This window comes from Streptomyces sp. NPDC088246 (assembly GCF_044741025.1).
GTDB lineage: Bacteria > Actinomycetota > Actinomycetes > Streptomycetales > Streptomycetaceae > Streptomyces.
Window position 1 is genome coordinate 241,468 of record NZ_JBIURV010000001.1, and the last position, 57,149, is coordinate 298,616.

At 70.1% G+C, this 57,149-nt stretch carries 47 protein-coding genes, 1 tRNA gene and 2 pseudogenes (2 of these 50 only partly in view); 19 read left to right on the forward strand and 31 right to left on the reverse strand.

Annotated features, from left to right (window positions below; genetic code table 11):
- The 4 genes from ACIPEK_RS01130 to ACIPEK_RS01145 form a co-directional block, all read left to right on the forward strand.
- Positions 1-214 carry the 3' portion of a carbohydrate ABC transporter permease gene (locus ACIPEK_RS01130; RefSeq protein ID WP_401989534.1) on the forward strand. Its footprint begins 545 nt before the window's first position, so 214 of the gene's 759 nt are visible here — the last part of the coding sequence; its start codon lies off the left edge, out of view; it ends in the stop codon at positions 212-214.
- 15 nt (positions 215-229) lie between these two features.
- On the forward strand, positions 230-1,147 hold the full coding sequence (locus ACIPEK_RS01135; protein ID WP_383069148.1) for a carbohydrate ABC transporter permease: 918 nt from the start codon (positions 230-232) through the stop codon (positions 1,145-1,147).
- Between the two features lie 122 nt (positions 1,148-1,269).
- Positions 1,270-2,733, forward strand: coding sequence for a GH1 family beta-glucosidase (locus ACIPEK_RS01140; protein ID WP_401989535.1), 1,464 nt, complete (start codon positions 1,270-1,272; stop codon positions 2,731-2,733).
- A 426-nt stretch (positions 2,734-3,159) separates the two neighbouring features.
- Entirely contained in the window at positions 3,160-4,191 is a 1,032-nt protein-coding gene (locus ACIPEK_RS01145) for a LacI family DNA-binding transcriptional regulator (RefSeq protein WP_401989536.1), read from the forward strand.
- A gap of 79 nt (positions 4,192-4,270) precedes the next feature.
- Here the strand turns inward: ACIPEK_RS01145 and ACIPEK_RS01150 are convergent.
- From ACIPEK_RS01150 to ACIPEK_RS01160, 3 genes are all read right to left on the reverse strand, one after another.
- Positions 4,271-4,343 (reverse strand) — tRNA-His (locus tag ACIPEK_RS01150).
- Between the two features lie 126 nt (positions 4,344-4,469).
- Positions 4,470-5,072 (reverse strand): oligoribonuclease, encoded by a 603-nt coding sequence (gene orn / locus ACIPEK_RS01155; protein WP_401989537.1) that lies wholly within the window; start codon positions 5,070-5,072, stop codon positions 4,470-4,472.
- A gap of 9 nt (positions 5,073-5,081) precedes the next feature.
- Positions 5,082-6,317, reverse strand: a complete 1,236-nt coding sequence (locus tag ACIPEK_RS01160; RefSeq protein ID WP_401989538.1) for a helix-turn-helix domain-containing protein — start codon at positions 6,315-6,317, stop codon at positions 5,082-5,084.
- Between the two features lie 939 nt (positions 6,318-7,256).
- Here ACIPEK_RS01160 and ACIPEK_RS01165 point away from each other — a divergent pair.
- Positions 7,257-7,778 (forward strand): universal stress protein, encoded by a 522-nt coding sequence (locus tag ACIPEK_RS01165; protein WP_072489220.1) that lies wholly within the window; start codon positions 7,257-7,259, stop codon positions 7,776-7,778.
- Positions 7,779-7,964: 186 nt separating this feature from the next.
- Positions 7,965-8,537 (forward strand): acetate uptake transporter, encoded by a 573-nt coding sequence (locus ACIPEK_RS01170; protein ID WP_383069138.1) that lies wholly within the window; start codon positions 7,965-7,967, stop codon positions 8,535-8,537.
- A gap of 317 nt (positions 8,538-8,854) precedes the next feature.
- On the opposite strand, the gene glmS is transcribed toward ACIPEK_RS01170, so the two are convergent.
- The 4 genes and pseudogenes from glmS to ACIPEK_RS01190 form a co-directional block, all read right to left on the reverse strand.
- Positions 8,855-10,684: a glutamine--fructose-6-phosphate transaminase (isomerizing) gene (glmS, locus tag ACIPEK_RS01175; RefSeq protein WP_401989539.1), complete on the reverse strand. Its 1,830-nt coding sequence runs from the start codon at positions 10,682-10,684 to the stop codon at positions 8,855-8,857.
- A gap of 43 nt (positions 10,685-10,727) precedes the next feature.
- Positions 10,728-11,003: a hypothetical protein gene (locus ACIPEK_RS01180; RefSeq protein WP_114244647.1), complete on the reverse strand. Its 276-nt coding sequence runs from the start codon at positions 11,001-11,003 to the stop codon at positions 10,728-10,730.
- Between the two features lie 121 nt (positions 11,004-11,124).
- Positions 11,125-11,910 (reverse strand): DUF4429 domain-containing protein, encoded by a 786-nt coding sequence (locus tag ACIPEK_RS01185; RefSeq protein ID WP_401989540.1) that lies wholly within the window; start codon positions 11,908-11,910, stop codon positions 11,125-11,127.
- Positions 11,911-12,076: 166 nt separating this feature from the next.
- Positions 12,077-12,262 (reverse strand): annotated as a pseudogene (locus ACIPEK_RS01190) (DUF4429 domain-containing protein); the annotation flags it as partial.
- 133 nt (positions 12,263-12,395) lie between these two features.
- Between ACIPEK_RS01190 and ACIPEK_RS01195 the strand changes: the two are divergent.
- Positions 12,396-14,030: a beta-N-acetylhexosaminidase gene (locus tag ACIPEK_RS01195; protein ID WP_401989541.1), complete on the forward strand. Its 1,635-nt coding sequence runs from the start codon at positions 12,396-12,398 to the stop codon at positions 14,028-14,030.
- A gap of 86 nt (positions 14,031-14,116) precedes the next feature.
- On the opposite strand, the gene ACIPEK_RS01200 is transcribed toward ACIPEK_RS01195, so the two are convergent.
- The 13 genes from ACIPEK_RS01200 to ACIPEK_RS01260 all read right to left on the reverse strand — a co-directional run bounded on the left by ACIPEK_RS01200 (position 14,117) and on the right by ACIPEK_RS01260 (position 30,630).
- Positions 14,117-15,895, reverse strand: a complete 1,779-nt coding sequence (locus ACIPEK_RS01200) for an IucA/IucC family protein (RefSeq protein ID WP_401989542.1) — start codon at positions 15,893-15,895, stop codon at positions 14,117-14,119.
- Positions 15,895-16,440 carry a GNAT family N-acetyltransferase gene (locus tag ACIPEK_RS01205; protein WP_401989543.1) on the reverse strand — a complete coding sequence of 182 codons (546 nt, stop codon included), beginning with the start codon at positions 16,438-16,440 and terminating at the stop codon, positions 15,895-15,897. The genes ACIPEK_RS01200 and ACIPEK_RS01205 overlap by 1 nt, the downstream gene beginning before the upstream one ends.
- Positions 16,437-17,714, reverse strand: coding sequence for a lysine N(6)-hydroxylase/L-ornithine N(5)-oxygenase family protein (locus ACIPEK_RS01210; protein ID WP_401989544.1), 1,278 nt, complete (start codon positions 17,712-17,714; stop codon positions 16,437-16,439). The genes ACIPEK_RS01205 and ACIPEK_RS01210 overlap by 4 nt, the downstream gene beginning before the upstream one ends.
- Positions 17,698-19,146: a pyridoxal phosphate-dependent decarboxylase family protein gene (locus tag ACIPEK_RS01215; protein ID WP_401989545.1), complete on the reverse strand. Its 1,449-nt coding sequence runs from the start codon at positions 19,144-19,146 to the stop codon at positions 17,698-17,700. The genes ACIPEK_RS01210 and ACIPEK_RS01215 overlap by 17 nt, the downstream gene beginning before the upstream one ends.
- Positions 19,147-19,361: 215 nt before the next feature.
- A complete protein-coding gene (locus ACIPEK_RS01220) occupies positions 19,362-20,213 on the reverse strand; it encodes a siderophore-interacting protein (protein WP_401989546.1) in 852 nt (283 codons plus the stop codon).
- Positions 20,214-20,322: 109 nt separating this feature from the next.
- On the reverse strand, positions 20,323-20,682 hold the full coding sequence (locus ACIPEK_RS01225; RefSeq protein ID WP_401989547.1) for a hypothetical protein: 360 nt from the start codon (positions 20,680-20,682) through the stop codon (positions 20,323-20,325).
- Positions 20,679-21,320 carry a GNAT family N-acetyltransferase gene (locus ACIPEK_RS01230; RefSeq protein ID WP_401989548.1) on the reverse strand — a complete coding sequence of 214 codons (642 nt, stop codon included), beginning with the start codon at positions 21,318-21,320 and terminating at the stop codon, positions 20,679-20,681. The genes ACIPEK_RS01225 and ACIPEK_RS01230 overlap by 4 nt, the downstream gene beginning before the upstream one ends.
- A gap of 112 nt (positions 21,321-21,432) precedes the next feature.
- A complete protein-coding gene (locus tag ACIPEK_RS01235) occupies positions 21,433-23,406 on the reverse strand; it encodes an Ig-like domain repeat protein (RefSeq protein WP_401989549.1) in 1,974 nt (657 codons plus the stop codon).
- Between the two features lie 411 nt (positions 23,407-23,817).
- Positions 23,818-24,594, reverse strand: coding sequence for a polyprenyl diphosphate synthase (gene uppS / locus ACIPEK_RS01240; protein ID WP_401989788.1), 777 nt, complete (start codon positions 24,592-24,594; stop codon positions 23,818-23,820).
- A 180-nt stretch (positions 24,595-24,774) separates the two neighbouring features.
- The gene (locus ACIPEK_RS01245; protein WP_401989550.1) at positions 24,775-25,941 is read right to left on the reverse strand and encodes an acyl-CoA dehydrogenase family protein; all 1,167 of its coding nucleotides are present in this window, start codon (positions 25,939-25,941) and stop codon (positions 24,775-24,777) included.
- A 29-nt stretch (positions 25,942-25,970) separates the two neighbouring features.
- Positions 25,971-26,909 carry a hydroxymethylglutaryl-CoA lyase gene (locus ACIPEK_RS01250; protein ID WP_401989551.1) on the reverse strand — a complete coding sequence of 313 codons (939 nt, stop codon included), beginning with the start codon at positions 26,907-26,909 and terminating at the stop codon, positions 25,971-25,973.
- Positions 26,906-28,993, reverse strand: coding sequence for an acetyl-CoA carboxylase biotin carboxylase subunit (locus ACIPEK_RS01255; RefSeq protein ID WP_401989552.1), 2,088 nt, complete (start codon positions 28,991-28,993; stop codon positions 26,906-26,908). Before ACIPEK_RS01255 ends, ACIPEK_RS01250 begins: the two co-directional genes overlap by 4 nt.
- 14 nt (positions 28,994-29,007) lie before the next feature.
- Complete coding sequence (locus ACIPEK_RS01260; RefSeq protein WP_401989553.1) at positions 29,008-30,630, reverse strand: carboxyl transferase domain-containing protein; 1,623 nt, start codon at positions 30,628-30,630, stop codon at positions 29,008-29,010.
- Positions 30,631-30,959: 329 nt separating this feature from the next.
- On the opposite strand from ACIPEK_RS01260, the gene ACIPEK_RS01265 reads away from it, so the two are divergent.
- The 5 genes from ACIPEK_RS01265 to ACIPEK_RS01285 all read left to right on the forward strand — a co-directional run bounded on the left by ACIPEK_RS01265 (position 30,960) and on the right by ACIPEK_RS01285 (position 37,082).
- On the forward strand, positions 30,960-32,198 hold the full coding sequence (locus tag ACIPEK_RS01265) for a DUF418 domain-containing protein (protein WP_401989554.1): 1,239 nt from the start codon (positions 30,960-30,962) through the stop codon (positions 32,196-32,198).
- A 175-nt stretch (positions 32,199-32,373) separates the two neighbouring features.
- On the forward strand, positions 32,374-32,979 hold the full coding sequence (locus tag ACIPEK_RS01270; protein WP_329838363.1) for a TetR/AcrR family transcriptional regulator: 606 nt from the start codon (positions 32,374-32,376) through the stop codon (positions 32,977-32,979).
- 196 nt (positions 32,980-33,175) lie between these two features.
- Complete coding sequence (locus ACIPEK_RS01275) at positions 33,176-34,657, forward strand: glycosyltransferase (protein WP_401989555.1); 1,482 nt, start codon at positions 33,176-33,178, stop codon at positions 34,655-34,657.
- 64 nt (positions 34,658-34,721) lie between these two features.
- The gene (locus tag ACIPEK_RS01280) at positions 34,722-36,236 is read left to right on the forward strand and encodes a DUF6056 family protein (protein ID WP_401989556.1); all 1,515 of its coding nucleotides are present in this window, start codon (positions 34,722-34,724) and stop codon (positions 36,234-36,236) included.
- 66 nt (positions 36,237-36,302) lie between these two features.
- Positions 36,303-37,082 carry a phosphatase gene (locus ACIPEK_RS01285; RefSeq protein ID WP_401989557.1) on the forward strand — a complete coding sequence of 260 codons (780 nt, stop codon included), beginning with the start codon at positions 36,303-36,305 and terminating at the stop codon, positions 37,080-37,082.
- Between the two features lie 68 nt (positions 37,083-37,150).
- Here the strand turns inward: ACIPEK_RS01285 and ACIPEK_RS01290 are convergent, their stop codons facing one another.
- The 3 genes from ACIPEK_RS01290 to ACIPEK_RS01300 all read right to left on the reverse strand — a co-directional run bounded on the left by ACIPEK_RS01290 (position 37,151) and on the right by ACIPEK_RS01300 (position 39,862).
- The gene (locus tag ACIPEK_RS01290) at positions 37,151-38,065 is read right to left on the reverse strand and encodes an acyl-CoA thioesterase (protein ID WP_401989558.1); all 915 of its coding nucleotides are present in this window, start codon (positions 38,063-38,065) and stop codon (positions 37,151-37,153) included.
- 19 nt (positions 38,066-38,084) lie between these two features.
- Positions 38,085-39,242, reverse strand: a complete 1,158-nt coding sequence (locus ACIPEK_RS01295) for an acyl-CoA dehydrogenase family protein (protein ID WP_383069096.1) — start codon at positions 39,240-39,242, stop codon at positions 38,085-38,087.
- A gap of 203 nt (positions 39,243-39,445) precedes the next feature.
- Entirely contained in the window at positions 39,446-39,862 is a 417-nt protein-coding gene (locus tag ACIPEK_RS01300; RefSeq protein ID WP_401989559.1) for a peptidase inhibitor family I36 protein, read from the reverse strand.
- A gap of 234 nt (positions 39,863-40,096) precedes the next feature.
- Between ACIPEK_RS01300 and ACIPEK_RS01305 the strand changes: the two genes are divergently transcribed.
- Positions 40,097-40,456, forward strand: coding sequence for a VOC family protein (locus tag ACIPEK_RS01305; protein ID WP_401989560.1), 360 nt, complete (start codon positions 40,097-40,099; stop codon positions 40,454-40,456).
- 37 nt (positions 40,457-40,493) lie between these two features.
- On the opposite strand, the pseudogene ACIPEK_RS01310 reads toward ACIPEK_RS01305, so the two are convergent.
- The 4 genes and pseudogenes from ACIPEK_RS01310 to ACIPEK_RS01325 all read right to left on the reverse strand — a co-directional run.
- Positions 40,494-40,592, reverse strand: a pseudogene (locus ACIPEK_RS01310) (DUF397 domain-containing protein); the annotation flags it as partial.
- 8 nt (positions 40,593-40,600) lie between these two features.
- The gene (locus tag ACIPEK_RS01315) at positions 40,601-42,286 is read right to left on the reverse strand and encodes a sensor histidine kinase (protein WP_401989561.1); all 1,686 of its coding nucleotides are present in this window, start codon (positions 42,284-42,286) and stop codon (positions 40,601-40,603) included.
- Positions 42,287-42,405: 119 nt separating this feature from the next.
- Positions 42,406-43,224, reverse strand: coding sequence for an ABC transporter permease (locus ACIPEK_RS01320; RefSeq protein WP_401989562.1), 819 nt, complete (start codon positions 43,222-43,224; stop codon positions 42,406-42,408).
- The gene (locus ACIPEK_RS01325) at positions 43,221-44,192 is read right to left on the reverse strand and encodes an ATP-binding cassette domain-containing protein (RefSeq protein ID WP_401989563.1); all 972 of its coding nucleotides are present in this window, start codon (positions 44,190-44,192) and stop codon (positions 43,221-43,223) included. Before ACIPEK_RS01325 ends, ACIPEK_RS01320 begins: the two co-directional genes overlap by 4 nt.
- 254 nt (positions 44,193-44,446) lie before the next feature.
- Between ACIPEK_RS01325 and ACIPEK_RS01330 the strand changes: the two genes are divergently transcribed.
- Entirely contained in the window at positions 44,447-45,127 is a 681-nt protein-coding gene (locus tag ACIPEK_RS01330) for a response regulator (RefSeq protein ID WP_401989564.1), read from the forward strand.
- Positions 45,128-45,505: 378 nt separating this feature from the next.
- Here the strand turns inward: ACIPEK_RS01330 and ACIPEK_RS01335 are convergent, their stop codons facing one another.
- Entirely contained in the window at positions 45,506-46,990 is a 1,485-nt protein-coding gene (locus tag ACIPEK_RS01335) for a PucR family transcriptional regulator (protein ID WP_401989565.1), read from the reverse strand.
- Between the two features lie 121 nt (positions 46,991-47,111).
- Here ACIPEK_RS01335 and ACIPEK_RS01340 point away from each other — a divergent pair, with 121 nt between their 5' ends.
- The 3 genes from ACIPEK_RS01340 (at position 47,112) to ACIPEK_RS01350 (ending at position 51,395) form a co-directional block, all read left to right on the forward strand.
- Positions 47,112-48,578 carry a sodium:solute symporter gene (locus ACIPEK_RS01340; RefSeq protein WP_401989566.1) on the forward strand — a complete coding sequence of 489 codons (1,467 nt, stop codon included), beginning with the start codon at positions 47,112-47,114 and terminating at the stop codon, positions 48,576-48,578.
- 166 nt (positions 48,579-48,744) lie between these two features.
- Positions 48,745-49,713 (forward strand): agmatinase, encoded by a 969-nt coding sequence (speB, locus tag ACIPEK_RS01345; protein ID WP_401989567.1) that lies wholly within the window; start codon positions 48,745-48,747, stop codon positions 49,711-49,713.
- Positions 49,710-51,395, forward strand: a complete 1,686-nt coding sequence (locus ACIPEK_RS01350) for a thiamine pyrophosphate-binding protein (protein WP_383069087.1) — start codon at positions 49,710-49,712, stop codon at positions 51,393-51,395. Before speB ends, ACIPEK_RS01350 begins: the two co-directional genes overlap by 4 nt.
- 19 nt (positions 51,396-51,414) lie before the next feature.
- On the opposite strand, the gene ACIPEK_RS01355 is transcribed toward ACIPEK_RS01350, so the two are convergent.
- The gene (locus tag ACIPEK_RS01355) at positions 51,415-51,786 is read right to left on the reverse strand and encodes a hypothetical protein (RefSeq protein WP_401989568.1); all 372 of its coding nucleotides are present in this window, start codon (positions 51,784-51,786) and stop codon (positions 51,415-51,417) included.
- 222 nt (positions 51,787-52,008) lie between these two features.
- Here ACIPEK_RS01355 and ACIPEK_RS01360 point away from each other — a divergent pair, with 222 nt between their 5' ends.
- Positions 52,009-52,971 carry a serine hydrolase gene (locus ACIPEK_RS01360; RefSeq protein ID WP_401989569.1) on the forward strand — a complete coding sequence of 321 codons (963 nt, stop codon included), beginning with the start codon at positions 52,009-52,011 and terminating at the stop codon, positions 52,969-52,971.
- 108 nt (positions 52,972-53,079) lie between these two features.
- Here ACIPEK_RS01360 and ACIPEK_RS01365 read toward each other — a convergent pair whose 3' ends face one another.
- Together ACIPEK_RS01365 and ACIPEK_RS01370 are read right to left on the reverse strand one after the other, a co-directional pair.
- Positions 53,080-53,475 carry a helix-turn-helix domain-containing protein gene (locus tag ACIPEK_RS01365; RefSeq protein WP_401989570.1) on the reverse strand — a complete coding sequence of 132 codons (396 nt, stop codon included), beginning with the start codon at positions 53,473-53,475 and terminating at the stop codon, positions 53,080-53,082.
- Positions 53,475-53,864 carry a type II toxin-antitoxin system RelE/ParE family toxin gene (locus ACIPEK_RS01370; protein WP_401989571.1) on the reverse strand — a complete coding sequence of 130 codons (390 nt, stop codon included), beginning with the start codon at positions 53,862-53,864 and terminating at the stop codon, positions 53,475-53,477. The genes ACIPEK_RS01365 and ACIPEK_RS01370 overlap by 1 nt, the downstream gene beginning before the upstream one ends.
- A gap of 191 nt (positions 53,865-54,055) precedes the next feature.
- On the opposite strand from ACIPEK_RS01370, the gene ACIPEK_RS01375 reads away from it, so the two are divergent.
- Positions 54,056-57,149, forward strand: partial view of an ABC transporter ATP-binding protein gene (locus ACIPEK_RS01375; RefSeq protein ID WP_401989572.1) — the 5' portion only. Its footprint extends 662 nt past the window's final position; 3,094 of the gene's 3,756 nt are visible here — the first part of the coding sequence; it begins with the start codon at positions 54,056-54,058; its stop codon lies off the right edge, out of view.

Below are 57,149 nucleotides of genomic sequence, written 5' to 3' on the forward strand. Positions count from 1 at the left end.
TGAGCCCCTGCTGCTGGAGGGCGGCACCCTCGGAGCCACCGGCGGCAACGAGAATCAGTACGAGACGCTCAGCGTCTACCTCTACAACTACGGCTGGAACCTCGGGCATCTCGGGCCGGCCGCCGCAGTGGCCTGGGCGATGCTCGCCCTCCTGCTGATCATCGCCGCGGTCAACTGGCTCATCGGCCGCTTCGCACGCACATCCGCGGTCTGACCGGGAGCGATTTCCATGACCATGACCAGCCCCTCCAAAGCCCCGGAACTCGGCCTCCCGCAGCCGGCCCACCCGGCGACGCGGCGCCCGATCCGCTTCAGGCCGGGCGCGGGCAAGCAGTTGCAGGGCGGCCCGTTCGCCTATGCCGCGCTGGCCGTCGTCGGCATCGGTTCGCTCCTGCCGCTCTACTGGACCCTGGTGGCCGCGTCCCACACCCAGGACGAAGTTCTCGCCACCACACCGCCGTTCCTGCCCGGCGGGCGGCTGATGCACAACCTCGACGCCGCCTGGAGCCAGGCGCACCTCGGGAAGGCGATCGTCAACAGCGTCATCGTCTCCGGCTGCATCACGGCGGCGACACTCTTCTTCTGCACCCTGGCCGGCTACGCCTTCGCCAAGATGCGCTTCAGGGGCCGCGGCGGACTGATGACCGCGGTCGTCGCCACGCTCACGATCCCGCCGCAGCTCAGCGTCGTCCCGCTGTTCATGATGATGTCCGACATCGGCTGGGGCGGAAAGCTGGAGTCGGTGATCTTCCCGACCCTGGTGAGCGCGTTCGGGGTGTTCTTCATGCGGCAGTACCTGACCGAGGCGCTGCCCTACGAACTCATCGAGGCCGCCAAGGTGGACGGCGCGAACAACTTCCGCATCGTGCGGAGCGTGGTGCTCCCGGTGGCCCGCCCCGCGATGACGGTGCTGGGGATGCTCACCTTCGTACAGGCGTGGAACGACTTCTTCTGGCCCTACCTCGCCCTCAATCAGCAGAACCCCACGCTCCAGGTGGCCCTCGGCCAGCTGAGCGCCTCCTACACCCCCGACCAGAGCATCGTGATGGCCGGTGCGCTGATCAGCACACTGCCGCTGCTCGTGGTCTTCGTGATCTTCGGCAAGCAGATCGTCGGAGGGATCATGTCCGGCGCCGTCAAGGGGTGACACCGCGTCACCCGCTTTTCTCCGGCCCGTGTACGGCCTGTTCCCTGACCGCGGGCCGTACGGGCCCCCGGAGCTCCACCCCTTGTCCGCCCCTGTTCGTCCACCCCTGGGAGCGCTCCCGCATGACTGCTGTACGACCCGACATCGCCCCGAAGCGGGCGCCCGAGGCAGCGGATTTTCCGACCGGTTTCGTCTGGGGGGCGGCCACCGCCGCCTACCAGGTCGAGGGCGGCGCTGCCGAGGACGGCCGCACCCCTTCCATCTGGGACACCTTCAGCCGCACTCCGGGCAAGGTCCGCAACGGTGACACCGGAGACATCGCCGCCGACCACTACCACCGCTACCGCGACGACGTGGCGCTGATGAAGCAACTCGGGCTGAAGGCCTACCGCTTCTCCGTCTCCTGGTCCCGGGTGCAGCCCACCGGCCGCGGCCCCGCCGTCGAACGCGGACTGGACTTCTACCGCAAGCTCGTCGACGAGCTTCTCGAAGCGGGCATCGCGCCCGTCGCCACCCTCTACCACTGGGACCTGCCCCAGGAGCTGGAGGACGCCGGCGGCTGGCCCCAGCGGGTGACCGTCGAGCGCTTCGCCGACTACGCCGCCATCGTGGCGGGCGCCCTCGGCGACCGCGTCGGCACCTGGACCACCTTCAACGAGCCGTGGTGCTCGGCCTTCCTCGGTTACGGCTCCGGCGTGCACGCCCCCGGCCGCACCGAGCCGGCCTCCGCCCTGCGCGCGGCCCACCATCTCAACCTCGCCCACGGCCGGGCGATCGAGGTCCTGCGCAACCAACTCCCCGCTACCGCGCAGACCTCGGTCACCCTCAACCTCCACCAGGTCCGCCCGCTGACCGACAGCGCGGCCGACGCGGACGCCGCCCGCCGGATCGACGCGGTGGGCAACCGGGTCTTCACCGGCCCGATGCTGCACGGCGCGTACCCCGAGGACCTGATCGCCGACACCTCGCACCTGGTGGACTGGTCGAAGCTGGTCCACGACGGCGACCTGGCCGCCATCTCCCGTCCGGTCGACGTCCTCGGCGTCAACTACTACACGCCGACGCTGGTCTCCACGCCTGCGGACGGTTCCGGCGACTCGCGCGACGACGGCCACGGCAACAGCGACCACTCCCCGTGGCCCGGCTCCGAGCACGTCGCCTTCCACCTCGCCGAGGGCAAGAAGCGCACCGCGATGAACTGGGCGATCGACCCCGACGGGCTGTACAGCCTGCTCATCGACGTCGCCCGGGACCACCCGGGCGTGCCGCTGATGGTCACCGAGAACGGCGCGGCCTTCGACGACTACGTCTCGCCCGAGGGCCTGGTGGAGGACCCCGAGCGGATCGAGTACCTGCGCGGCCACCTCGACGCCGTGCAGCGGGCCGTGGCGGACGGCGCGGACGTACGCGGCTACTTCCTGTGGTCCCTGATGGACAACTTCGAATGGGCATACGGGTACTCCAAGCGCTTCGGTGCCGTCTACGTCGACTACGCCACCCAGCGCCGCATCCCCAAGGCGAGCGCCCGCTGGTACGCCGACGTCATCCGCCGCCACGCACTGCCCCCGGTCACCGACCTCGCCTGAGACCGACCGGCACATGGGGGGCGGCGTCGCGGGGCTGGGCACGCACACCTGCGGCGTTGCCGTCGGTCGACAACTCCCCCATAGCTCTGGAGGGCCCCAAGGCATGGGGGACCCCCTCCGCGTTGCCTCCCTCTTCCGCCTTGCAGCTGCACGCACCCAGCCCCGCTCCTTCTGCCACCCCCCATGTGCCGGTCGGTCCGACCGACCCGCACCCCCCGAGACCCGGCAGCCCGTGCCGGGTCTCCGTCATTTCCGCCCGCTTTCGGAGGCTGGGGAACCCGGCTCGGTATCGCCGTAGTATGGGAGCGCTCCCATCTCTGATGCTGCGGAGGGGCCGCCGGGCCCGGACGAGTGTCAAGGGATCCAGCACCAGGACTTGGTTCGGTTATCCGACTGTGAGAAATTGACCGCGAACGGGAGGCAGCCATGACGGCAGCGCGAGTACGGAGCGGCGGGCGGCCCACGCTCGAAGAGGTCGCGGCACGGGCGGGGGTGGGACGCGGCACGGCCTCGCGGGTCATCAACGGTTCCCCACGGGTCAGCGCGCACACCCGCGAGGCGGTGGAGGCGGCCGTCGCCGAACTGGGGTACGTGCCCAATCGCGCGGCCCGCGCGCTCGCCGGGAACCGCACCGACGCCATCGCCCTCGTCGTGCCGGAGCCGGAGACCCGCTTCTTCGCCGAGCCGTACTTCTCCGACATCGTCCGTGGTGTCGGCGCGGCGCTCGCGGACACCGACATGCAGCTGCTGCTCACCCTCGTCGGCAGTGACCGCGAGCGCCGGCGGCTGGCCCAGTATCTGACCGCACACCGCGTCGACGGCGTGCTGCTGGTCTCCGTCCACGCCGACGACCCGCTCCCGGACCTGCTGGAGCAGCTCGGCATGCCAGCCGTGATGAGCGGCCGCAGATCCGCCTCGGAGCCGCTCGCCGCGGTTGACTCCGACAACTTCGAGGGCGCCCGCGCAGCCGTCGACCATCTGATCTCCCGGGGTCGCCGCTCCATCGCCACGATCACCGGGCGCCTCGACGTCTACGGTGCCCGGCGCCGCCTCGACGGCTACCGCAAGGCGATCTCCGCGGCCGGTCTCGGACCGGACGAGCAGCTGATCGCCCCCGCCGACTTCACCGAGGAAGGCGGTGCACAGGCCATGCGCGACCTGCTCGCCCGCCGCCCCGACGTCGACGCGGTCTTCGCCGCCTCCGACGTCATGGCCGCAGGGGCCCGCCAGGTGCTGCGCGAGGCCGGCCGGCGCATCCCGGACGATGTGGCTCTCATCGGCTTCGACGACTCGGCCGTGGCCCGTCACATGGACCCGGCGCTCACCAGCGTGCGCCAGCCGATCGAGGAGATGGGCCGCACGATGGCCCGCGTACTGCTCCAGGAGATCGCGGGCGAGAACCAGGAGCGTCCGCAGATCGTGCTCCCCACGGAACTGATTGTCCGCGACTCCTCGTGACGACCGTCACACGGCCGCCGGTGAGGGTCGCTCAGGCATGAGAAGGGCCCCGGTCATTGACCGGGGCCCTTCCCTTCAGGGTGAGTAACGGGACTCGAACCCGCGACATCCTGGACCACAACCAGGTGCTCTACCATCTGAGCTATACCCACCATGCCCGGTCTTTTTCTGACCGGCCGAGAAAAAGTGTACAGGGTCCGAGAGGGTGCTCGCGCCCCAGTTGTTCAGCCGCTGATTACGGCCCCCGAAAGGCCCATGACCAGCGGCTTCGCAACGTCCTACGGCGTGGGCGGCGCGACACGTACCGCGATCGCCTTGGCGCGCTCCGAGTCCGGCCCGGGCTGGGGCACGAAGATCGCCTCGCGGTAGTAACGCAGCTCCGTGATGGAGTCACGGATGTCCGCGAGCGCCCGGTGGTTGCCGTTCTTCTCCGGACTGTTGAAGTACGCCCTCGGGTACCAGCGGCGCGCCAGCTCCTTGACCGAGGACACATCGACGATCCGGTAGTGGAGGTAGCCCTCCAGGGCCGACATGTCCCGCGCCAGGAAGCCGCGGTCGGTGGAGACCGAGTTCCCGCAGAGCGGGGCCTTGCCGGGCTCCTTCACATGCTCGCGGACATAGGCCAGCACCTGGGCCTCGGCGTCGGCCAGGGTGGTGCCCTGGGCCAGCTCGTCGAGGAGACCCGAGGCGGTGTGCATCTGGCGCACCACCTCGGGCATCGTCTCCAGGGCCGTGTCCGGCGGGCGGATCACGATGTCCACCCCTTCGCCGAGCACGTTCAGCTCCGAGTCGGTGACCAGTGCGGCCACCTCGATGAGTGCGTCTTCCGTCAACGAGAGCCCGGTCATCTCGCAGTCGATCCACACCATGCGATCGTTCATGGCTCCACCCTACGGGGCACTCCGTTGACCCGGCAGGGCCGGGCGCCCGGTGGAGTACGCGTCGGGGCCCGGTTTCCCGGGCTCCGGCTGCCCCGCCCCGACCGTCGCCGACGTGACGGCATGCGGACCCGGAGGGGTGGCCGCAGCCGTGGCACGCCGGCCCGCCGAGGTGCCCTGCGCGGGCACGATCGGCTCGATCACCGGGGCGAGTGCCTCCGCGCCACCGCCCTGTGGACGGCGGGCCCGGTATGCGGCCCGGTACGCGGCGGGGGAGGAGCCCAGCTGGCGCCGGAAGTGTCCGCGCAGCGCGACCGGCGAGCGGAAGCCGCAGCGGCCCGCGACCTCGTCGACCGAGTACTCGGACGTCTCCAGCAGCCGCTGCGCCTGAAGCACCCGCTGGGTGATCAGCCACTGGAGCGGTGCGCTGCCGGTGAGCGAGCGGAACCTCCGGTCAAAGGTCCGCCTGCTCATGTAGGCGCGCGCGGCCAGCGTCTCCACGTCGAACTGCTCGTGGAGATGCTCCAGCGCCCAGGCCACGACCTCGGCGAGCGGGTCGGAGCCGATCTCCTCAGGTAAAGACCTGTCGAGGTAGCGCTCCTGACCGCCACTGCGCCGCGGCGGCACGACGAGCCGGCGGGCCAGTGCCCCGGCGGCTTCCGTGCCGTGGTCCGTGCGGACGATGTGCAGACAGAGATCGATCCCGGCCGCCGTCCCGGCGGAGGTGAGCACATCGCCGTCGTCGACGAAGAGCTCACGCGGATCGACATGCACCGACGGATAGCGCTTGGCCAGCGTCGGTGCGTACATCCAGTGCGTGGTCGCCGGGCGGCCGTCCAGCAGACCGGCGGCGGCGAGCACGAACGCGCCGGTGCACAGCCCGACGATGCGGGCCCCTTCCTCGTGGGCGCGACGCAGCGCGTCCAGCGCCTCCGCGGGCGGCGGCGAGGTGATCGAGCGCCAGGCGGGCACCACGACGGTGCCTGCCCTGCTGATCGCCTCCAGCCCGTAGGGCGCGGTCAGTTCGAGTCCCCCGGTGGTCCGCAGCGGTCCCTCTTCCCCGCCGCAGACGAGGAGTCGGTAGCGCGGAACTCCCGCGTCCTGGCGGTCGATTCCGAACACGGAGAGCGGGATCGAGCTCTCGAAGATGGGGCCGCCGCTGAACAGCAGTACGGCGACGACTTCCCGTCGTCGTCGTCCACTGAGCTTCCGTACAGCCTCCGTTGCGGCGGCGGAGTCCTGGCTCATGACGCTAAGCCCCCCTCGGTGTTCGCGTCTTCCTGGTCCTTGCGGGCCTGTCGCTCCTGCACTTTTCCCCTCGGTCCTGCACGAGTCCCCGTCTTCGATACCCAAGATCGAATCTACTGCGTCCCGTGGTGCCGGCGTGACAAGTTCATCAACCAGCGTTATGTCGACAAGGCAACTTGGCGGGAAGCATTCGATCACGAAGGGTTTCATCCAGCGGCCGTGCAGGGAAGTGCGCCTCGCGTTCATGGCCCGTCCCCGTCGGGTGGAAGCGTACCGCGCGGTCTCTTCCTGCCTGGTGGCAAGGGGGTTGATCGGCCAATTCGGCAAGGAAGCGACAGGGGTGTGAAGTTGGCTGAAAATAGACGGTTGTGCGTACGTGATTCAGTCAGTCGACCGGCGCACAACCTCGATGGGCGGCCACTTCTTTGCGCCCCCTCGGCAGGTCGGACGGCCGATCGTGCGGAAGGATGCGGCGCGTCGGAGGGCAGTGGAATCCCGACCGGCGGGCCGATATCGGTCCGGGGCCGGGCGGAGAGCTCCGGGCGGGGCGGACGTGCCGGGGCCGGCGCGGTGTGACTCGTGGGAGTGGACCGCCGGCCCGGCGCCGGGCGGCGGAGTGGTGATCCACGCCGGGGGTGCGGCGGTCCCGGTGAGCTGTGGGGTGGGTGACGGATACGGCCCTGCCCGGTCACCGAGGGGAGTCGTTCCGGCCCGCCGACGTCGATGTACAGCGCAACCGGCATTGCCATACGGGTCCGCCTCGGGCATGCTCCGTGAAACGTCGCACGCGCTTTGCGTGGGTCTGGGCAGTGGAGGAGTGGCGCCGTACCCTTGGGGGTAAGGGGTTGGGAAGATGATTCCCGGACACCGCAACACCGCCCGCTGACGCACCTTCCCCAAGTCGCTCTCCTCACGAGGACTCTCTTCGCCGAGACACCGATGGCCGGTCACGAAATCCCCGAACCCGCCGACCGCAAGCAGGTGGCCGACCCCATGTCGGACCCGCAGGCGGTCGAAGAAACACGTCATTCCTGCGACCCCGCCTTCCGGCATGGGGTCGTGGTCGGCTTCGACGGCTCGACGTCCAGTGAGCGCGCCCTCGCATACGCCATCGGCATGGCCCGAAGATCAGGTTCCGGCCTGATCATCGTCCATGTGGCCAATCGGCTGCCGACCACCGTCTGGGCAGGCTGCGAGCCGCCCGTCTTCGTCGATGTGCCCGACCACCGCACCGAGGTGCTCGGCCTGGAGCTCGCCTGCGCGGACTACCTCTCCGAGGTTCCCTGGGTGCTCGTCGAGCGCGGCGGGGACATCTGTCACGAGCTGGAGGAGGTCGGCCGGGAGTACTCGGCCGACGCCATCGTCGTCGGCTCCACGCACGGCATCGTCGGCCGCATCTTCGGCTCGGTGGCGGGGCGCCTTGCGCGGCGCGCACAGCGCCCGGTCGTCGTCATTCCCTGAGCGTTCCCCTTCCCGGACGCCCCTGCTGTCACCCTCGTCACCGGTTCCGGACCCGTCAGTCGACGTGGCGTCAACTCGTCTGTGGAAACCGGCAATTCATCAATGCGGAGAGGTGGATTGTGCGCTTGTGAAGGGTACATAAGGGTCACTGGGAAGCAGGACCACTGCATGTGAAGGGAGCCCGCCGTGGACAATGACGTCTCTGCGGGAAGCACCAGCACCTCTGTCCTCGGCCATCTCGCCCTGGGACTCACCCTGTTGGCGTTCGGTATCGGTCACACCGGGGTCGTGGACGGTGTGACGGCGGCCGACGCCGTCTCGCTCGCGCTGTATGTCGGCGGTATCGCCCTGTTCGTCGCCGGACTCCTGGAGTTCCGCGCGGGAAGCGGCTTCACCGGCACGGCCTTCGCCGGGCTCGGCGCCTTCTGGTTCACCTGGGGCACCGGCGCCGACGCGCATGTCTCCAGCCATGCGGCAGGGCTGTTCCTGCTGCTCTGGGCCCTGTTCGCGCTCAGCCTGACCCTCGGCGCGGCCGGTGGCGGTCTGCTCGCCCAGGGGACGTACGCACTGCTGTTCCTGGCGCTTGTGCTCCTGGGCGTCGGGCAGTTCGCGGACAGCGGGAGCCTGGCCGAGGCGGGCGGCTGGCTTGCCGCGGTGTCCGGTCTCGCCGCCTGGTACGGGGCGACGGCGGCGCTGGCCAACTGGCCCACGGCGCTGCCGGGGCGTGCTGCCGGCCGACGGGTGACGGCCACCGGCTGAGACGCCTGTCGGGTGACCTCCGATCGGATAGCGGACGCGGTCTGGTGCGTGCGATTCCGAGGCGGAGGAGGGAGTCGACGCGAAGGGGGTCCCCCCATGCCTTCAGCTATGGGGGAGTTGGTGACTGACGACAACGCGGGAAGCGTGCGTGCCAGGGCGTGGCCGCCCGGTCGGAGGTCACCCGACAGGCTCTGAGGCAGCGACCGGGCCGGTGCGGCAAGGGGAAGAGGTGCCGGCCCCGACGGGAGCGGCCCCGTACCCGCGGTGGCGGTGGGTACGGGGCCGCTCTGCTCCGGGCACAGCCCGTGCAGGGATGCCTACTCGACGGTGACGGACTTCGCCAGGTTGCGCGGCTTGTCGATGTCACGGCCCATGGCCAGCGCCGTGTGGTACGCGAAGAGCTGGAGCGGGATGCCCATCAGGATCGGGTCCAGCTCGTTCTCGTTCTTCGGTACGACGATGGTGTGGTCGGCCTTCTCCTGCACCTGGTGCGCGACGGCGAGGATGCGGCCGCTGCGGGCCTTGATCTCCTCCATCGCGGCGCGGTTCTTCTCCAGCAGATCGTCGTCCGGCACGATCGCGACCGTCGGCATCGAGGGCTCGATCAGCGCCAGCGGCCCGTGCTTCAGCTCGGAGGCGGGGTACGCCTCCGCGTGGATGTACGAGACCTCCTTGAGCTTCAGCGAGGCCTCACGGGCGACGGGGTAGCCGCGCACCCGGCCGATGAACATCATCGACTTGGCGTCCGCGTACTCCGCGGCCAGCTTCTTGATCTCGTCCTCGTTCGCCAGGATCTCGCTGATCTGGGCGGGCAGCCTGCGCAGCCCCTCGATGATCCGCTTGCCGTCGGCGACCGACAGATCCCGGATCCGGCCCAGGTGCAGGGCGAGCAGCGCGAACGCGACGACCGTGTTCGTGAAGCACTTGGTGGAGACGACACAGACCTCGGGGCCGGCGTGCACGTATGTACCGCCGTCGGCCTCCCGGGCGATTGCCGAACCCACCACGTTGACCACACCGAGCACCCGGGCGCCCTTGCGCTTGAGCTCCTGGACGGCGGCCAGCACGTCGTACGTCTCACCGGACTGGGAGACGGCCACGTACAGGGTGTCGGGGTCGACGACCGGGTTGCGGTAGCGGAACTCGGAGGCGGGCTCGGCGTCCGCGGGGATGCGGGCCAGCTCCTCGATCAGCTGCGCACCGATCTGGCCCGCGTGGTACGAGGTGCCGCAGCCCAGGATCTTGATCCGGCGGACCCCGCGCGCCTCGCGGGCGTCCAGGTTGAGACCGCCGAGGTGCACGGTGGAGAAACGGTCGTCGATCCGGCCGCGGAGCACCCGGTCGACGGCGTCCGCCTGCTCGGAGATCTCCTTGTGCATGTACGTGTCGTGGCCGCCCATGTCGTACGACTCGGCCTCCCACTCCACGGTGGTCGGCGTGGCCGTCGTGGACGAGCCCTCCGTCGTGTACGTACGGAAGTCGTCGGCCTTGAGGGTGGCCATCTCGCCGTCGTCGAGGGTGACGACCTGGCGGGTGTGGGCCACCAGCGCGGCGACGTCGGAGGCGACGAACATCTCCTTCTCGCCGATGCCCAGCACGACCGGGGAGCCGTTGCGGGCGACCACGATGCGGTCGTTGAAGTCGGCGTGCATGACGGCGATGCCGTACGTGCCCTCGACCGACCGCAGCGCCTCGCGGACCTTCTCCTCCAGGGTCTCCGCCTGGGCGTGGGCGATCAGGTGGACCAGCACCTCGGTGTCGGTCTCGGAGAGGAAGACGACACCGTCGGCGACGAGCTTCGCACGGAGCTCGGAGGCGTTGTCGATGATGCCGTTGTGGACGACGGCGACCTTGTTGTCGGCGTCCAGGTGGGGGTGCGCGTTCTCGTCGCTCGGGGCGCCGTGGGTGGCCCAGCGGGTGTGGGCGATACCGGTGGTGCCGGTGAAACGCTTGGGAACGCGGGCCTCCAGCTCGCGGACCCGGCCCTTCGCCTTGACCATCTTCAGGGCGGCGGGCTTCCCGGCCGACGCCTTGCCGGTGATGACGATGCCCGCGGAGTCGTAACCCCGGTACTCCAGCCGCTGCAGCCCTTCCAGCAGCAGCGGAGCCACATCACGCTTCCCGATATATCCGACGATTCCGCACATAAAGTCTCTGCCCCTCCATCGACGTACCTGTGGTGCCCGTTGCTCAGCCGTAGACGATGCGGCGCAGCTGGCGGAGCGAGAGCTCCGGCGGCGCGACCGCCCGGTGCGGCAGCTCGGCCGCGATCCGCTCGAAGATCTCCGTGTTCACCAGGCCGCCGGACTGCAGTTCGCGGTGGCGGCGGCGGACGAAGTCGTCGGTCGTCTCGTCGAAGTACGCCAGCACGTCGAGAACCACCCGGGCGGCTTCACCGCGCTGGAGCGCGGTGCTGCGCACCAGGTGATCAATGAGGTCGTCATGTGACGAGCGGCGTTCGAGCACTCGTTGATATTGCGGTGGGCGGAGCACTTACGCAACAATTCTGCCCGATATCGGGCAGGAGTGGGTGTGATTGTGCTCTCGGGTAGGCCTGGAGGTGGTCAGGGAGGGTATGGGGACGCGCTCAGAGACGCTTCAGGACGGCCTGCTTGGCGGCGGTGAACTCGTCGTCGGTGAGAATCCCGGCCCGATACAGCTCGCCGAGCTCGCGCAGCCGGCGCAGCAGCACATCGTGATCGTCGGCGGGCGGTGCGGGGGCGGGTGCCGCCGGTGCGGCCGGGGCCGGGATCTGTGCGGGCCGAGCGCTTTCGGCGGCCGTCGCTGTCTCTGACCCCGCCGCGCCCGGCAGCCGGACCAGTACCGCCGCCGCGACCAGCACCGCCGTGTACTCCTTCTTGGACAGCCCCCACAGATCCAGCGAGTACGGATCGAACTCGGCCGCCGGAGCCGGGGCAGGACCCGTGCCCATGTCCCCGCCCCTGCCCCGTACGAAGCGCAGATGCCCGTTCTCCAGACCGATGGCGGGCAACCAGTGCACCCCGGTCACCTCCGACACCGGGAAGGCGACCGGGCCACCCGAGCTCTTGACCTCCTTGGCCTTCCAGTTCCAGGTGAGGCGGATGACCTCGCCGTCGAACGAGGCCGTGCCGTCCCCGCCGCCCCCGGCGACCGGCACCGCGGGCCCCGGCAACAGGAAGCCGTCCACCGGCCCGGCGGGCACCTGCTCGACCAGCAGGGCGCTGCGCACCTCGCCGACGAAGTACTCCGCCACTCCACTCCGGTCCTTTTCCACCGTCAGCTGGTACGGATCCGCGGCGTCCTTGAGCCTGCCGTCCGCAGCGCGCAGGACCGGGCAGGCGCCGTCGCGCAGCCTCAGAGCCTGTCGGGTGACCTCTGATCGGGCGGCCACGGCCTGGCACGCACGCTTCCAGCGTTGCCGAAATGCCCTAGTAGCTCCTTCCCCAAGCTCTCAACTTCGTTCGAGCAGGGGAGGCCCCATCCGAGGACATCCCGGCGCCTTGGAATCGCACGCACCATGCCGCGTCCGCTCTCCGATCGAAGGTCACCCGACAGGCTCTCAGCCGGAGCCGGCCGCCCTTGCGGTCCGGTTCGAAGGCGATGCCCGCCAGTGCCCGGAGCGGGACCACGCACTCACCCAGCTCCTGCCGGAGCGGATGAATGCCCTTCCCCCGGCCGGGCACGATCCGCACCGTCTCGCCGTCGAAGGTCCACGTTCCGTCGCGCTGGATTATTTCCACCATGGGCAGATTCTCTCAGCCCCATAACGGGGAAGTGGTCTACACCTTGACCGTGCGTGGGACAGGCGATACGCATGGTGATGGTTCGTTGCTCAGGAGATCCACAGGTGTGAACCCGTCGAAAGGGACCCGGCTTGTGAGACTGCACAGGACACAGCGCACCGCCCTCCCCCGTCTTCTCGGCTCGCTGCTGCTCGTCACAGCGGCCGGCATCTCCAGTGTCGGCGCTGCGCCGGAAGGACAGGCGGCCGGCAGCGGCCCGGCCACTGCCGCCGCGCCCCGTCCGCTCGGGCAGATGGTGCCCGCCCCCGCCGAGGCGAAGCCCGGCGGCTCTGCGTACACCATCACCGCGGACACCAGGATCCGCGTCGAGGACGGCTCCCGCGAGGCCCGGAAGGTCGGCGACTATCTGGCGGGCGTGCTGCGCCCGTCCACCGGTTACGCCCTGCCGGTCACCGGTCGCGGCGGCGACGGTATCCGGCTGCGGCTCGACGCCCACGACAGCGCGCCGGGTGCCGAGGGCTACACCCTGAAGTCGAACCACGGCTCCGTCACGATCACGGCGCGCGGCCCGGCAGGGCTCTTCCACGGCGTCCAGACGCTGCGTCAGCTGCTCCCGGCCGACGTGGAGAAGAACAGCCGCCAGAAGGGCCCGTGGAAGGTCGCGGGAGGCACGGTCAAGGACGCGCCGCGCTATGCGTACCGGAGCGCGATGCTGGACGTCTCCCGGCACTTCTTCTCCGTCGCCGAGGTCAAGCGCTATATCGACCAGCTCGCCCTCTACAAGATGAACAAGCTCCATCTGCATCTCTCCGACGACCAGGGCTGGCGGATCGCCATCGACTCCTGGCCGCGGCTCGCCACGTACGGCGGGCAGACGGAGGTGGGCGGGGGAGCCGGCGGCTACTACACGAAGAGCGACTACAAGGAGATCGTGCGGTACGCCTCCTCCCGCTATCTGGAGGTCGTGCCGGAGATCGACCTGCCCGGCCACACCAACGCGGCCCTCGCCTCGTACGCGGAGCTGAACTGCGACGGCGTCGCGCCACCGCTCTACACCGGCACCAGTGTCGGCTTCAGCTCGCTCTGCGTCCCGAAGGCGCTCACGTACGACTTCGTGGACGACGTGGTCCGTGAGCTGGCCGCGCTCACCCCCGGCAAGTACCTCCACATCGGTGGCGACGAGGCACACTCCACCAGCCACGAGGACTATGTGGCCTTCATGGACAAGGCACAGGCCATCGTCGGCAAGTACGGCAAGACCGTGATCGGCTGGCACCAGCTGACCGGGGGCACGCCGGTGAAGGGCGCGGTCGCCCAGTACTGGGGTTACGACCGGACGGGCGCGGCCGAGCGCAAGCAGGTGGCGGACGCCGCCGTGAACGGCACGAAGCTGGTGCTGTCCCCGGCCGACCGGAGCTACCTCGACATGAAGTACGACAAGGACACCAAGCTGGGCCTGGCCTGGGCCGGTTACGTCTCCGTCCAGCGCTCGTACGACTGGAACCCGGCGACGTATCTGGGCGGTGCCCCGGAGGGTTCGATCCTCGGCGTCGAGGCGCCGCTCTGGTCGGAGACCCTGACCAACAGCGACGAGATCGAACAGATGGCGTTCCCCAGACTGCCCGGGGTGGCGGAGCTGGGATGGTCGCCCGCGTCCACGCACGACTGGGACGCGTACAAGGTTCGGCTGGGTGCGCAGGGGCCGAGGCTCTCGGCCCTCGGCGTCGACTACTACCGGGCGCCGCAGATTCCCTGGGCCGACCGGTGAGGTGACCGGGGCCGTCCGGCGACCGTTGCGTTCTCGATCGCCGGACGGGCTCGGCAGACGTCCTCAGTCGCCGGACGGGCCTGGTTTCACGCCTGTCCGGCGATCGGGTTCTTCAGCGTGCCGATCAGCTGCAGCGCCCCCGACGGATCGGTCAGATCGACCATCTGCTCGTTGTTCCGCAGCTGCAGCCGGTTCAGGCAGGACAGCGCGAACTCCTCCGCGAACATGTCGTACTGCTTGAACTTCCCGGCGAGATACGGCACCGACTCCTGGTAGCCGGTGACGCACTGGGCGACCGTCCGCCAGAACGTCTCCTCGTCGAGCACGCCCTCGCTCGCCAGCCCCGCGCCCAGGAAGCGCAGGAAGCAGTCGAAGACATCGGTGAGGACCGAGAGCAGTTTCATGTCCTCGGGAACCTCGGCGCGGATCCGCTCGACCTTCGGCGGCAGCACCGCGTCCGGGTCCATGACCGCGATTTCCTCGGCGATGTCCTTGAAGACGGTGCGGCGTACAACCCCGTCCTCGACGACCAGGATGACGTTCTCGCCGTGCGGCATGAACACCAGGTCGTACGCGTAGAAGCTGTGCAGCACCGGCACCAGGTATGCGTCCAGGTAGTGGCGCAGCCACACCGCGGGGTCCAGTCCCGACCCGGCGATCAGCGCACCGGCGACGGAGTTGCCCTCGTGGTCGGTGTGGAGCAGCGAGGCCATGGTCGCGACCCGCTCGCCGGGGGCCAGGCCGGGGACGGGGCTCTCCCGCCACAGCGCGGCGAGCATTTTCAGGTACGGGGAGCCCTTGGCAGTGGCCGCCTCGTACGTCCGGTGGTGGTAGCCGATGGCCGCCCGCTCCCGGATGATCGAGAAACGGGCCTCGCGCAGCAGCTCGTCACGCTCGATCAGCTCGGCCAGCCAGTCGTTGATCGCGGGGGTGGCCTCCATGTACGCGGCGGACAGCCCGCGCATGAAGCCCATGTTGAGGACGGACAGCGCCGTTTTGACGTAGTGCTTGTCCGGGTTGCTGGCGTTGAAGAACGTGCGGATCGACTGCTGGGCGAGGTAGCTGTCGTCGCCCTCTCCGAGGCAGACCAGATGATGCTGTGCGAGCTCCCCGGCGAAGGTGACGGCCAGCTTGTTCCACCACTGCCAGGGGTGGACCGGGACCAGCAGGTAGTCGTCGAGGTCGAGCCCGAGGCCGGTCATCGTGGCCGCGAACCGGGTGAGGGTCTCCTCGCCCAGCTCGCCGGCGATCAGCGTCCCGTAGTCGAGGCCGGTGCCCGCGGTGAAGGTGGCGCGGTCGCGTCGGGCGGCGAGCCAGACCAGACGGATCCCGGCTGCCGCCTCGGGGGCGTACGCCCGGTACTCGTCCACACCGAAGCCGAGCCGCCCGTTGTTGGCGACGAAGCAGGGGTGGCCCTCGGTCATGCCGGTCTCGATCGCCTGGAACCCGGCACGGACCAGCTCGGCGGAGGTGACGGGCGGCTTGGTCAGCTTGTACGCGGTGCCGGCCAGGGTGGAGGAGATCTCCTCCAGGTAGACCGGGAGGATCTCCGCGGAGAGGCCGAGCGTGGAGCGCAGCTCGACGAAGAACTCGGCTGCGTCCAGCGTCAGTTCGGAGCCGTGGCGGTGGCGGGTGACCGAGTCGGCCTCGACCTGCCAGTGGTCGAGGGCGTAGATCCGTGCGGCGAAGCGGTACTCGGTCGCCGCGTCGTCGCTGCGCACCGAATAGCGGTCGTCGCCGAGCGGTGCGGGGGTCAGCAGCCGCTCGTGGCTGAACTCGGCGAGCGCCTTGCGGATCAGCAGCCGGTTGGCGGTGGCCCAGTGTTCAGGGGTGAGATGGGCGACGCTGTCGATGACGGGGGACATCAGACGCCACCCCCGGTCGCTGCGGCGAACTGTTCCCGCGTGCAGGCGCTGAGCAGGGCGTTCTTCTCCGGCTTGGCAATCTCGCCCAGCACCTCGAAGCCGACCGCCTTGTTGAGGGCGTGCACCGCGCTGTTGCGTACATCGGGTTCGACGACGACCCGGCGTACGGACGGGTCGGCGAACATCGCCTCCATCACGGCGGTGATCACACCGAGCGTGAAGCCGTGCAGCGGGGTGCCGGCCGGGGCGACCAGGAAGTGCATCCCGATGTCGCCGGGCTCGGCGTCGTACAGCCCCTTGAGCTCGACCTCGGTGGGGTCGTACCGCTCCATCAGGAAGGCGGGCTCCCCGTCGTACAGCCCGATGAAGGCGTCGTGGTGCGGGTGGGCGGCGATCGCCATGTACTCCCGCTCGACGTCCTGGAGTTCCGCGTCGCCCATCAGCCAGAAGGAGGCCTTGGGGTGGGTGACCCAGCCGTGCACCAGTTCGGCGTCGGCAAGGGGGTCCAGCGGACGGGTGGTGAAGATGCCGAGGTCGGCGGTCATACGGCGAACTCCTGGAAGGCTATGGACTTCTCGACCGGGTAGTACTCACGGCCGAGCAGTTCGCCGATGATGTACGCGTTGCGGTAGGCACCCATGCCCAGGTCGGGTGAGGTGATCGAGTGGGTGTGCGTGCCCGCGTTCTGCAGGAAGACGCCGTGCCCGGTGGTGTCGATGGAGTAGTTGCGGGCCACGTCGAAGCGGCCGCGGCCGTCCCGGCGCAGCCGGTCGTGGATGCCCTCCAGGAACGCCGGTGCGCGGTAGCGGTAGCCGGTGGCGAGGATCAGGCCCTCGGTGGTGAGGGTGTAGTCCTTGCCCTGCTCGTCCTGGTGCAGGGCAAGCGTGTACGTACCGCTGCTCTCCTCGTATCTCGCGCTGTCCAGCGAGGAGTTGGTGAGGAGCCGGGTCGGGACGGGACCGGCCAGGTTCTTCTGGTAGAGCAGATCGAAGATCGCGTCGATCAGCTCTCCGTCGATACCTTTGAAGAGGCCCTTCTGCCCGGACTCCAGCCGGTAGCGGGTCTCCTCGGGCAGCGCGTGGAAGTAGTCGATGTACTCCGGGGAGGTCATCTCCAGCGTCAGCTTGGTGTACTCCAGCGGGAAGAAACGCGGCGAGCGCGTCACCCAGTTCAGCCGGTAGCCGTGCACATCGATCTCGGAGAGCAGGTCGTAATAGATCTCGGCCGCGCTCTGCCCACTGCCGACGAGGGTGAGGGACTTCTTCGCCTGAAGAGCCGCCTTCCCCTCCAGATAGCGGGAGTTGTGCAGGTAGTCGCCGCCGAGATCCTGGCAGGCATCCGGGATGTACGGGGGAGTCCCGGTGCCCAGCACGAGCCGTGGGGCGCGGAAGGAGCGGCCGGTGGCGGTACGGGCGGTATAGAGCGCGGTGCCCTCGTCGTACGTGACCGATTCGACGGTCTCGCCGAAGCGGACGCTGCTCAGTCTGGCGGCGGCCCAGCGGCAGTAGTCGTTGTACTCGGTCCGCAGCGGGTAGAAGTTTTCCCGGATGTAGAAGGAGTACAGCCGCCCGCGTTCCTTCAGATAGTTCAGGAAGGAGTACGGAGAGGTCGGATCGGCCATCGTGACCAGGTCCGACATGAACGGCGTCTGGAGATGGGCCCCTTCGAGGAACATCCCGGAGTGCCATTCGAAGTCCGGCTTGGACTCCAGGAACACGCCGGTCAGCTCGTCGATCGGCTCGGTCAGACAGGCGAGCCCGAGATTGAACGGGCCGAGCCCGATACCGATGAAGTCGTGGGGTTCAGGAAGCGCGGTCAAGGGAGTCTCCCAGGTACTGCTCGGCGTGGCCGGAGATCAGATCGAGTACCGCGGCGATGTCCTGCGCGGTCGTTTCGGGGTTGAGCAGGGTGAACTTCAGGTATTGACGGCCGCCGACCCTCGTACCGGCGACGACGGCCTCGCCGGAGGCGAAGAGCGCCTTGCGGGCATGGAGATTGGCCCGGTCGATCTCGCTGGGCGCGGTGACGCCGGACGGGATGTGGCGGAACACCAGTGTGGACAGCCGGGGCTCGACGACGACGTCGAACCGCGGGTCGGCGGCGAGCAGCCGCCAGCCCTCGGCGGCCAGGTCGCAGACCTCGTCGAAGAGCTCCCCGATGCCGTCGGCGCCCATGACACGCAGCGTCATCCACAGTTTCAGGGCGTCGAATCTGCGGGTGGTCTGCAGCGACTTGTCCACCTGGTTGGGAATGCGTTCGGCGGCCATTCGCTGCGGGTTGAGGTACTCCGCGTGGTACGTGGCGTGGCGCAGCGTCGCCCGGTCCCGGACCAGTACGGCCGAGGAACTCACCGGCTGGAAGAAGGACTTGTGGTAGTCCACGGTGACCGAGTCGGCGTGCTCGATGCCGTCGAGGAGGTGGCGGCGCCGACGGGAGGCCAGCAGACCGCAGCCGTACGCGGCGTCGACATGCAGCCAGGTGGAGAACTGCCGGCAGAGCGCGGCGATTTCGGGCAGCGGGTCGATGGAGCCGAAGTCGGTGGTGCCCGCGGTGGCGACGACGGCCATCGGTACGGCGCCGTCGGCGACGCACTGCTCCAGGGCGCGGGCCAGCGCCACGGTCTGCATGCGTTTGTTGTGGTCGACGGGGACGGCGATGACCGAGTCCGGTCCCAGGCCGAGGAGTTTCGCCGACTTCTGGACACTGAAGTGGCTGCACTCGGAGGTGAAGACGCGCAGCCGGGTGAAGAGGTGCGGCGGAGTCTTGGCCTCCTCGCGGGCGAGCAGCAGGGCCTGCAGATTGGACTGTGTACCGCCGCTGGTGAAGATGCCGTCCGCGGCCGGTCCGAGGCCGATCCGGGCCGCGGTCCAGTCGATCAGGCGCCGCTCGATCAGGGTGCCGCCGACGCTCTGGTCCCAGGTGTCCAGGGAGGAGTTGACGGCCGAGAGCACGGCTTCGCCGAGGACGGCGGGGATGACGACCGGGCAGTTGAGGTGGCCCAGGTAGCGGGGGTGGTGGAAGTAGACGGCGTCACGGAGATAGACGCTGTCGAGCTCGTCGAGGGCGGCGGACGCATCGCCCAGCGGCCGGTCCAGATCGATCGCGTCAACGACGGGAGTGAGCTCGTCGACGGAGATTCCGGTGAACGGCCGGTCTGTGGCGGCGAGTTTGGCTGCGACCCGTTCGACTCCTGCGGTCACGGAGCGCCGGTAATGCTCCGCGGTCGTGTCGTTGAGCAGGTGCGAACGCATGAAGGGGTCCTCCCGGATGCGGGGAAACTTCATCGGTCCTCAGGGCAGAAGGAGGGGCGAGGGCCCGATGGTGAAGTAAGGTTAACCTAACCTAACTTCACATCGGGTTGTTCCCTCGCCCTCGGAAGGTGCGGAGCTTGTCCGATTCACGCGTACGGGGTGGCTGCTTCCTGCCGTCGGGCCGTGCGCGGTCCTCGCTCCGGCGCCGCTTCCGGCTACGCGTCCGAGCCCGTCGCCGCCTCGCGCAGCTGCTCCTCGCTCATCCCGCGACGCCAGTACCCGACGAACGTCACGCGCCTGCGGTCGAACCGGCGTTCCTGCACGAGATGGCGGCGCAGTGCCCGCACCTGTGACGACTCGCCCGCGATCCAGACGTACGGCGTCCCCTCGGGCAACTCGGCCGCCCGGACGGCCTCCAGGGCGGTGGGTGCGCCCTCGTCGCGGACGAGCCAGCTGATCCGGGCCTTGGCCGCGGTGTTGAGGGCCTGACGGTCCTCGGTGTGCTGGACCTCCAGCCAGACCCGGGCCTTCATGCCGGCCGGCAGCCACTCCAGGGCGGCGGACGCGGCGGGCAGTGCGGTCTCGTCGGCCCAGATCAGCACCCAGTCGGTGTCCTGCGGCGGGCGGAAGCGGACGGCGGTGTTGTCCTCGACGGCCGGGCCCAGCGCCTTGAGCGGATCGCCGGGGGTGGCGGCGGCTGCCCAGCGGCAGGCGGGCCCGCCGTCCCCGTGCAGCGCGAAGTCGATGTCGATCTCGGTCGCCCCGTCGGGAGTTCGGCGCTGGGCGCGCACGGTGTACGAGCGCATGACGGCCCGTACGTCGTCCGGAAGGGCGCGCCAGGCGGCGAACCAGTTGCCGTCCTCATCGACCGGAATGACTGGTTCCGGCTGACCGGGGTGCGGCAGGAACAGCGACAGGCTCTGGTCGCGTCCTCCGGCGGCGAAGCCGTCGAGTCCCGGGCCGCCGAAGGTGACCCGGAGCATCGAGGGCCCCAGTCGCCGGGTCCGCAGAACGACCAGATCGAAGAACCGGAAGGGGGTGATGGGGGGTGCGACGGACGTCGTCATGCGGGAGGTCCTCCCAGGAACCGGAAGCGAAGCCGGGAACAGGCCACCGGCATGCCAGAAGGAAGGTTAGCCTAACCTCATCGAACATTCGAGGGTTCCCTCCGGCCGCTCACCGGACCAGGACCCCGCCGCCCACCGCCCGGGCCCGCAGGGCGGCGCGGGTGATGTTGGCGAGCCGGGCCACCACGTAGTCCCGCCGGTCGCCACCGCCTCCGGCGAGTGTCGCGGCGTTCCGGTGCAGCAGTTCGCACTCGGCGAGGAAGTCGTCGACGTCCTCCGGCTCCACGTACAGATCGCCGGTGGCCAGCTCCGGGAGGAACCGGGCGCCGAGCGCCCGCGCGGCGTCCGATCCCCACAATGTGGTCCGGCAGACCTCGGTCCCGGCCATGTCGCTGCCGTCCTCGGGGTCGTCGAGCAGACGCGATCGGCGGTGCTCGTCGTAGACGAAGGTGTGCACCAACAGCGTCACGCCCCGAACTCCTCCCGGCAGCCGTCGAGCCCTTCGACGGTGACGTCGACGTCCCGGCACTCCTCCCAGCGGGCCCGGTCCAGCCGCAGCCGTTGCAGAGTGACGGGCACACCCCGTACCCCGGCGACTTCCATGCCGTCCGGCAGATATCCGAGCCGGCGCGAGACACCCAGCGAGCGCGGGTTGTCGGTCATGGCTGCCGAGACCGCGGTCCGGGCCCCGAGTCCGGCGAAGGCGAGATGCAGGGCGGCGGCCCGCATCTCGGTGCCGATGCCCTGCCCTTGGTGGGCAAGGCCCAGCCACGAGCCGGTGCTCACCTCACCGGTGATGGCGAAGTCCTTCGCCATCACGTCCTGCCGCCCGACCACCTGGCCCTCGTGCAGCACGGCGAGGCTCAGCGCCCAGTCCCGTACGGACCAGTTGGCGATGGTGGCCAGCACATGCTGGAACACGGCCTTGCCGCACTCGGCGGGCGACGCGTCGGTCCAGGGGACCGTGAACGGCATATCGGCCGGCGGGTGCACCCCGTCGACGGCCACCGACGCGAGGCCGTCCAGCAACTCCAGGTCCGGAAGCCGGAGTTCCAGGCGCGGCGTGCGGAGGCGGAGCCCGTACAGGGGCCAGTGCTGCGGCTTCATGTACGGACTCTGCCGCTCGGGGCCGCGCGCTGTCGAACGAATTGCACCCCGACCGTGCAGAAGGGCCCCCGCCGGGGCCCTTCTCCGTCACGCGGCAGTGGTGTGCTGTTCCCTACTTCGTGAAGTACAGGTATTTCCACGCGCCGTGCGTCGTCGAGTTCACGTTGTCACCCGAGGAGCCCTTGATGTACGAGGAGCGCATCCGGGCGCGGATGCCGGACTCGCCAGGGGCTTCGAGGCGGACCACGGACTTTCCGTTGGTGCCCAGCGCGAAGTACTCGGGGTCCGCGTCGTACCACTTGCCCTGGTAGTAGACCTGGAGCCCGAAGCGCTGCTGGCGGCCCTTGTAGTACGTCATCGACGTAGTGAGGACCGGGTCGGTGTTCTTGTGGAACCAGTAGTACGTCGTGGAACCGATCTTGCCTGTCTTGTACTGCTTGGAGACGGAGGTGGAGACCTTCACCTTGGCATACGCGGTCGACTTCACGGTCTTGGAACCCGAGCGGGCATCGCCCGCGTAGACCGCGGTGACCGCGGTGTTACGGGACATGCTCACGGTGACCGACAGGTTGCCCTTGGAGTTGACCTTGCCCTTCTTCAGCAGCTTCTTGGGCTTGTCGGCGCCGAAGGGATCGGCCCAGATCTCGACGGTGCGGTTCTTGTACGTCTTGCCGAGGTGGGCGGTGAACGAGACCTTGGCGCCGTAGGAGTAGGTGCCGCCGTTGTGGTTGAGCGTGAGGGCGGTGGCGGTGCGCGAGACGGCGACCGTGTCCTTGCCCGATGCGGGCGCGTGCGTGGCGTCGCCCGCGTACGTCGCCGTGTAGGTGACGTTGCCGCCGGCGGGCGGGGTGTCGCTGAAGGAGAACGCACCGGACGAACCGACCGTCTTCGTGCCGAGCGACTTGCCCTTGGGGGAGTCGATATCGGTCCGGGTGACGGTGACCTTGGAGCCCGAGGGGAAGGACTTGCCGGAGGTCAGTTTGCCGGTGACGTCGAGCTTCTTGGCGCGGGTCGCCTTGGCGGGCGCGGAGACGGTGGCTTTGACCGGGTAGCGGGTGGCGTCGTCGAGGACCCGCAGGGACGGCCCGCCGTAGCCGTTGGCGAGGGCGAACAGCTTGGTCCCGTCGGGGGCCCACGCCAGTCCTCGCGAGGTGATGGTGTCGCCGCCCGGCGTGCCCTGGTCGTACGTGTACGTGCGGTACGGCGTCGTCGCGCCGGGCTTGTAGATGTAGATGTCTGTGTCGTACCAGCTGTAGGTGGACAGGGCGACCGTGCCGTCCGGGGCGATCGCGGCCGAGTTGGGATGGTCCGCCTCGGTCGGGTAGCCGCCGGTACGGGTGAGGTCGTCGGTGTTGATCGCGGTCGCCGCGTAGGGGGACTCGCCCGAGGCGGCGACGATCTTCTTGCCGTCGGCGCTGAGTGCGAAGTCGTCCATGTAGTTCGCGGCCTCGGACGGCATGCCCTGCTTGCGCAGGACGGGGGTGCTCGTCGACACGTCGTACACGGCCAGTCCGGACCACGTGCCGTGGACGCCGAGCACCAGGGTGTTCCCGGCGGACTCCAGCTCGGGGGCGTCGTACCAGCCGATGCCGGGGAGCTGGTCGAGGGCGACCTCCGGGCTGCTCTGCGCGGGGTCGAACGAGCCCAGGTGGTGCGAAGGCTGCTTGCCGTACATGAACCAGACCCGCCCGCCCGCCACCGCCAGCGTCTGGGGCCGGGTGTTCTCGCCGGTGCCGTACTGCGCGGCGGCCGTCGAGGTGGTCGTCTCGATGGCCACGACGGCGTCGCTGCCCGGGACGGCCGCGTAGACGGAACGGGAGTCGGGCGCGATCGCCAGATCCTGTACGCCAGGGAGATTCGGGACGGTCGTCACGACCTTGCCCGCGTAGTCGGTGACGACGACCTTGTTGCCGCTCGGATCGCTGATGTAGACCCGCTTGTGTACACCGTCCACGGCGATGTCGCCGTACGAGGAGATCGGCAGGGCCTTGCTGGAGTCGGCCATGGCCGACCCCGTGGTGCCGACGGCCAGCGCCGTCGAGCTGAAGAGGACCGCGAGCGCGGTCGACACGGTGCGCGTGCGCACGTTGATGTACCCCCACAGTGAAACCCGGTGGATGGGCCGGGTGACGAGTCGGGCCGCGCGGCATCCGGACACCGTTACGTGAAGACGGTGTGCAGGGCGCGGCCGTTGTTGTGAAGGGTATGTCATGGCGGTGACAGGCGGGAGGGGATATGTGCGCGGGGCCGGGGGAGCCGCGCCGGACGAACTCCGCGGCGGAGCCGCGTTGTTCCCGGGGCGCCGGACTCAGTGCCCCGTCTCCGCGCCGCCCGCGACGAGCCGGCTCGTGAAGCCCCCGCGGGCGCGGGCGCGGGTTGTTCGGTCGTGGCGGACGAGATCGCCGTCCTGGCGCCGAGTCCGGCGAAGGCGAGGTGCCGGGCGACGGCCCGTATCCCGGCGGACTCTCCCGGAACGCCCGGTGCGCCGTCGAATCCTTTACGAGCCGCTGCGATGCCGGCGGGCGGAGTAGCTGCGCAGGGCCCGGAGAAAGTCGATCTCGCGGAAGGCCGGCCAGTACGCCTCACAGAAGTACAGCTCGGAGTAGGCGCTCTGCCACAGCAGGAAGTTGGACATCCGCTGTTCGCCGCTGGTGCGGATGATGAGGTCCGGGTCCGGCCGCCCGGCCGTGTACAGATGCCTGGTGATGTCGTCCACCGTCAGGTTGTCCGCCAGTTCGCGCAACGACTGCCCGGCCGCGGAGCGTTCCTGCAGCAGGTCGCGCAACGCGTCGATGACCTCCTGACGCCCGCCGTAGCCGATGGCCAGGGTGACATGGGCGCCGGTGGCGCACGCGCGGGTGGCCTCGACCGCGCTCTTGAGGGCCTCTGCGGTGTGGGCGGGGAGTACGTCGAGCGTGCCGGCGACGTGGACTTGCCAACGGGCGTCGGGGCGGGCCAGCTCGTCGGTGACGACCCGCTCGATCAGATCCATCAGGTAGGACACTTCACCGCCGCCGCGACGGCCGAGGTTCTCCGTCGAGCAGACGAACACGGTGACGTGCCGGATGCCGAGACTCTCGCACCACGACAGGACATCCGCCACGTGCTCGGCCCCGTACTTGTGCCCCAGGCTCGGGCTGGCCAGGCCCACTTGGCGGGCCCACCGACGGTTGCCGTCCATGATCAACCCGATGTGCCCGGGGATCTGCCCGCGCATGACCTGACGGCGCAGGCGTCCCGCGTACAGGGGGTAGAAAGGTGCGGTCAGCTGCATGGTGTCCCTTCGGTATGTACGGGCCACGGGCCACGCTGGATCCTTCCTCGGCCCGGTACCTCCCACGACCCGAAATCCGCTCGGCGGAGTACCGGGACGTTCTCACGCACGGCCGGGTCGGCCCGGAAAGCGGATCGGGCGGGCCCGGAACCCGGACCCGCCCCGTACCACCGCGAAACGTCAGGCCGGAAGCCCCAACTCCCGTGCGATCAGCATCCGCTGCACCTCGCTCGTACCCTCGCCGATCTCCAGGATCTTGGAGTCGCGCCACATCCGGGCCACCGGGTACTCGTTCATGAAGCCGTAGCCGCCGTGGACCTGGGTCGCCTCGCGGGCGTTGTCCACCGCCACCGTCGACGAGTACAGCTTCGCGATCGCCGCCTCCTTCTTGAACGGTTCGCCCGCCACCAGGCGCGACGCCGCGTCGCGCCAGCCGGTCCGGGCCATGTGGGCCCGCATCTCCATGTCCGCGATCTTGAACTGGATGGCCTGGTTGGCGCCGATCGGCCTGCCGAAGGCCTGGCGCTCCTTGGCGTACTTCACCGACTCGTCCACACAGCCCTGCGCCAGGCCCGTGGCCAGCGCGGCGATGGCGATCCGGCCCTCGTCCAGGATGCGCAGGAACTGGGCGTAGCCGCGGCCCTCCTGCCCCAGAAGGTTCTCCAGGGGCACGCGGACGTCGGAGAAGGACAGCTCGCGGGTGTCCGAGGCGTTCCAGCCGACCTTGGAGTACGGGGCGGCGACCGTGAAGCCGGGGGTGCCGGACGGCACGATGATGCAGGAGATCAGCGGGGCGCCGTTCTCCTTGCGGCCGGTCACCGCCGTGACCGTGACCAGCTCCGTGATGTCCGTACCGGAGTTGGTGATGAAGCACTTGGAGCCGTTGATCACCCACTCGCCCGTGGCCTCGTCGCGCACCGCCGTCGTGCGGGTGCCACCCGCGTCCGAACCGGCGTCCGGCTCGGTCAGGCCGAACGCGCCGAGCGCCTCGCCCGAACAGAGCCTCGGCAGCCACTGCCGCTTCTGCTCCTCCGTGCCGAAGTGGTGGACCGGCATCGCGCCGAGCGAGACCCCGGCCTCCAGGGTGATCGCCACGGACGAGTCGACGCGGGCCAGTTCCTCCAGGGCGATCCCGAGGGCGAGATAGTCGCCGCCCATGCCGCCGTACTCCTCGGGGAACGGCAGCCCGAACAGGCCCATCCGTCCCATCTCCCGCACGATCTCGTACGGGAACTCATGGCGCTCGTAGAAGTCGCCGATCTTCGGCGCGATCACATCGTGCGCGAACTCCTCGACGGTGCGACGCAGTTCCTCGTGCTCGGCGGTCAGCCGGTGGTCCAGGGACATGGCGGGGGTCACTCCTTGTGGGACTGTGTTTATTGAACCGAGAGCGCGCGGACGGTACGGGACGGGCTCGGGCGGCCCAGTTGTTCGGCGAGCCACACGCTGGTGGCGGTGAGCGCGTCGAGGTCGACCCCGGTTTCGATGCCGAGGCCGTCGAGCATCCACACGAGGTCTTCGGTGGCCAGATTTCCGGTCGCGCTCTTCGCGTACGGGCAGCCGCCGAGGCCGCCCGCGGAGGCGTCCACGGTGGTCACCCCGTGCTGGAGCGCGGCGAGGGTGTTGGAGAGGGCCTGGCCGTACGTGTCGTGGAAGTGCACGCCGATGGTGTCGGTGCGCACGCCCTCCTCGTTCAGCTCGGAGAGCAGGTCCCGCACATGGCCGGGGGTGGCGACGCCGATGGTGTCGCCGAGGGAGAGTTCGTCGCAGCCGAGGTCCATCAGCGCCTTGGCCACGCGGACGACCTGGTGGACGGGGACGGGCCCCTCCCACGGGTCGCCGAAGCACATCGACAGATAGCCACGGACATGCACCTTGTCGGCCTTGGCCCGGGCGACGACCGGCTCGAACATGGCGAGCGACTCGTCGACGGTGCGGTTGAGATTGCGGGCGGCGAACGTCTCGGTCGCCGAGCCGAACACGGCGATGCGGCGGGCGCCGAGCGCCAGGGCCCGGTCCAGGCCGCGTTCGTTCGGTACGAGTACGGGCAGGGCGACGCCCCCGATGTCGTCGAGACGAGGGAACAGGTCCTCCGCGTCGGCCAGTTGGGGCACCCACTTGGGGTGCACGAAGCTGGTCGCCTCGATGGTGGTCAGGCCCGACGCGGCCAGACGGTGGATGAACTCCGCCTTCACCTCGGTCGGTACGACGGCCTTCTCGTTCTGCAGCCCGTCTCGGGCGCCGACCTCGTGGATGCGCACCCGCGGGGGCAGGTCCTGGGCGGACACGGTCATGGGCAGGGTGCGGGGTGTCATGCGCCCTCCCCGGGAGCTTCGGCGGGCGTCACCACGGCCAGGATCTGGTCCATGGCGACCGTGGCGCCGGCGGCGACATCCAGCTCGGTCACGGTCCCGGCGTGCGGGGCGGAGATGACGTGTTCCATCTTCATCGCCTCGACGACGAGCAGGCTCTGACCGGCCACGACCTCGTCCCCGACCTCCACCTTCACAACGGTGACGGTCCCGGGCATGGGCGCGGCGAGCGTGTCCGCCCCGGTGCGGGCGGCGCCGGCCAGCGACGCCTGAACGGGATCGTGATCCTGTACGTGCCAGGTGTCGCCGTCGCGGCCCAGCCAGATCCCCTCGGGGGACGCGGCATGGGTGAACGTGTGGGTGACACCGGCGAGTTCGAGCGTGAGGTGATGCGGGGACAGCTCGATCAGCCTGGCCGTCTCCTTGCCGCCGGGCATCGGGGCCAGCGGGCCGCAGGCGCCCGTCGCGGGCTCCGGCGGCTGTGCGCCCTCCCCGACATGGCCGAACGTCAGCTCGGTGCCCGCCGGGCAGGAGCGCAGTGACACCTGCACCGGGTCGTGGCCCGGCAGCCGGAAGTGGCGCACCGTCCGGGCCGGGGTGCCGCCCAGCCGCCAGCCGCTCGCCACGGAGAACGGGTCCACCCAGCCGGAGCCGTCCACGGGGGAGGTGCTCAACGGGGAGGGCTGCCGCAGCAGCGCCGCCGCCGCGTACACCTCCTCCGGCACCCCCTCCGGCACCAGCCCGGCCACCTCGCGCTCCACCAGACCGGTGTCCAGATCGCCCGCCACCACCGCCGGGTGGGCAAGCAGCCGGCGCAGGAAGCCGGCGTTCGTCGGGACGCCGAGGATCACCGTGTCCGCGAGCGCCGCACGCAGCCGGCGCAGGGCGGCGGCGCGGTCGGGGCCGTACGCGATGACCTTCGACAGCATCGGGTCGTACAGGCTGCCGACCTCGCCACCCGTGCCGAGCCCGGAGTCCGTCCGTACGCCGTTGCCCTGCGGCTCGTGCAGCGCGAGCACCGTGCCACCGGACGGCAGGAAGCCGCGGAACGGGTCCTCCGCACAGATCCGGGCCTCGACGGCATGGCCGGTGAGCTTTATGTCCTGCTGCTCGTAAGGGAGTTGCTCGCCCGCCGCGACCCTCAGCTGCCACTCCACCAGGTCCAGGCCGGTGATCAGCTCGGTGACCGGGTGTTCGACCTGGAGGCGGGTGTTCATCTCCATGAAGTAGTACGAGGCGGGGTCGTTGCCCGGGACGATGAACTCCACCGTGCCCGCGCCCACATATCCGCAACTGCGGGCCGCCTGGACGGCCGCCTCGCCCATCGCCGCCCGGGTCTCCTCGTCGAGCAGGACGGACGGCGCCTCCTCGATGATCTTCTGGTGGCGGCGCTGGAGCGAGCACTCGCGCTCACCGAGGTGGACCACGTTGCCGTGGGCGTCCGCCAGCACCTGGATCTCGATGTGCCGTGGCCGGTCGATCCACCGCTCCACGAGCAGCGTGTCGTCGCCGAACGAGGCTCGTGCCTCGCGCCGGGCGGCCGCGATCTCGTCCGCGAGCAGCGCCTCGTCGCGTACCAGCCGCATGCCCTTGCCGCCGCCGCCCGCCGAGGGCTTCAGCAGGACGGGCGTACCGATCTCGCGGGCCGCGGTGTCCAGCTGGGCATCGGTGAGCCCGCTCCCGGACGAGCCCGGCACCACCGGGACCCCGGCCGCCGCGACCGTCTCCTTGGCCCGGATCTTGTCGCCCATCAGCGAGATGGCCTGGGCGGGCGGACCGATGAAGGCCAGCCCCGCCTCCGCGCACGCCCGCGCGAAGCCCGCGTTCTCGGCGAGGAATCCGTACCCGGGGTGGACGGCCTGCGCGCCGGTGCGGCGGGCCGCGTCCAGCAGCGCGGGCACGCTCAGGTAGCTCATCGAGGCGGGCGCGGGCCCGATCCGTACGGCCGTGTCGGCCTCCCGTACATGCCGGGCCTCCGCGTCCGCGTCGCTGAAGACGGCGACCGAGCGGACGCCGAGCTCGCGCAGCGTACGGATCACACGTACCGCGATCTCGCCGCGGTTGGCGACAAGAACGGTGTCGAACATCGTCATCATGTTCCTCACATCCGGAAGACGCCGAAGCCGGGCGCTGCGTGGTCCTTATGGGGCAGCGGGGCGTTCGCACACGCGGTCAGGGCGAGCCCCAGCACCTGCCGGGTCTCCATCGGGTCGATCACGCCGTCGTCCCAGAGCCGGGCCGTGGCGTAGTACGCATTGCCCTGGGTCTCGTACTGCTCGCGGATCGGGGCCTTGAAGGCCTCCTCGTCCGCCGCGCTCCAGTCGTCGCCCAGCTGGTCGCGCTTGACCGTCGCGAGGACGGACGCGGCCTGCTCGCCGCCCATGACGGAGATCTTCGCGTTGGGCCACATCCACAGGAAGCGCGGTGAGTAGGCCCGTCCGCACATCGAGTAGTTGCCCGCCCCGTACGACCCGCCGACCACGACGGTCAGCTTCGGCACACGGGTGCAGGCGACGGCCGTGACCATCTTCGCGCCGTGCTTCGCGATGCCGCCGGCCTCGTAGTCCCGCCCCACCATGAAGCCCGAGATGTTCTGCAGGAAGACCAGCGGGATACCGCGCTGGTCGCACAGCTCGATGAAGTGGGCGCCCTTCTGGGCGGACTCGGAGAACAGGATGCCGTTGTTGGCGACGATCCCGACCGGGTGGCCGTGGATACGGGCGAAGCCGGTGATCAGCGTCGTCCCGTACTCCGCCTTGAACTCGGCGAACCGGGAGGCGTCCACCACCCGGGCGATCACCTCCCGTACGTCGTACGGCGTCCGGGAATCGACCGGGACGGCCCCGTACAGCCCGGCGGGATCGACCTTCGGCTCCTCGACCGGCTGCACCGACCACGGAAGCGCGCCGCGCTCCGGCAGCGTGGCGACGATGTTCCGCACGATCCGCAGCGCGTGCGCGTCGTCCTCGGCGAGATGGTCGGTCACCCCCGACGTACGGGAGTGCACCTCGCCGCCGCCCAGCTCCTCGGCCGTCACGACCTCGCCGGTGGCGGCCTTCACCAGCGGCGGGCCGCCCAGGAAGATCGTGCCCTGATTACGGACGATCACGGCCTCGTCGCTCATCGCGGGGACGTACGCCCCGCCCGCCGTGCACGAGCCCAGCACCGCAGCGATCTGCGGAATCCCGGCCCCCGACATCCGGGCCTGGTTGAAGAAGATCCGCCCGAAGTGCTCCCGGTCCGGGAAGACCTCGTCCTGCATCGGCAGGAACGCCCCGCCCGAGTCGACGAGATACAGGCAGGGGAGCCGGTTCTCCAGCGCCACTTCCTGGGCGCGGAGGTGCTTCTTCACGGTCATCGGGTAGTACGTGCCGCCCTTGACGGTCGCGTCATTGGCGACGATCACGCACTCCCGGCCGCTGACCCGGCCGATCCCGGCGATCACCCCGGCCGCCGGGGCGGCGCCCCCGTACAGTCCCTCGGCCGCCAGCGGCGCCAGCTCCAGGAAGGGCGACCCGGGGTCCAGCAATGTGTCCACCCGGTCCCGGGGCAGCAGCTTGCCGCGCGCCACGTGCCGGGCGCGGGCCTTCTCACCCCCGCCGAGCCTGGCCGTGGCGAGCCGCTTGCGCAGCTCGTCGGCGAGCGCGTGATGCGCCGCCTCGTTGGCCTGCCAGGCCTCGGAGGCGGGATCGGCCGCGCTCGCCAGCACCGGTGCCTGCTGCATCGTGTCGAGCCCCCTTGCCCGTACCGCAGTAGTTAATGAACGTTAACGTCCAACTTCAGGTTAACGACCGCTAACAGCCTTGTCCAGGCCGCTCGGCCGGTGCCCGCAGTGGTTCCGGCAGGTATCGGTCACGTACGTCCCGCAGAGGACGGCTCGCGCGGTGGGCCCGGAATAATGACCCGTGCCGCTCCCCGACCCGGAGCGGCACCGGTCGCGGTCCGACGAGAGCCGTGACCGAGCGAGTTGCCTGGCGTGTGTGTGGGGGCTCCGGTCGTCCTGGCCGGAGGCGTGCAACGGCCGACGGCCTATCGGGTGGGGGAAACCAGCAGATGACGCAGCAGTCGCAGTCGCAGTCCGTGCGAGGGGTGGGCGGGGGAACGGCCAGGGGAGTGACGGAGAGGCCGCGCATCCTCGAAGTGGACGCCCTGCGCGGGTTCGCGCTCGCCGGGATCCTGGTCGTGAACGTCCTGACGACGGCCGGCCCCCCGGGTGTCAGGGGCGGGCTCACGCATGTGCACGCGGCGGACGGGGCCGTGCAATGGCTGGTCGTTCTCCTCGCGCAGTCGAAGTTCTACCTGCTCTTCTCCTTCCTCTTCGGCTACAGCTTCACTCTTCAGATGGACTCGGCCGCCCGCGCCGGGGCACGCTTCGTACCCCGGATGTCACGGCGGCTGGCCGGACTGTCCGTGCTCGGGCTCGCGCACGCGGTGCTGCTCTACACCGGCGACATCCTCATGATGTACGCCCTGTGCGGACTGGTCCTGCTGGCCGCCCGGAACGCCGGGCCCGCGAAGGCCTGGCGGGCGGCGCTGTGGGTGTACGGCGTCGCCGGAGGGTTCCTGCTGCTCGCCGGTCTGGGCGCCGCGCTGTTCGATCCCGGTGACCTGGGCGAATCCGCCGCGGTGAAGGCCGAGCTGACCGCCGCCTACAGGGGTGGCTTCACCGAGGTCGTCGGCGCCAACATCAGGGCTCTGCCCGACATCGTGGCAGCCCTTCCGCTGATGGGCGGATATGTCGTCGCCGCCTTCCTCGTGGGGTTCGCGGCCGGCCGGCGGCAGTGGCTCGGCGCAGCCGCGCTCGCCGACCGGGCGCGGCTGCGCCGCATCTTTCTGACAGGTCTCGCCATCGGAGTCCCGGGGGCGGTCTTCTCCGCGGCCGGGATGGCCGGGCCGCTGCCGGAGCGCTGGGAACTGTTCGGCCTGGCAGTCGGTCTGGCCGCGGCCCCGGCACTCTCGGCCGCGTACGCCACGGGGCTGCTGCTGTGGTTCGCCATGCCGAGCGGCGCCGCGACGGCCCGGGTCTTCGCGCCCGCCGGGCGGATGGCGCTGACCAACTACCTGACCCAGTCCCTCGTCATGGCCCTCGTCTTCTCCGGGTACGGCCTGGGGCTGTACGGCCACACGGGCGCGGCCGCGGCGGTCGGCGGGGCGCTCGTGCTCTACGCCTGCCAGCTCGCGCTCAGCGGGTGGCTGATGCGGCGCCACCGGCTCGGGCCCGTGGAGTGGCTGTTGCGTACGGTGACGCTGTGGGCGTGGCCCGGGAAGGCGACAGCCGGGAGGGTTTCGTAGCCGGGCGAACCGCGACCACTGACGCAGGGGCGGACGCGCGGCGCAGCCGTGCCGGCTCGCGCGGCGTCGCGTTCGCCGAGAGGCGCGGTCACCTCTCGACTCGACCAGGTCGATGAGTGTTGACACGTTGCAATCCGGTTAACGTTCGCTAACCCGACTGTCTAGAATCGAATCCATGACCACCAGGACGGACGCCCCCACCCGCCGCGAGCAGATCCTCAAGGAGGCTGCCCGCCTCTTTGCCGAGCGCGGCTTCCACGGTGTCGGCGTCGACGAGATAGGTGCCGCCGTCGGTATCAGCGGCCCCGGCCTCTACCGGCACTTTCCCGGCAAGGATGCGATGCTCGCCGAGCTGCTGGTCGGTATCAGTGAGCGCCTGCTGGCGGGCGGGCAGCTGCGCGTGTCGGAGGACGCGGCCTGCGAGGACGGCTCCCCGCACGCCCTGCTCGACGCGCTCATCGAGGGCCATATCGACTTCGCTCTCGACGACCGCCCCCTGATCACCCTCCACGACCGCGAGCTGGACCGCCTCCGGGACGCCGACCGCAAGCGGGTGCGACAGCTCCAGCGGCAGTACGTCGAGGTGTGGGTGGAGGTGGTCCGCGAGCTGTATCCGGACCTGCCCGAGCACGAGGCCCGCGCCGCTGTCCATGCCGTCTTCGGCCTCCTGAACTCGACCCCGCACCTGGGCCGCCCCGACGCGCAGCCGGACCGTGCGGACACGGCGGCGCTGCTGCACCGGCTGGCGCGCGGGGCGTTCGAGGCGGCGGCCCGCGCGTAGGGCCTGGCCATGGGCCCGTCGGCGGGTGCGGCGTGATTTCTGTCCGGCCTTTGAATATATGAATTGATACGAGAGGGAAGAAGCGATCCCTCAAATTCCCTTTCATTTTCCGAGTGAACTCCGTCGGTCGGAGTGTCGTGGTGACCCGCAGGCATATGGTTTGAGCTGTCTCGCCCACGCCTGATGGGGAAATTAAATGAAAAAATGTCAGGTCTCGATCGTTGTCCCCTGCTTCAATGAGGACGAGGTGATCGAGGCGTTTCACCGTGCGTTGATCTCTGCCCTCGAACCGACTCGGCGGACCTTCGAGATCTGTTACGTCGACGACGGCAGCAGCGATCGGACCAGGGCTCGGATCGGCTTGCTCGCCACCGGGGACCGACGGGTCCGTTACACCTCCTTCAGCCGCAATTTCGGCAAGGAGGCCGCCATGCTCGCGGGGCTGCGCATGTCCCGCGGTGAAGCCGTCGTGCTCATGGACGCCGACCTCCAGCATCCGCCCGAACTTCTCCCCCGCATGCTGGCGTTGCGGCAGCGCGGGTACGACCAGGTCGTCGCGAGGCGGGACCGGGCGGGTGAAGGCGCCCTGCGTACCTTTCTCAGCGCCGCCTACTACCGGGCCATGGGCCGGTGCATGGACGTCGAGGTCGTCGACGGCGAGGGCGACTTCAGGCTGCTGTCGCGCACCGCCGTGGACGCCGTACTCGCGCTGCCCGAGACCAACCGGTTCTCCAAGGGGATCTTCTCCTGGGTCGGCTTCGACACCGTCAGCTTCACCTACCGGAACATCCAGCGTGCGGCCGGGAGTTCGAAGTGGGGCAGCAGGCATCTGCTCAACTACGGGATCGACGGGCTGATCTCCTTCAACAGCCGTCCACTGCGTCTGGCGATCCACGTCGGCCTCGCTCTCGCGCTGGCGGCACTTGGATACGCCCTGTGGATCATCACCGGCGTCGTTCTGCACGGTGTCGCCGTACCCGGCTACACCACACTGCTGACCGCCGTCGTGGCGCTCGGCGGCATCCAGCTCGCCACGCTCGGCGTCATCGGCGAATACGTGGGACGCATCTACAGCGAGTCGAAACGCCGTCCGCACTACGTGGTGCGCGAAACGAACGAATCTCCGAATGTTCTCCCGGTCGATATCCCACCCGATACGCCGGACGAGGTCCATGCCGCTTCGCCCGCACCCGTGGTCGAGAAACCGATGGCGGGGCACGCCGGGGCGACCGCGCTCGGGGCCGCCAGGTATCGCACCGTACGCCAGTTCGTCATTTTCGCGATGCTCGGGATCATCAATACGGCGGTGTATCTGGCGGTGTACGCCTCGCTGAACACCTGGATTCCCTATCTGGCCGCGCACGTCCTCGGATATGCGGTCAGCATCGTGGGATCGTTCCTGCTCAACTCGTACATCACCTGCCGTACGAAGCCGACCTGGCGCGCCTTCGTCCGGTATCCGCTGTCGAGCGTCGTCAATCTCGTGCTCACCGGTGTTCTGCTCTACCTCGGCGTGAGCAGGCTGGGCATGGACAAGAACATCGCCGCCGTGGCCGCGGGAATCCTCGCCACCCCCTTCTCGTTCCTGCTCGCCCGCTGGGCCATCGACTCAGGCGCCGCCCTGGCCCGGCAACGCGCCGGCCTGGCCGAGAGCCGTGCAGGACACACCACACCTTGATCCCACACCGCCTGAACCACTCGGCGCGCAAGACGCGAGCAACGTACGAAGGGCACCAGTGCACATGACCGCGGACACGTCGAAAACCGCTGACACGCAGTCGGAGAGCGAGAAGTCCCCCCAGCCGGAGGCCCGCCGGGGCCCCGCACGGCGGTGGGCGGCGATCTGGACGGCGGCCCTCACCCTGCTGCCGCTCGCCCTGCTCGGCGTGGCCTTCTGGATCGGCCGCCTGGTCCGCCCGGGAGGGGACGACTGGTGCTTCCTCCCGGTCGTACGCGACGAGGGCGCCTCCGGAATGATCGCGAAGTTCTTCTTCCACGACAACGGACGCGTGGCCAACGCGCTGCTGGTCGTCGCGTACGGGTCCTTCGGTGTCGCGGGCCACCGGTGGTTCGCCCTGGTCAGCGGGGTGCTCATGCTGGGCATCCTCTGGCTGCTGACCGCCTCGGCGCTCAAGAGGGCCGGACTGACCGGGCCGCGCGGGCTCGCGCTGCTGGTGGCGGCGATGATGGCAGTGGTCTTCTTCCTCGCGACGTCCAACACGTACAAGACGTTCTACTGGCCCGCCTCCTCCGTCTCGCACACCGTCTCACCAGTGCTGGCCTGCGCCGCCGTGATCCCCCTGCTGCGCGCGCGGACCGGCCGGGGACGCGACTTCGCGGCGGGCATCGCATTCGTGGCCGGAGCCTTCATCGGCACGCTGTCGGAGGAGACGGCGGTCGTCGCGTTCGTCGTGCTCGCCGCCGCCCTGCTGATCAGCTGCTGGGCCCTTCCCGGGGCCGGCCGAACGCATGCGCGCATCTGGTGCGCGCTCGCCTTCGCCGGGGTCGCGGTGGGATCGGCCATCCTGTACATGTCGCCCGGCGCGCGCGCCCGGCGTGAACGGTTCGGCGCCGACAGTGCCTCCATGTTCGGCCCGGAGGCACTGACCACGGCGCTGCGGGCGTTCGAGCACATCCTGGGGGCGATCTTCACGACCTGGCAGTACCTGGGAGCGGTCGCCGTCGGCGTACTGCTGGGCCTGCTGGTACGCGGTGGCGAGCAGGGAACGGGCGGGCCGGACGGATCCCTGCGGCGCAGGCCCCTCCGCGCGGTCCTCGTCGGAATTCTCGCCTTCCTGGTCTCCGGATACCTCTGCACCGTCATCGCCTACCCCGCCTTCGGGGTGAGCGTGATGTACGCGCCGCGCATCTGGGGCGACTTCCTCCTGCTGTTCGTGATGCTCCTGGTCAGTGTCGGCGCCCTGCTGGGACGGGCGTTGCGCGCCCGCAGGTGGGGGATTCGTGTGGCGACGGCGGCGGCCGCCGGTGTTGTATGCGCCCTGGCCTGTGTCGGCCTCGCCGTCCCGCTGCTCCAGCTGGGGCAGCAGATGGACGTGCGCGCCCAGCGCTGGGACCGCCAGGACCGCTCGCTGAGGACCCAGGCGGCGCGCGGTGCGCAAGTGCTCCCGTACACGCCGGTATCGGTCAGCGGAATGGGGGAGCCGTTCGGCGACCACGGCAAGAAGCTGTGGCCGGGGCAGTGCGTCGCCCAGTACTACCACCTCAAGAAGATCACGTACTCGACCCGGCTTCCCTGAGCGGCCGGTCCGCCCGTCGTACAGGACACCCGGCACACTGCGCACACCTGACGGCACAATGGGTTCATGCCGATACCCAGCCGTGCCGCCCTCGTCGAACACCTCGTCCGTACGCGCATCGCCGGAGACGTCGCCACACCCCGCGACAACAACCTCTCCCACTACCGCAAGCTCGCCAACGGCGACCTCCACTACTGGCTGGGCCTGGAGCTCGGGGACCGGTGGCGCGACGAGCAGGACGTGCTGGCCGTGATGGCCGAGCGCTGCGGGGTCAGCGACGACCCGGAGCACCGGTTCGGGCAGGACACCATCGACCCGGAGCTGACGGTCGACGCCCTGGAGCGGATGGCGGCACGGCTGCGGAAGGCGGCGGCGGGGGCGGAGCGGGTGCTGTTCGCGACCGGGCACCCGGGCGGACTCCTCGATGTGCACCGGCAGACCGCTCAGGCACTGCGGGCGGCCGGATGCGAGATCGTACGGATTCCCTCGGGGCTGGTGGCCGACGAGGGCATGGTGTTCCAGTTCGCGGACGTCGCGGTGCAGGAGCGCGGCGCGACGCTCTGGCACACGCACTCGCCTGCCCCGATGGCCGCGATCCTGGACGGTCTGGAGCGGGAGGGCCGGCCGCTGCCGGACCTGGTGGTCGCCGACCACGGATGGGCGGGGTGCGCGGCGCAGCGCGGTCTCGACGCGGTGGGGTATGCGGACTGCAACGACCCTGCGCTGTTCCTCGGCGAGGCGGAGGGGACGCTCCAAGTGGCCGTACCGCTGGACGACCATGTGCTGGACCCGCGTTTCTACGACCCGCTGACGGACTATCTGCTGGACGCGGCGGGGCTGATCTGAGGCCGACTCGTCCGACGCCGATTGATCGGGCGCCGACTGATCCGGCGCCCGATGCTCAGGGGGAAGCGTCAGTCCCGGGGGACGCGGACCACGCCCTCCTGGATGACGGTGATCGCCAGCCGGCCGTCCTGCGTGTAGATACGGGCCTGACCGAGCCCGCGCCCACCGGACGCGGTCGGCGACTCCTGGTCGTACAGCAGCCATTCGTCGGCCCGGAAGGGGCGGTGGAACCACATCGCGTGGTCCAGGCTCGCACCGACCACATCGCCGACTGCCCAACCCCCTCGTCCATGGGCGAGGAGCACCGAGTCGAGCAACGTCATGTCGGAGACGTACGTCGCCATGCAGACATGCAGCAGCGGGTCGTCCGCGAGCTTGCCGTTGGTGCGGAACCACACCTGGGAGCGGGGCTCGCGCGGTTCGCCGACCGTGCCGAAGGGCGGCGCGTCCACGTAGCGCAGGTCGACGGCGGCCCGTGCCTCGATCAGCCGGTCCACGACACCCGGATCGCTGAAGCGGTCCGCGTACCGGGGCAGCATCTGCGCGGCCGTGGGCAGCGTCTCCGGGTCCGGGGCGGGCGGCATGTCCGCCTGGTGCTCCAGGCCCTCCTCGTACGTCTGGAAGGACGCCGAGAGATGGAAGATCGGCTGGCCGTGCTGGACGGCGACGACCCGGCGGGTGGTGAAGGAACGGCCGTCACGGATGCGGTCGACGCTGTAGACGATCGGCGCGCCCGGGTCGCCCATCCGCAGGAAGTAGGAGTGCAGGGAGTGGGCGGATGGGGTCTCCCCTGCTCGAGCGGAGCCGAGAGCTCGGGGAAGGTCGGCCGGGACGGTGCGGCCCGCGGCAACGAGTGCCTGGGCCGCGACCTGGCCGCCGAAGACCCGGGGCACGACCGCCGAACGGCTCGTACCCCGGAAGATGTCCCGCTCGATCTGCTCCAGGTCGAGCAGATCGAGCAGGGAGTCGAGTGCTGAGCTCATGGAGGGAACGTAACCGCTCTTACAGGCCCATGGACTTGGCGATGATCGACTTCATGACCTCGCTGGTGCCGCCGTAGATGCGGTTGACCCGGTTGTCCGCGTACAGGCGGGCGATCGGGTACTCGTTCATGTAGCCGTAGCCGCCGTGCAGTTGGAGGCAGCGGTCGATGACGCGGTGCGCGACCTCGGTGCAGAACAGCTTCGCGGAGGCGGCCTCGGCGGCGGTCAGCTCACCGGCGTCGTGGGCCTCGATGGCGCGGTCGCAGACGGCCTCGGCGGCGTCCACCTCGGCCTGGCAGGCGGCCAGCTCGAACTTGGTGTTCTGGAAGGACGCGACGGTCTTGCCGAAGACGGTGCGCTCCGAGACGTAACTCTGGGCGAACCGGACGGCGGCCTTGGCCTGGGCGTACGCGCCGACGGCGATGCCGAGGCGCTCCTGCGGCAGGTTCTGGCCGAGGTAGGAGAAGCCCTTGTTCTCCTCGCCGAGGAGGTCCTCGACCGGCACCTTGACGTCGACGAAGGCCAGCTCGGCGGTGTCGGAGGTGCGCAGGCCCAGCTTGTCGAGCTTGCGGCCGACCGAGTAGCCCTCGGCCTTGGTGTCGACGACGAGGAGGGAGATGCCGAAGCGGCGGTCGTCCTCCTTCGGGGCGGCGGTACGGGCGCAGACGATGACCCGGTCGGCGTGGACGCCACCGGTGATGAACGTCTTGGCGCCGTTGAGGATGTAGTGCGTGCCGTCCTCGGAGAGCTTGGCCGTGGTCTTCATACCGGCCAGGTCGGAACCGGTGCCCGGCTCGGTCATGGCGATGGCGTACATCGTCCTGCCGGTGACGAAGTCCGGCAGCCAGCGCTTCTTCTGCTCCTCGGTGGCGTACGCCTTGATGTACGGCAGGCAGAGCAGGACGTGCACACCGGAGCCACCGAAGTTGACGGCCGCGCGGGCGCACTCCTCGGAGATGATCGCCTCGAACTTGAAGGACTCGACCCCGGCGCCGCCGAACTCCTCCGGCACCTCGATGCCGAATATGCCCAGCTCCGCGAGCTTGTAGTAGAAGTCGCGAGGCACCTGGCCGGCCGCGAACCACTCGTCGTAGACGGGGGCGACCTCGGCCTCGATGAAGGCGCGGATGGTCTCCCGGAACGCCTCGTGGTCCTCGTTGAATACCGTACGGCGCACGGGGGTGCCTCCTTGGTCAGCTTCGGGCGGGATTCGGCCGGGACTGGCTAAGCGCTTGCTCAGTCCTGGTCAAAAGTTACCCGGCAGTCACCGAAGCTGTCCAGGGTGATGCTGAGCACGCCCGCGCGGAGCGTCCGGCAGCGGACGCGCAAGAGCCCTTCCCGGCCGCCGGCCGGGAAGGGCTCTTGCGCTGTCTGCGTTCCCTACTGCGGCTTGAAGGAGCGGATCTGGTAGCTCCCCTGGAGGTTGCCGCCGCTTCCGGCAGGGGTGGATCCCACCCGGGCGTTGTAGTTGGTCTGGGTGTAGTACTGAACGCGGTGCCCGGTCGCGTTCCACACGGAGCGGACGTTCTTGCCGCGCTGGATGAAGGAGCAGTCGTCGGCGGTATTCGCCCGCTTCTTGTCCGACCACTGGCAGCGGGTGCCACCTCCGTTCCAGTCGCTGTAGATACAGAAGTAGCCGGGACTGCAGCTGTAGGAAGCCCTGGCGCTCGCGACGGCGGCGTTCGCGCTGGTGCTCTTCACGGCGGCGTTCTCGGCGGCCCCGGCGGCGGCCGGCCCGGCGCCGAGCCCCAGGGCCACGGCGATCGAGGTGACGGTGAGCGCGGTGATGCGGTTCATGACGGAAACCTCTTCTCCTGACGGCGATCAAGGCTCTGCCCCTGATCACCGGCAGCCTGGCATGGCTGTGACCTGCGCAGACAGGCGCGGATGCGGGGCGCTCGAAGCCCACATCGGGGGCCGCGGTGCTCCGCTGTACACCGGCGCGCATGCGTCTTTGGCGAGATCGACCGCAGATACCCCCATGCCTTCCCGGCGCACGCACCGTAGGGTGACCCCTTTTGGGGGTGGATCATGTTCAAAGGCGTACGCACCGTGATGGTTTTCGCGGACAGTCCTGAGGCTTCGGCGCGGTGGTACGGCGAACTGCTCGATGTCCCGGTGCAGGTCGATGTCAGTGATACGGGCGCGGTCTATGCCTGGGTGGAGATCGGCGGGGTCGAGCTCGGCTTCCACCCCGCCGATGACGCGCGCAACCCGAGAGGCGGCAGTCCGGTCGTGTACTGGAGTGTGGACGACGTCGACGCAGTCCGGGAGCTACTGCTGACCGCGGGCTGCGAGCACCACCGCGGGCCCCTGACGATCGAACCGGGTCGGCGCATCGCGCAACTCCGCGACCCGTTCGGCACGATCATCGGCATCGACGGCAAGTAGGCGATGCGCAGGGTGGATGTGCTGAGTGGTGGCGCGGTCAGGCGGCGAACTCGCCGCCCTTGACCGCTGCGATGAACGAGGACCAGCCGGCTGCCGGGAAGACGAGGGCGGGGCCGTGCGGAGCCTTGGAGTCGCGGCCGCGGGTCAGGGTCGGCTCGCGGGCACGGTGTCCCTCGTCACCAATATGTTGCCGGACCAGCAGAGCCGGTAGAGGTCGACCTCGTGCAACAGGTCGCGGCCGGAACGGTAGAACTCGCAACGGGCGCCGGGCGGCTGGGATGCGGAACGGGCGTGGTCGGGCGGATAGGTGTAGGCGTGGGCCGGCAGCAGAGGGGCGAGTTCGGCGCGCGGCCGGCCGGTGGTCAGCTCGTCGAACCGGGAGGGCGGCAGCACGCTCGTCGTCAGTTGCCAGGCCAGGTAGACGGCGGCGGGCACGAAGAAGGCGGCTGCGACGACAGGCGCCACGAAGGCGGCGACGGAGCGGCGGCGGGCGGCGCTCCGTACGGAGGCGAGCCGCTTGGCGGACTCCGGTGCGATGGTATCCGTGTCCGGGGCCGGGTGGAGAGCAGTTCCGGATGGCAACGCGGACTCGGTGTGCCGCCCGCGGGTTCTGGCCTGTGTTCCGGGTTCCGGCGCCGGTCTCCCCGGGCGGGCCGTGGTCGTGTGCGGGAGGACGGCGGTGACGCGGAATCCGCCCCGATACGGGCCGGTCCACAAGGAGCCGCCGAGAACCGTCACCCGCTCCCGAAGCCCCGTCAGGCCCCGGCGGCCGACGCCGACCGTCGGGCCTTCGGCCGCCTGCGCCGACCCGCCAGTCGGCGGAGCGGCGTTCACGACGCTCACGCGGGTACGGGCGGCCTCGTGTGTGATCTGCACCCGGATCGCACTGCCCGGCGCGTGCTTCACCGCGTTGGTGAGAGCCTCCTGCACCGCCCGGTACATTCCCCGTTCGATCAAGGAGGGCAGCGCGGGCATCGCCCCGCGCCGCTCCCAGCGCACCGGAACCCCGGAGGCGACCGCCCGTCCGAGAAGGTCCTCGAGGGTGTCGGTGACGGACAGACCCGCGCCCGGTTCCGTTCCGGTCGGGTCGTGCAGGACTGCGACGGTCTCCCGCAGTTGCTCCACGGCGTCCGCGATCGTCCCGCGCAACTCGGCCAGGTCGGTGCGGTCGCGGTCGGTGAGGTCGGGGGAGAGTTCCAGGGCCCCGGCACGCAGGGCGACCAGGCTCAGAGCGTGCCCGAGAGAGTCGTGCATGTCGGCCGCGATGTCCGCGCGTTCGGTCAGCCGCGCCCGCTCCGCGACCAGGTGCTGCCGCTCTTCCAGGCTCCGGGCCAGCCGCCAGCCCTCCCGTACGAGTTCGCGTCGGCCACGCCAGTGCCGTCCGGCCAACCAGGGCAGCAGGAGGGCGGCGGGCAGCACGGTCAGCGCGTAGAACCACCACACGGCCTGCGTCCGCAGCACCGCGCACGTCACGAGGTCGGCCGCGAGGCACCCGGCGAGCACCAGGAGCGGGCGCCGTGCCGCGACGACCCGGGCGCCCAGCAGACAGCTCAGGACGGCAAGCGACAGGACGTGGGCGTTGCCGGGGGTCGCGGAGTCGGCCAGGCCCAGCGCGCACAGCCCGTTGGCCAGGACGACCGCGGGCCCCGGCCGACGGCGGGACAGCGGTACGGCCAACGCCAGGACGGCCAACGGCAGGTACAGGTCCAGGGTCGGCGAGGCGGCTGCGCCCGCATCCCGGAATCCGTAGCTGGTGGCGGCAGCGAGCACGCCCCACAGCACCACATCGCCGCACACGGATCCGACCGGGGGTATGCGCGTGTGCGGCATGGCGTGTCGACCGTCCTTCCGGTGAATGTCCTCACCTGCCCGGGTCGATTCTGTGGGACGGGGCCGGACGCCCTGCGAGGGGGCACGGTAAGAGCGTCCGGGCCGGTTCCGACGCGGGGTCAGGCGTCCCGGCGGCGCAGCACGTACAGGCCGATCAGGTGCGCGGTCGCGGCCCACGCCGCCACGATCAGGACCGCCGTCGCCAGCCCGTACGGGACCTCGGCGCCGAGGCGCATGAAGTGGTCTCCGGCTCCGTGCGGCAGATGGTCGTTGACGTCCGCGAGCGTCGGGCCGCCGAGCCCCAGGAGCACGCTCGGCAATGCCCACAAGAGGGTGACGAGGATGGAGAGCGTGCCGGCCGGGTGGCGCGCGGCGAACGCCACCCCGACAGTCAGCACGGCGACCAGCGCCTGGTAGAGACCGACCGCGAGGACCTGCAAGAGGGTCGGGCCGGCCCCGAAGGAGGCCCGTCCGTCGAACGCCACCCAGGCCACCGCCGTCCCCACGACGGCGAACGTGGTGCCGGCGACGAACGCGACCACGGCCGCCACCAATGCCTTCGCCGCCTGGACCCGATGCCGCTGGGGCACCGACAGCAGGGAAGCCCGCACGCTGCCCGTCGAGTATTCGGAGGTGACCGCGACCGTGGCCAAGACGACGACGGCGAACTGGACGAGGACGGCGGAGGAGGCCGCCGCGTTCCCGACGGGCTGGACCGGATGCTCGTTGATGCGGGCGATCGAGGCGTAGTAGTAGGTGAAGACACCGGTGATCGCAAGGCCCGCCAGAAGGCAGAGCCAGGGGGCTCGGACGGACCACAGTTTGGTCCATTCCGAGGCGGTCGCCCCGGCGAAGCCACCGGGTGCGCCCCGGTCGGGAGCGTCGGGGACGGCCCGCGACCGGTCCGTCCGCCTGACGGGTGTCGTCGGGGTGGTCACTGTCGGCCTCCTTCGTTCGGCGCTGCGCCCGCGGCGGTCGTGTCCGTGCTGCTGCCGCCCGTCGTGTACTCGACGCTGCGTGCGGTCAGGTCCATGTACGCCTGCTCCAGCGAGACCCGGACGTCGCTCAGTTGGTGCAACCGGACTCGGCAGTGGTGGGCCAGGTCGCCGATCTCGGCGGCGGTGCGACCTTCGACGGTGAGTTCGCCGGACGCGGACGTCTCGACATTCACCCCGTCGGCCGTCATCAGGCGACGGACCAGCGTCGCTCTTTCCCCGGGGTCGGGCACCACGGCGCGCGCCGACGCGGAAGAGGCGGCGGCGAGGAACTCCGTCATGGATGTGTCGCTCAGCAGCCGACCACGGCCGATGACGACGAGATGGTCGGCCGTCAGCTGCATCTCGCTCATCAGGTGGCTGGAGAGGAATACGGTGCGTCCTTCCGCCGCCTGGTCACGGACGAGCCGGCGGATCCACCGCACGCCGTCCGGGTCGAGGCCGTTGACCGGCTCGTCCAGGACGAGCACCGGCGGATCGCCGAGCAGGGCGCCCGCCACCCCGAGTCGCCCGCTCATGCCGAGCGAGTACGTGCCCGCCGGCCGGCGGGCCGCCTTGGTCAGGCCCACCCTCTCCAGCACCTCGTCCACGCGGCGTACCGGGATGCCGTTGGCCCGGGCCTGGGCGACGAGGTGCGTGCGGCCGGAACGGGCGGGGTGGACGGCCCGGGCGTCCAGCATCGCGCCGACCGTGCACAGCGGCCGTCGCAGGTCCGCGTAGGGCCGGCCGGCGATCAGGGCCCGCCCGCGCGAAGGATGGTCCAGGCCCAGAATCATGCGCATCGTGGTGGACTTCCCGGCCCCGTTGGGGCCGAGGAAGCCGGTTACGCGGCCGGCCCGGACATCGAATGTCAGCTCGTCCACGGCGAGGGTGTCGCCGTAGCGTTTGGTGAGTCCTCGGACGGTGATCACGGAGTTCCTTCGTGTCGGTCGCGGACCGCGGAATGCAGCTCGCGGAAGTCGACGGCGGCGCACACCGACGCGTGGTGGGCCCAGGGCGGCCGCCTCGTTTCCCGTACGGAAGCGACGCTAGGAGTCCGCGGCGCCGGCGCCCATTGGTCGAACGGCATCGGCGTCCTGCCCTTCGTCGGGGGTGCGCCCCGACCCGGGGCGGATCTGTGGGGCTTGCCATCCGCTCGGTGGTGCGCCGGCCGTAGGCTCGCCGCGTGAAAGAGACGACACCCGGCAGCCGGCCGGTCCGGGTCCTGGTGGCCGACGACGAGGCGATGGTCCGGGCGGGGGTGCGGGCCATCCTGGCCAGGGACACGCACGTCGAGGTGGTCGCCGAGGCGAGTGACGGGCACGAGGCCATCGCGCTCACCCGCCGGCATCGGCCGGACGTGGTCCTGTTGGACATCCAGATGCCCGGCCTGGACGGGCTGACGGCAGTGGCGCGGCTCCACCAGGAGCTGACGGCCGTCGGTGTGATCATGCTGACGACCTTCGGCCAGGACGAGTACATCACCCGCGCTCTGGAGGAGGGTGCCGACGGCTTCCTGCTGAAGGCGGACGACCCGAGGGAACTGCTCAACGGGGTACGGGCAGTGGGAGCCGGCGGAGCCTACCTGTCCCCGCGTGTCGCCGGCCGGGTCATCGCCGGGCTGCGCGCGCACCGGGCGGCACATCCTCACCGCTCGCTGGAGCGGCTCACGGAGCGGGAACGCGAGGTGCTGGCCGGACTCGGGGCGGGGTTGTCCAACGCGGAGATCGCGAGCCGGCTGCACCTGGTCGAGGGCACGGTGAAGGCGCACGTCAGCGCGGTGCTGGCGAAGCTGGGCGCGCGCAACCGGGTGGAAGCGGCCATTGTCGCGTACGAGGCCGGCCTGGTCCCGCCACGCTGTGGCTGACCTGGTGTCAGCGTTCCGCCACGTGCCGATTCAGTCCTCGGCCACAGAAACGCCGAGCACCTGGGGTGGCGCGGCAGCGCCCGCCAGCCTGTCGTCACACCTCAACGACACTCCACCCCGCCGAGGTACCCGGTTCAGCCTCGGCGGCGTGCAGCGGGATCACGCTGGGCGACGTTCCGGACGACTGCGTCGGCTCCGGGGCGGGCGTATCGCTCCAGGGAGCGGACGGAGGCGTGGCGGGAGCGGGCCAGCAGCATCGGGAGTCGTCGCGCATCTCCTGAAGTCCCCTCAGGGGCACCAGTTCTGCGCACTCGCGAACCGGCGCGGGCGCCTCCCCGGACGCCGCATCAGGCGTTTGCAGTCACCGATGGATGCTGTTCACCGCTGCCGCAGCGCGAACCACAGTTCCGTCCGTACGTCCATGTCGTCCAGGTCCGCGTCCAGCAGCGTCGCGCAGCGGGCGATGCGTTGGCGGACCGTGTTGCGGTGGACCTGCAGGGCCGTTGCCGTGCGGTCCCAGCTGCCGTGCAGGCTCAGCCAGCAGCGCAGCGTCTCGGCCAGCGGCTCGGTGAGCGGGGCGAGCAGGGCGCGGGCGTGGGCCTCGGCCTGGGCCGGGGGGATCAGGGCGGCCAGGCCCGCTCCGGTGTCGGTGTGGTGGTGGGCCAGTGGGGTGCGGGTGGCCACGGCTCGGCCCAGGGCGCGGGACGCCTGGCCGTCGGCGAGATCGAGGGCCGTGATGGGTGCGGGGGCGGAGGCGCCGAGCGTCCAGCCGGGCTGCGGGGTGATCCGGTCGCCGTCGGGGATCAGCACCCTGACGGCGTCGCCGCCCCGGCCCGCGTCGACCAGGGCCGAGCCCAGAGCGGCGCCCAGTGCGCCGGCGGTCAGCGGGTCGACCTGGCCGTCGCCGCTGCGGCGCGCGTGCACCACCGTCCACTGCTCGGCGCCACCGAGCAGCGGGGCGACGTCCTGCGGGTCCGCGCCCAGCAGCATCCGTACGAGGGCGGCCGACCGGCCCGCCGCGTCGGCGCCCTGGTGCGGGGCGGCCAGCAGGGAGAGCAGGACGACCGCTACCCCGGCGATCGTGTGGTCGCCCGCCTCGCGCCGCTGCGTCGCCAGGGCCAGGACGAGGCCCTGGCCGCCGCCCAGCGCGTACGCGGACAGGTGCGCGTCCCGCAACATGTCGGTGGCGGACGACGGGGCGGGGCGCGTCACGGCGGAGACCACCCGGGTGAGCCGGGCCAGCGCCGCCCCGATGTCGGGGGCCGGTCGGCGGCCTGCCGCGTGCAGTTCCTCGCCGTCCGCGGAGAGCAGCACCGCCCGGCCCTCCAGCTGGGCCGCCAGCTGATGCAGCACCGCGGGGATCGGGTCGGGCCGGGCTGCCGCAGTGGCCAGGGCCTGCTGGGCCCGGGTCACCCGGCGCAGCTCACGGTGCCGGGCCTCGGCCATCAGCCGCCACACCGCCCGGGCGATCGCCGTGAACGGGGTCTCGGGCGGCACCTCCACCAGCGGCAGGCCATGCCGGTCGCACGCCTCGATCAGTGCCTGCGGCACCGTGTCGAACACCGGAGTCACCCCGAAACCGAGCGCCGCCGCCCCCGCCTCCACCAGCCGGGCCACATAGGCGTCCGGGTCCTTGAGCAGCACCCCGGCGCTCAGCAGCAGCTCACCGCCGAGCAGATACGGGTACGGGTCGGCCATCTCCGAGGTGTGCACCCACAGCAGATCCGCCTCGACCGGACCCGCGATCCGGTGCAGCCCCAGCTCCTCGCGGGCGAGCAGCTCGGTGAGAGGGATCGGGGGAGTGGGAGGAGCGGAAGGAGAGGGGGGAGTGGGCGGGGTGAGCCCGGCCAAGGCTTCAGGCATGGACGGTCCATCCATCAGTGACTTCAATTATGGATGAAACGTACACTTCAGCGTTGCTTGTGGGCCACCTACCGTCTTCACCACGTACGACGTGCGCACATGACTGAAACGGAGGAAGCCCATGGCTGTCGACTACGCGGTGATCATCGTCTATCTGGCCGGCATGCTCGCCATGGGCTGGTGGGGCATGCGCCGCGCCAAGTCCAAGAGCGAATTCCTGGTGGCGGGTCGCCGCCTCGGCCCCTGGATGTACTCCGGCACGATGGCCGCCATCGTCCTCGGCGGCGCCTCCACCATCGGCGGCGTCGGCCTCGGCTACCAGTACGGACTCTCCGGCGCCTGGATGGTCTTCACCATCGGCCTCGGACTGCTCGCCCTGTCCGTCTTCTTCTCGGCGCGCATCGCCCGGCTGAAGGTCTACACCGTCTCCGAGATGCTCGACCTGCGCTACGGCGGCCGGGCCGGGCTCATCTCCGGTGTCGTCATGTGGGCGTACACACTGATGCTCGCGGTCACCTCGACCATCGCGTACGCGACCATCTTCGACGTCCTGTTCGACATGAACCGGACCGTCGCGATCATCCTCGGCGGCGCCATCGTCGTCGCGTACTCGACGCTCGGCGGCATGTGGTCGATCACGCTCACCGACATGGTGCAGTTCGTCGTCAAGACCATCGGTGTGCTGCTGCTCCTGCTCCCCATCGCGGTGATCAAGGCGGGTGGCTTCAGCGAGATGAAGGCCAAGCTGCCCACCGAGTACTTCGACCCGCTGGGCATCGGCGGCGAGACGATCTTCACGTACGTGCTGATCTACACCTTCGGCATGCTGATCGGCCAGGACATCTGGCAGCGGGTGTTCACCGCGAAGAGCGACCGGACGGCGCGCTGGGGCGGCACGGTCGCCGGTACGTACTGTCTGGTGTACGCGATCGCCGGCGCCGTCATCGGTACCGCCGCCAAGGTCATGTACCCGAATCTGCCCAGCGCGGACGCCGCGTTCGCCACCATCGTCAAGGACGAACTGCCCGTCGGTGTACGAGGGCTGGTCCTGGCCGCCGCACTGGCCGCGGTGATGTCCACGTCCTCCGGCGCGCTGATCGCCTGCGCCACCGTCGCCAACAACGACATCTGGTCCCGGCTGCGGGGCGTGGTGTCGCGGGGCGGCGGCGAGGAGCACGACGAGGTGAAGGGCAACCGGGTCTTCATCCTCATCATGGGTGTCGCCGTCATCGCCATCGCCATCGCGCTCAACAACGTGGTCGAGGCCCTGACCGTCGCGTACAACCTGCTCGTCGGCGGGCTGCTGGTGCCGATCCTGGGAGGTCTGCTGTGGCGCAGGGGCACGGCGGCCGGCGCGCTGGCCTCGGTGGCCGTCGGAGGCCTCGCGGTGATCGGCCTGATGGTGTCGTACGGAATCCTCGCCAACGAACCGGTCTACTACGGCCTGCTGTCCTCGCTCGTGGTGTACGTGATCGTCTCGCTGGCCACGAAGCCGACCGACGCGGCAGTGCTTACCGCTTGGCGCGAGCGGCTGGCGGGGAAGGGCCCCGAGCCCACGGAGTCCGCCCCGGACCCGGTCACCGTCTAATACCTGTCCTCAATCGCCGGACGGGCTTGATTTTCTGGCCCGTCCGGCGATCGAGGACGTAACCCGTTGCGGTGGGGCCCGCACTCCACCGCACCCAGCACACTGAATACCGTATGAACGCCCACGAAGCGTGTACCACTCGTATTGCCCGAAGAAAGGCACTCCCATGAGCAGCAACGAATCGCCGCGCGGTCCGATCGACTCCTCCCGCGTCCCGCGGTACGCCGGACCCGCGACGTTCGCCCGGCTGCCCCGCCTCGACGAGGTCGCCGCCGCCGATGTCGCCGTCGTCGGCGTGCCCTTCGACACGGGGGTCTCCTACCGTCCCGGTGCCCGCTTCGGCGGCAACGCGATCCGTGAGGCCTCGCGCCTGCTGCGCCCGTACAACCCGGCGCAGGACGCCTCGCCGTTCGCCCTCGCACAGGTCGCCGACGCCGGTGACATCGCCGCGAACCCGTTCAACATCAACGAGGCCGTCGAGACGATCGAGGCCGCCGCCGACGACCTCCTGGCCACCGGCGCCCGCCTGATGACGCTCGGCGGCGACCACACCATCGCGCTGCCGCTGCTGCGTTCCGTCGCGAAGAAGCACGGCCCGGTCGCCCTGCTGCACTTCGACGCACACCTCGACACCTGGGACACCTACTTCGGCGCCGAGTACACCCACGGAACCCCGTTCCGCCGGGCCGTCGAGGAAGGCATCCTCGACACCTCCGCCCTCTCCCACGTCGGCACCCGCGGCCCGCTCTACGGCAAGCAGGACCTGGACGACGACGCGAAGATGGGCTTCGGCATCGTCACCTCCGCCGACGTCATGCGCCGCGGTGTCGACGAGGTCGCCGACCAGCTGCGCCAGCGCATCGGCGACCGGCCGCTCTACATCTCCATCGACATCGACGTCCTGGACCCGGCGCACGCCCCCGGCACCGGCACCCCCGAGGCCGGCGGTCTGACCTCCCGCGAGCTCCTGGAGATCGTCCGCGGGCTGTCCTCCTGCAACCTGGTCTCCGCCGACCTGGTCGAGGTCGCCCCCGCGTACGACCACGCCGAGATCACCTCCGTCGCCGCCTCCCACACGGCGTACGAACTGACGACGATCATGGCCCGCCAGATCGCAGAGGCCCGTACGAAGTGAGCCACGACCACCACGACGAGCGCCCGCAGCTCACCCCTGAGCAGATCGCGGCCGCCCTGAACCCCCCTGCCGGACGCAATGGCGGCGACCTCGTCGTCGAGACCCTCCAGGGCCTCGGCGCGACCACCGTCTTCGGCCTGCCCGGCCAGCACGCGCTGGGCATGTTCGACGCGCTGCGCCGCTCGGCCCTGACCTACATCGGCCTGCGCGTCGAGAACAACGCGGGCTTCGCCGCCGACGCGTACGGCCGGATCACCGGGGAAGTGGCGCCTCTGCTGCTCTCCACCGGGCCGGGTGCCCTCACCTCCCTCGCCGCGCTCCAGGAGGCGGCGGCGGCCTCCGCTCCCGTGCTGGCCATCTCCAGCCAGATCCCGACCGCGGGTCTGGGCGGCGGACGCCATGGCTACCTGCACGAACTGAGGGACCAGAAGGCGTCGTTCCGCGACATCGTGAAATCGGTCCACACCGTCCGTACGGCCTCCCAGATCCCGTCGGCGATCGCCGCCGCCTGGGAGTCCGCGCTCACGGCCCCGCACGGCCCGGTCTGGATCGAGATCCCGCAGGACGTACTCCTCGCCGGGACCACGCTCCCCGTCGTCACGGCGATGGACGCCACCCCGCCCGTCCTGCACCCCCGCCCCGAACTGACCGCCGTGGCAGCCGACCTGCTGTCGAAGGCCGAGCGTCCGGCGATCATCGCGGGCGGCGGAGTCGTACGGTCCGACGCGTCCGGCAAGCTGCTCGCGCTCGCGGAGAAGCTCGACGCCCCGGTCGTCACCACCTTCGGCGGCAAGGGCGCCTTCCCTTGGGAGCACCCGCTCTCGCTCCAGTCCTGGCTGGAGGACCGCCACACGACGGACTTCCTGGAGTCCGCCGACGTGCTGCTCGTCATCGGCTCCGGACTCGGTGAACTCTCCTCGAACTACCACACGTTCGCCCCGCGCGGTCGCGTGATCCAGATCGAGGCCGATGCCGGCAAGCTGGAGTCCAACCACCCCGCACTCGGCATCCACGCCGACGCCCGCGAGGCCCTGGCCGACCTCCTCGACGCGGTCGACCGCCGCGAGGACCCGTCGGCGCCGGACCGGGTCCGTACGGTCCTCGAAGCGGTACGGGACAGGATCGCCGGCCAGGAACTCACCCTGGAGCAGCAGCTCATCGCCTCGGTCCGCCAGGCGCTGCCCGACACGTCCCCGAGCTTCTGGGACATGACGATCCTCGCCTACTGGGCGTGGTCCGCCTTCGACGCCCGCCACCCGAACACGATGCACTCGGCCCAGGGCGCGGGCGGTCTCGGCTACGGCTTCCCGGCCGCGCTCGGCGCGGCGGCGGCCGACCGTACGAAGCCGGTCCTGGCGGTCTCCGGCGACGGCGGTGCGATGTACTCGATCGCGGAACTGGCCACGGCCCGCCAGTACGACCTCCCGGTCACCTGGCTGATCGTCGACGACGGCGGCTACGGCATCCTGCGCGAATACATGACGGGCGCCTTCGGCGAGGCCACGGCGACGGAACTCTCCCGCCCCGACTTCGTCGCCCTCGCCGAGTCCTTCGGCGTCCCGGCGGTCCGCACGACCCCCGAGACGCTCGCCGACGACCTGGCGAAGTCCTTCGCGGAGCCGGGCCCTTCGGTGGTCGTGCTCCCGGCCCTGCTGAGGATGTTCGAGCCGACGCATCTGTGATCGGGCCGGCCCGCACGGGTCACGTCATCAGGCGGCCGTGCGTGGGCGCGTACTCGGCCATCTGCTGATGGAAGCCCTTGGTGAACTCCCCCTTCTCTCCTTCCCCGAGAGAAGTGGGGAGTTTGCCGTTGACCGGTATGAAGTCCGCTATGGCACGGAATAGTTCGTCGGCTGCCTTTCCGTGGTCTGCCCCTCGCCGCCGGGCCTTGATCAAGTACTGGGCTGCCTCGCGCAGCGGAGGCTTGAGGTTGTCCTCCGGTCGCTTCAGCACTTTGTCACGGGACTCCTGCCTGTCCAGCTTCCGGTCGCCGGTGCCGACGGAACACAGGACGTGCAGGGTCGCGTACAGCTGACCGCAGCGGTATGCGGTGCTCGGCTGGGCATCGGGCATGACTTCGTGTTCCTCCTCATGGGGGCGACCGACGACTGCGATCACTGACTACCCCGGGCCCGGGCGCCGCGAACTTCCCGCACGGCCCACGGGAGCCTCCGAGCGTCAAGTCCTGGTCAATTGCACCGTGTTTCGCGCAACTTTCCGGTCGGCCGGGAGTCATTCGTGTCGGGTGTGCCGGGGGCGCGCCCGTACAGATGACCAAGGGGATGGGAAAGCCTCATGACTGGATCCCACGTAACCCGCCGTGCGCGGGGCGCGCTGGCCGTCGCGCTCGCCGCAGGCGTGCTCGCACCCGTGGCGCTCGGCGCCTCGCCCGCCGCCGCCGCGACGCCGACGGTGAGCTGCACATCCGGCAAGGCGGGGCTGGCCGCCAAGCTGTCCAAGGACATCACCGCCGCGCTCAAGGGGCGGAAGTCGACGACGGCTGTGGCGCTCTACGACCGGACCACCAAGACGACGTGCTCCTTGCGGGCGACGACGAAGTACGACTCCGCCAGCGTCGTGAAGGCGACCGTGCTGGCGGCGCTGCTCTGGGACAACAAGAAGCACAACCGCTATCTCACGCAGCGCGAGATCGACCTCACCACCGCCATGATCACCAAGTCCGACAACAACGCGACCACCAGCCTGTGGAAGCAGCTCGGGGTGACCAAGGTCAAGGCGTTCCTGAAGGCCGCCGGGATGACGCACACCGTGCCTGGCTCCGGTGGCTACTGGGGGCTGACCCAGATCACCGCCCAGGACGAGCAGCGGCTGCTGACCCTGCTGACCACCAAGAACTCCGTGCTGAGCGACAACGCGCGGGCGTACGAACTGGGCCTGATGCGCAAGGTCGTCTCCTCCCAGCGCTGGGGCACGCCCGCCGGTGCGCCGTCCGGCGTGAGCGTCCAGGTCAAGAACGGCTGGCTGCCGCGCGCCACCCACGGCTGGCGGGTGCACAGCATCGGCGCCTTCACGGGCAAGGGGCACGACTACGCGATCACCGTGCTCACCCAGGACAACAAGACGATGAACGACGGCATCGACACCATTCAGGCCGTCGCCCGCGCCGTGCACAAGGACCTGAATCCGGCCGCCGCCACGCAGACGACGGTCGCCCCGCCCGCCGAACCGCAGGAAGCGGTGCCCGCGGTACCGGAGGCACCGGCGGTACGGATGCTCACCGCGACGCCGCGGTCGTAGCGGACGCGGCTGAGGCCGTACTCGATCGCCGGACGCGGTATGAGCATTCGGCGGTCGAGGTCGTCGCGGGCTGCGGGCCCACCGTCCCGGTCCCGTCCCCGGCTCCGGTCAGCCGCTGACAGCCTGCGCACCAGCAGCCGTCTCCACTGTTGCACCCGCCGCCGCCTCGGAACCTGCATGGGCGGTGAACGCCACTCGCATCGTGTCGCCGTCGAGCTCCATGCTGAACGTGGAGTCCATGGCCCGCGCCAGGCGGGCCAGCAGCGCGACTGTCGGCAGCGTGCCGCCCAGTTCAAGTTTTGACACCTGCGGCTGGGTCATCCTGGCGCGCCTGGCCAGCTCGGTCTGCGAGAGCCCGGCCTCGGTCCGGCGGTCGTACACGGCCTGCCCGAGGTCGTAGCGGAGCCGGATCTCCTCGCGGCGTTTCTCCACATCGGGATCTTCGGCGATTCCCTGGGCGACCTTCTTGTCGCGGGCGATCTTCCAGTGTGCGTGGCTGACCATTACCGGTCCTTCCTCTCCGCATCCACATCGCGTGTGTACACATCGTGTGCCGCTTCGTGCTCGGCCTCGCACAGTGCTTTGGTGCGCCTGGCCCGTGCCACTTCCGTGTTCTCCCGCTGCCGGGTCTTGCGGAAGACGGTGAGCAGGACGATCCTCCGACCGGGTGCGAGCCAGTAGGGAATCCTTGTGGCGTCCCGATTGCAGCCCAGGTGGAATCTCAGTTCCCGGACGCCGTCGCCGAGATACCGGGAATACGGTTCTCCGAGCGCGGTCGGCCGTTCCCGCAGCAGGTCGGTGAGGTGCTCGACCGCGAGATAGTCGTCGCCGCGCAGATTCATCAACCACAGCCGAACCTCGGGTTCGATCTCGATGGTGTAGGCACTGTCCATACATTGGAACGTATAGATGCCTCAGTGTATGGCGGCTGGGTTTGTTCCGCATTCGCCCATACGGGTGAGCGCACCTAGGGCCGATGGCGGACCGCCCTACGCCGCAAGACCCGTCTTTGTAACGGCGGGATGAAATCCGCTGTCCACGGCGTTGGTGCCTTCCGGTAGACCAGGTCGAACGGGAGGCACCGGTGACGGACGCAGGGGACGCAGAGGGCGCGGCGCAGGCCCCGGGCTGGGCTCGGCGGCTGAGTGGCTACGCATGGCGCTACCGGCGCAATGTGCTGCTGGCGCTCGGCTCGTCGCTGGCCGGCATGGCGGTGATGGCCCTCGTCCCGCTGATCACCAAGGTGATCATCGACGACGTCGTCGGCGACCACACGCGTTCCCTGGCCGTCTGGACCGGACTCCTCGTGGTCGCCGCCGTGCTGGTGTACATATCCACGTACATCCGCCGCTACTACGGCGGCCGGCTCGCCCTCGACGTACAGCACGATCTGCGTACCGAGATGTACGGGACGATCACCCGCCTGGACGGGAAGCGCCAGGACGAGCTGTCCACCGGACAGGTCGTCGGGCGCGCCACCAGCGACCTGCAGCTGATCCAGGGGCTCCTGTTCATGCTCCCGATGACCATCGGGAACGTGCTGCTCTTCATCATCTCCCTGGTGATCATGGCGTGGCTCTCGCCGCTGCTCACCCTGGTCGCGATCGCCGTCGCCCCCGCCCTGTGGTTCATCGCCCGCCGCTCCCGCTCCCGTCTCTTCCCCGCCACCTGGTACGCCCAGGGGCAGGCCGCCGCCGTCGCCGGAGTCGTCGACGGGGCCGTCTCCGGCGTCCGGGTCGTCAAGGGGTTCGGGCAGGAGGACCAGGAGACCGGCAAGCTGCGCGAGGTCGGGCGCAGGCTCTTCGCCGGACGGCTGCGGACGATCCGGCTGAACTCCCGCTACACCCCCGCCCTCCAGGCCGTCCCCGCGCTCGGTCAGGTCGCGATGCTGGCCCTCGGCGGCTGGCTCGCCACCCGGGGCGAGATCACCCTCGGCACGTTCGTCGCGTTCTCCACCTACCTCGCCCAGCTCGTCGGCCCGGTCCGGATGCTCGCCATGGTCCTCACCGTCGGACAGCAGGCCCGGGCCGGCGTCGAGCGCGTACTGGAACTGATCGACACCGAGCCGACCATGCAGGACGGCACCAAGGAACTCCCGGCCGACGCCCCCGCGAGCGTCGAGTTCGACGACGTACGGTTCGGCTATGACGAGGAGCGCCCTGTCCTCGACGGCTTCTCGCTGACCATCGAGCCCGGTGAGACCGTCGCCGTCGTCGGCGCGTCCGGCAGCGGGAAGTCCACCGTCTCGCTGCTGCTGCCCCGCTTCTACGACGTGACGCACGGCGCCGTCCTGGTCGGCGGCCACGACGTCCGCGAGCTGACCCAGCAGTCCCTGCGCGCAGCCATCGGCCTCGTACCGGAGGACAGCTTCCTGTTCTCCGACACCGTCCGCGCCAACATCGCCTACGGATTCCCCGACGCCACCCAGGAACAGATCGAGGAAGCGGCCCGCGCCGCCCAGGCCGACCGGTTCATCGCGGAGCTGCCCCAGGGCTACGACACCAAGGTCGGCGAGCACGGACTCACCCTCTCCGGCGGCCAGCGCCAGCGCGTCGCGCTCGCCCGCGCCATCCTCACCGACCCCCGGCTGCTCCTCCTCGACGACGCCACCTCCGCCGTCGACGCCCGCGTCGAGCACGAGATCCACGAGGCGCTGCGGCAGGTGATGGCAGGGCGGACGACCCTCCTGATCGCCCACCGCCGCTCCACCCTCGGCCTCGCCGACCGGATCGCCGTCCTGGAGCACGGCAGGCTCGCCGACATCGGTACGCACGAGGAGCTGGAGCGCCGCTCCGCGCTCTACCGGCGGCTGCTCACCGACCCGGACGAGCTGGGCGGCACCTCGCCCGGACATCACCCGCCGACCACCGCCGCCGACACGAGCCCCGAGGACGACCGCGCGCTCCAGGAAGAACTGGACGCCGAGTTCGACGCCGAGCGCGGCATCAGCCCCCACCTGTGGATCCGCAAGGAGGAACCGCGCGACACCGGTGCGGCCGGCATGCCCGCGACGCCCGAGCTGCTCGCCCAGGTAGAGGCCCTGCCGCCCGCCACCGACACACCCGACATCGACGAGGCGCGGGCCGTCCGCGCCGAGGAGTCGTACGGGCTGCGCAGGCTGCTGCGCGGCTTCGGGCTGCCGCTCCTGGTGAGCCTGGCGCTGGTGGCGGTGGACGCGGGCGCCGGACTCCTGCTGCCCGTACTGATCCGGCACGGCATCGACCAGGGTGTCTCGCAGCTCGCACTCGGTGCCGTCTGGGCGGCGTCCGCCTTGGCCCTGGTGGTCGTGCTCGTGCAGTGGGCGGCTCAGATCGGTGAGACCCGGATGACGGGCCGCACCGGCGAGCGGGTGCTGTACTCACTGCGGCTGAAGATCTTCGCGCAGCTCCAGCGGCTCGGCCTGGACTACTACGAACGCGAGCTGACCGGCCGCATCATGACCCGGATGACGACGGACGTGGACGCGCTGTCGACGTTTCTGCAGACCGGTCTGGTCACGGCCTTCGTCTCCGTCGTCACCTTCTTCGGCATCATGGTCGTGCTGCTGGTACTCGACGTACAGCTGGCCCTCGTCGTCTTCGCGACGCTGCCGGTGCTGGTCATCGGTACGTTCTTCTTCCGCCGCAAGAGCGTCAAGGCGTACGAGCTGGCCCGGGAACGCATCAGCGTCGTCAACGCCGACCTCCAGGAGTCCGTCTCCGGGCTGCGGATCGTGCAGGCGTTCCGCCGCGAGCGCGACGGCGCGGACCGGTTCGCGGGGCGCAGCGACCACTACCGCGAGGCCAGGGTCCGCGGTCAGTGGCTGATATCGGTCTACTTCCCGTTCGTGCAGCTCTTGTCGTCGGTGGCCGCGGCGGCCGTACTGATCGTGGGCGCGGGCCGGGTCGACAACGGCACGCTCACCACCGGTGCGCTGGTCGCGTACCTCCTCTACATCGACCTGTTCTTCGCCCCGGTGCAGCAGCTCTCCCAGGTCTTCGACGGTTACCAGCAGGCCACCGTCTCCCTCGGCCGTATCCAGGAACTCCTGCGGGAGCCGACCTCCACCGACGCCCCGGACGAACCGCTGGACGTGCTGTCGCTGCGCGGCGAGATCGCCTTCGAGGACGTGTCCTTCGCATACGGCTCCGGCGACGACACCGAGGAAGCCCTCATCGGTGTCGACCTGCGGATCCCGG

What these genes read in the sequence shown, in the direction of transcription:
- ACIPEK_RS01315 (WP_401989561.1), bottom strand. Translation starts at nt 42,286, where the DNA reads ATGCCGCACACGCGCATACCCCCGGTCGGATCCGTGTGCGGCGATGTG.
- ACIPEK_RS01215 (WP_401989545.1), bottom strand. Translation starts at nt 19,146, where the DNA reads ATGCGTTCGCACCTGCTCAACGACACGACCGCGGAGCATTACCGGCGC.
- ACIPEK_RS01220 (WP_401989546.1), bottom strand. Translation starts at nt 20,213, where the DNA reads ATGACGACGTCCGTCGCACCCCCCATCACCCCCTTCCGGTTCTTCGAT.
- ACIPEK_RS01160 (WP_401989538.1), bottom strand. Translation starts at nt 6,317, where the DNA reads ATGAGCCAGGACTCCGCCGCCGCAACGGAGGCTGTACGGAAGCTCAGT.
- ACIPEK_RS01250 (WP_401989551.1), bottom strand. Translation starts at nt 26,909, where the DNA reads ATGACACCCCGCACCCTGCCCATGACCGTGTCCGCCCAGGACCTGCCC.
- ACIPEK_RS01275 (WP_401989555.1), top strand. Translation starts at nt 33,176, where the DNA reads ATGAAAAAATGTCAGGTCTCGATCGTTGTCCCCTGCTTCAATGAGGAC.
- ACIPEK_RS01200 (WP_401989542.1), bottom strand. Translation starts at nt 15,895, where the DNA reads ATGTCCCCCGTCATCGACAGCGTCGCCCATCTCACCCCTGAACACTGG.
- ACIPEK_RS01305 (WP_401989560.1), top strand. Translation starts at nt 40,097, where the DNA reads ATGTTCAAAGGCGTACGCACCGTGATGGTTTTCGCGGACAGTCCTGAG.
- ACIPEK_RS01140 (WP_401989535.1), top strand. Translation starts at nt 1,270, where the DNA reads ATGACTGCTGTACGACCCGACATCGCCCCGAAGCGGGCGCCCGAGGCA.
- ACIPEK_RS01205 (WP_401989543.1), bottom strand. Translation starts at nt 16,440, where the DNA reads ATGACCGCCGACCTCGGCATCTTCACCACCCGTCCGCTGGACCCCCTT.
- ACIPEK_RS01280 (WP_401989556.1), top strand. Translation starts at nt 34,722, where the DNA reads ATGACCGCGGACACGTCGAAAACCGCTGACACGCAGTCGGAGAGCGAG.
- ACIPEK_RS01335 (WP_401989565.1), bottom strand. Translation starts at nt 46,990, where the DNA reads ATGCCTGAAGCCTTGGCCGGGCTCACCCCGCCCACTCCCCCCTCTCCT.
- ACIPEK_RS01230 (WP_401989548.1), bottom strand. Translation starts at nt 21,320, where the DNA reads ATGAAGCCGCAGCACTGGCCCCTGTACGGGCTCCGCCTCCGCACGCCG.
- ACIPEK_RS01135 (WP_383069148.1), top strand. Translation starts at nt 230, where the DNA reads ATGACCATGACCAGCCCCTCCAAAGCCCCGGAACTCGGCCTCCCGCAG.
- ACIPEK_RS01145 (WP_401989536.1), top strand. Translation starts at nt 3,160, where the DNA reads ATGACGGCAGCGCGAGTACGGAGCGGCGGGCGGCCCACGCTCGAAGAG.
- ACIPEK_RS01255 (WP_401989552.1), bottom strand. Translation starts at nt 28,993, where the DNA reads ATGTTCGACACCGTTCTTGTCGCCAACCGCGGCGAGATCGCGGTACGT.
- ACIPEK_RS01290 (WP_401989558.1), bottom strand. Translation starts at nt 38,065, where the DNA reads ATGAGCTCAGCACTCGACTCCCTGCTCGATCTGCTCGACCTGGAGCAG.
- ACIPEK_RS01260 (WP_401989553.1), bottom strand. Translation starts at nt 30,630, where the DNA reads ATGCAGCAGGCACCGGTGCTGGCGAGCGCGGCCGATCCCGCCTCCGAG.
- ACIPEK_RS01340 (WP_401989566.1), top strand. Translation starts at nt 47,112, where the DNA reads ATGGCTGTCGACTACGCGGTGATCATCGTCTATCTGGCCGGCATGCTC.
- orn (WP_401989537.1), bottom strand. Translation starts at nt 5,072, where the DNA reads ATGAACGATCGCATGGTGTGGATCGACTGCGAGATGACCGGGCTCTCG.
- ACIPEK_RS01300 (WP_401989559.1), bottom strand. Translation starts at nt 39,862, where the DNA reads ATGAACCGCATCACCGCGCTCACCGTCACCTCGATCGCCGTGGCCCTG.
- ACIPEK_RS01370 (WP_401989571.1), bottom strand. Translation starts at nt 53,864, where the DNA reads ATGGACAGTGCCTACACCATCGAGATCGAACCCGAGGTTCGGCTGTGG.
- ACIPEK_RS01360 (WP_401989569.1), top strand. Translation starts at nt 52,009, where the DNA reads ATGACTGGATCCCACGTAACCCGCCGTGCGCGGGGCGCGCTGGCCGTC.
- uppS (WP_401989788.1), bottom strand. Translation starts at nt 24,594, where the DNA reads ATGCAGCTGACCGCACCTTTCTACCCCCTGTACGCGGGACGCCTGCGC.
- glmS (WP_401989539.1), bottom strand. Translation starts at nt 10,684, where the DNA reads ATGTGCGGAATCGTCGGATATATCGGGAAGCGTGATGTGGCTCCGCTG.
- speB (WP_401989567.1), top strand. Translation starts at nt 48,745, where the DNA reads ATGAGCAGCAACGAATCGCCGCGCGGTCCGATCGACTCCTCCCGCGTC.
- ACIPEK_RS01245 (WP_401989550.1), bottom strand. Translation starts at nt 25,941, where the DNA reads ATGTCCCTGGACCACCGGCTGACCGCCGAGCACGAGGAACTGCGTCGC.
- ACIPEK_RS01270 (WP_329838363.1), top strand. Translation starts at nt 32,374, where the DNA reads ATGACCACCAGGACGGACGCCCCCACCCGCCGCGAGCAGATCCTCAAG.
- ACIPEK_RS01285 (WP_401989557.1), top strand. Translation starts at nt 36,303, where the DNA reads ATGCCGATACCCAGCCGTGCCGCCCTCGTCGAACACCTCGTCCGTACG.
- ACIPEK_RS01355 (WP_401989568.1), bottom strand. Translation starts at nt 51,786, where the DNA reads ATGCCCGATGCCCAGCCGAGCACCGCATACCGCTGCGGTCAGCTGTAC.
- ACIPEK_RS01265 (WP_401989554.1), top strand. Translation starts at nt 30,960, where the DNA reads ATGACGCAGCAGTCGCAGTCGCAGTCCGTGCGAGGGGTGGGCGGGGGA.
- ACIPEK_RS01365 (WP_401989570.1), bottom strand. Translation starts at nt 53,475, where the DNA reads ATGGTCAGCCACGCACACTGGAAGATCGCCCGCGACAAGAAGGTCGCC.
- ACIPEK_RS01165 (WP_072489220.1), top strand. Translation starts at nt 7,257, where the DNA reads ATGGCCGGTCACGAAATCCCCGAACCCGCCGACCGCAAGCAGGTGGCC.